Annotated in this window: 48 protein-coding genes, 1 pseudogene and 1 riboswitch (1 of these 50 running past the window's edge); of the genes and pseudogenes, 25 read left to right on the plus strand and 24 right to left on the minus strand. The window is 59.7% G+C overall.

Features of this window, described 5'->3' with window-relative positions; all coding sequences use genetic code 11:
• Positions 1–170: 170 nt before the first annotated feature.
• Entirely contained in the window at positions 171–323 is a 153-nt protein-coding gene (locus HMPREF2975_RS12490) for a hypothetical protein (protein WP_193599984.1), read from the minus strand.
• A 319-nt stretch (positions 324–642) separates the two neighbouring features.
• Between HMPREF2975_RS12490 and HMPREF2975_RS12235 the strand changes: the two genes are divergently transcribed.
• Positions 643–2103, plus strand: a complete 1461-nt coding sequence (locus HMPREF2975_RS12235) for a DUF4352 domain-containing protein (protein WP_070725992.1) — start codon at positions 643–645, stop codon at positions 2101–2103.
• Positions 2104–2221: 118 nt separating this feature from the next.
• Here the strand turns inward: HMPREF2975_RS12235 and HMPREF2975_RS04320 are convergent, their stop codons facing one another.
• Positions 2222–3763: a polysaccharide deacetylase family protein gene (locus tag HMPREF2975_RS04320; protein WP_070725993.1), complete on the minus strand. Its 1542-nt coding sequence runs from the start codon at positions 3761–3763 to the stop codon at positions 2222–2224.
• 250 nt (positions 3764–4013) lie between these two features.
• On the opposite strand from HMPREF2975_RS04320, the gene HMPREF2975_RS04325 reads away from it, so the two are divergent.
• The 7 genes from HMPREF2975_RS04325 to pknB are packed head-to-tail and all read left to right on the plus strand — an operon-like array spanning position 4014 to position 13178.
• Positions 4014–4721, plus strand: coding sequence for an FhaA domain-containing protein (locus tag HMPREF2975_RS04325; RefSeq protein WP_058237655.1), 708 nt, complete (start codon positions 4014–4016; stop codon positions 4719–4721).
• Entirely contained in the window at positions 4721–5212 is a 492-nt protein-coding gene (locus HMPREF2975_RS04330; protein WP_058237654.1) for an FHA domain-containing protein FhaB/FipA, read from the plus strand. Before HMPREF2975_RS04325 ends, HMPREF2975_RS04330 begins: the two co-directional genes overlap by 1 nt.
• Positions 5213–5217: 5 nt before the next feature.
• Entirely contained in the window at positions 5218–6561 is a 1344-nt protein-coding gene (locus HMPREF2975_RS04335; protein ID WP_070726143.1) for a PP2C family protein-serine/threonine phosphatase, read from the plus strand.
• Positions 6561–8048, plus strand: a complete 1488-nt coding sequence (locus HMPREF2975_RS04340) for an FtsW/RodA/SpoVE family cell cycle protein (RefSeq protein ID WP_083314396.1) — start codon at positions 6561–6563, stop codon at positions 8046–8048. Before HMPREF2975_RS04335 ends, HMPREF2975_RS04340 begins: the two co-directional genes overlap by 1 nt.
• Positions 8045–9499 carry a peptidoglycan D,D-transpeptidase FtsI family protein gene (locus tag HMPREF2975_RS04345; protein ID WP_070725996.1) on the plus strand — a complete coding sequence of 485 codons (1455 nt, stop codon included), beginning with the start codon at positions 8045–8047 and terminating at the stop codon, positions 9497–9499. The genes HMPREF2975_RS04340 and HMPREF2975_RS04345 overlap by 4 nt, the downstream gene beginning before the upstream one ends.
• Positions 9496–11211: a serine/threonine-protein kinase gene (locus tag HMPREF2975_RS04350; RefSeq protein ID WP_227469218.1), complete on the plus strand. Its 1716-nt coding sequence runs from the start codon at positions 9496–9498 to the stop codon at positions 11209–11211. Before HMPREF2975_RS04345 ends, HMPREF2975_RS04350 begins: the two co-directional genes overlap by 4 nt.
• Complete coding sequence (gene pknB / locus HMPREF2975_RS04355; RefSeq protein WP_070725997.1) at positions 11184–13178, plus strand: Stk1 family PASTA domain-containing Ser/Thr kinase; 1995 nt, start codon at positions 11184–11186, stop codon at positions 13176–13178. The genes HMPREF2975_RS04350 and pknB overlap by 28 nt, the downstream gene beginning before the upstream one ends.
• 49 nt (positions 13179–13227) lie before the next feature.
• Here the strand turns inward: pknB and HMPREF2975_RS04360 are convergent, their stop codons facing one another.
• Genes HMPREF2975_RS04360 through HMPREF2975_RS04370 form a run of 4 tightly spaced genes read right to left on the minus strand, consistent with a single transcriptional unit; the run spans position 13228 to position 15740 of the window.
• Positions 13228–13932, minus strand: a complete 705-nt coding sequence (locus tag HMPREF2975_RS04360; protein ID WP_070726148.1) for an anthranilate synthase component II — start codon at positions 13930–13932, stop codon at positions 13228–13230.
• 26 nt (positions 13933–13958) lie between these two features.
• Entirely contained in the window at positions 13959–14111 is a 153-nt protein-coding gene (locus HMPREF2975_RS12495; protein ID WP_193599985.1) for a hypothetical protein, read from the minus strand.
• A 47-nt stretch (positions 14112–14158) separates the two neighbouring features.
• Positions 14159–14920 (minus strand): class E sortase, encoded by a 762-nt coding sequence (locus HMPREF2975_RS04365; protein WP_083314397.1) that lies wholly within the window; start codon positions 14918–14920, stop codon positions 14159–14161.
• Positions 14913–15740, minus strand: a complete 828-nt coding sequence (locus HMPREF2975_RS04370) for a DUF881 domain-containing protein (RefSeq protein WP_227469221.1) — start codon at positions 15738–15740, stop codon at positions 14913–14915. The genes HMPREF2975_RS04365 and HMPREF2975_RS04370 overlap by 8 nt, the downstream gene beginning before the upstream one ends.
• 218 nt (positions 15741–15958) lie before the next feature.
• Between HMPREF2975_RS04370 and HMPREF2975_RS04375 the strand changes: the two genes are divergently transcribed.
• Positions 15959–16225: a cell division protein CrgA gene (locus HMPREF2975_RS04375; protein WP_058237648.1), complete on the plus strand. Its 267-nt coding sequence runs from the start codon at positions 15959–15961 to the stop codon at positions 16223–16225.
• Positions 16226–16303: 78 nt separating this feature from the next.
• Here HMPREF2975_RS04375 and HMPREF2975_RS04380 read toward each other — a convergent pair whose 3' ends face one another.
• Both HMPREF2975_RS04380 and HMPREF2975_RS04385 read right to left on the minus strand, forming a co-directional pair.
• Positions 16304–17209, minus strand: a complete 906-nt coding sequence (locus HMPREF2975_RS04380; protein WP_227469223.1) for a rhomboid family intramembrane serine protease — start codon at positions 17207–17209, stop codon at positions 16304–16306.
• Positions 17210–17352: 143 nt separating this feature from the next.
• Complete coding sequence (locus tag HMPREF2975_RS04385) at positions 17353–17877, minus strand: peptidylprolyl isomerase (protein ID WP_058237647.1); 525 nt, start codon at positions 17875–17877, stop codon at positions 17353–17355.
• A gap of 201 nt (positions 17878–18078) precedes the next feature.
• Here HMPREF2975_RS04385 and HMPREF2975_RS04390 point away from each other — a divergent pair, with 201 nt between their 5' ends.
• Positions 18079–18807: a hypothetical protein gene (locus HMPREF2975_RS04390; protein WP_193599986.1), complete on the plus strand. Its 729-nt coding sequence runs from the start codon at positions 18079–18081 to the stop codon at positions 18805–18807.
• Positions 18808–19117: 310 nt separating this feature from the next.
• On the opposite strand, the gene HMPREF2975_RS12920 is transcribed toward HMPREF2975_RS04390, so the two are convergent.
• Positions 19118–19243: a hypothetical protein gene (locus HMPREF2975_RS12920; protein ID WP_264673888.1), complete on the minus strand. Its 126-nt coding sequence runs from the start codon at positions 19241–19243 to the stop codon at positions 19118–19120.
• Here HMPREF2975_RS12920 and HMPREF2975_RS12765 point away from each other — a divergent pair.
• The 3 genes from HMPREF2975_RS12765 to HMPREF2975_RS04400 all read left to right on the plus strand — a co-directional run bounded on the left by HMPREF2975_RS12765 (position 19214) and on the right by HMPREF2975_RS04400 (position 20678).
• A complete protein-coding gene (locus HMPREF2975_RS12765) occupies positions 19214–19600 on the plus strand; it encodes a GNAT family N-acetyltransferase (protein ID WP_227469255.1) in 387 nt (128 codons plus the stop codon). The genes HMPREF2975_RS12920 and HMPREF2975_RS12765 overlap by 30 nt on opposite strands.
• Before the next feature lie 267 nt (positions 19601–19867).
• The gene (locus tag HMPREF2975_RS04395; protein WP_070726002.1) at positions 19868–20296 is read left to right on the plus strand and encodes an OsmC family peroxiredoxin; all 429 of its coding nucleotides are present in this window, start codon (positions 19868–19870) and stop codon (positions 20294–20296) included.
• Positions 20289–20678 carry a DUF488 domain-containing protein gene (locus HMPREF2975_RS04400; RefSeq protein WP_070726004.1) on the plus strand — a complete coding sequence of 130 codons (390 nt, stop codon included), beginning with the start codon at positions 20289–20291 and terminating at the stop codon, positions 20676–20678. The genes HMPREF2975_RS04395 and HMPREF2975_RS04400 overlap by 8 nt, the downstream gene beginning before the upstream one ends.
• 180 nt (positions 20679–20858) lie before the next feature.
• Here the strand turns inward: HMPREF2975_RS04400 and HMPREF2975_RS04405 are convergent, their stop codons facing one another.
• The 5 genes from HMPREF2975_RS04405 to serS form a co-directional block, all read right to left on the minus strand.
• Positions 20859–21809 carry a carbohydrate ABC transporter permease gene (locus HMPREF2975_RS04405; protein ID WP_227469225.1) on the minus strand — a complete coding sequence of 317 codons (951 nt, stop codon included), beginning with the start codon at positions 21807–21809 and terminating at the stop codon, positions 20859–20861.
• 1 nt (position 21810) lies between these two features.
• Entirely contained in the window at positions 21811–22935 is a 1125-nt protein-coding gene (locus HMPREF2975_RS04410; RefSeq protein ID WP_227469227.1) for a carbohydrate ABC transporter permease, read from the minus strand.
• A gap of 11 nt (positions 22936–22946) precedes the next feature.
• Complete coding sequence (locus HMPREF2975_RS04415; RefSeq protein ID WP_227469229.1) at positions 22947–24326, minus strand: ABC transporter substrate-binding protein; 1380 nt, start codon at positions 24324–24326, stop codon at positions 22947–22949.
• A gap of 271 nt (positions 24327–24597) precedes the next feature.
• Entirely contained in the window at positions 24598–25503 is a 906-nt protein-coding gene (locus HMPREF2975_RS04420) for an HAD family hydrolase (protein ID WP_070726007.1), read from the minus strand.
• Positions 25500–26771 carry a serine--tRNA ligase gene (gene serS / locus HMPREF2975_RS04425; protein WP_058237640.1) on the minus strand — a complete coding sequence of 424 codons (1272 nt, stop codon included), beginning with the start codon at positions 26769–26771 and terminating at the stop codon, positions 25500–25502. Before serS ends, HMPREF2975_RS04420 begins: the two co-directional genes overlap by 4 nt.
• Before the next feature lie 248 nt (positions 26772–27019).
• Between serS and HMPREF2975_RS04430 the strand changes: the two genes are divergently transcribed.
• Together HMPREF2975_RS04430 and HMPREF2975_RS04435 are read left to right on the plus strand one after the other, a co-directional pair.
• Positions 27020–28342 (plus strand): YkvI family membrane protein, encoded by a 1323-nt coding sequence (locus tag HMPREF2975_RS04430; RefSeq protein ID WP_070726010.1) that lies wholly within the window; start codon positions 27020–27022, stop codon positions 28340–28342.
• Between the two features lie 240 nt (positions 28343–28582).
• Positions 28583–29911 (plus strand): YkvI family membrane protein, encoded by a 1329-nt coding sequence (locus tag HMPREF2975_RS04435; protein WP_058237638.1) that lies wholly within the window; start codon positions 28583–28585, stop codon positions 29909–29911.
• A 27-nt stretch (positions 29912–29938) separates the two neighbouring features.
• On the opposite strand, the gene HMPREF2975_RS04440 is transcribed toward HMPREF2975_RS04435, so the two are convergent.
• Together HMPREF2975_RS04440 and HMPREF2975_RS04445 are read right to left on the minus strand one after the other, a co-directional pair.
• Positions 29939–32296, minus strand: a complete 2358-nt coding sequence (locus HMPREF2975_RS04440) for a DUF6541 family protein (RefSeq protein ID WP_070726011.1) — start codon at positions 32294–32296, stop codon at positions 29939–29941.
• A gap of 204 nt (positions 32297–32500) precedes the next feature.
• Positions 32501–33139 (minus strand): annotated as a pseudogene (locus HMPREF2975_RS04445) (DedA family protein); the annotation flags it as partial.
• A 120-nt stretch (positions 33140–33259) separates the two neighbouring features.
• Here HMPREF2975_RS04445 and HMPREF2975_RS04450 point away from each other — a divergent pair.
• The 3 genes from HMPREF2975_RS04450 (at position 33260) to HMPREF2975_RS04460 (ending at position 38737) form a co-directional block, all read left to right on the plus strand.
• Positions 33260–36223 carry a lysylphosphatidylglycerol synthase transmembrane domain-containing protein gene (locus HMPREF2975_RS04450; RefSeq protein ID WP_070726012.1) on the plus strand — a complete coding sequence of 988 codons (2964 nt, stop codon included), beginning with the start codon at positions 33260–33262 and terminating at the stop codon, positions 36221–36223.
• Between the two features lie 77 nt (positions 36224–36300).
• On the plus strand, positions 36301–37311 hold the full coding sequence (locus HMPREF2975_RS04455) for a DsbA family protein (protein WP_058237635.1): 1011 nt from the start codon (positions 36301–36303) through the stop codon (positions 37309–37311).
• 160 nt (positions 37312–37471) lie between these two features.
• A complete protein-coding gene (locus HMPREF2975_RS04460; RefSeq protein WP_070726015.1) occupies positions 37472–38737 on the plus strand; it encodes a diacylglycerol/lipid kinase family protein in 1266 nt (421 codons plus the stop codon).
• 42 nt (positions 38738–38779) lie between these two features.
• Here the strand turns inward: HMPREF2975_RS04460 and HMPREF2975_RS04465 are convergent, their stop codons facing one another.
• Positions 38780–40444 (minus strand): alpha/beta-hydrolase family protein, encoded by a 1665-nt coding sequence (locus tag HMPREF2975_RS04465; RefSeq protein ID WP_070726162.1) that lies wholly within the window; start codon positions 40442–40444, stop codon positions 38780–38782.
• 205 nt (positions 40445–40649) lie between these two features.
• Between HMPREF2975_RS04465 and HMPREF2975_RS04470 the strand changes: the two genes are divergently transcribed.
• Positions 40650–41747, plus strand: coding sequence for a Gfo/Idh/MocA family protein (locus tag HMPREF2975_RS04470; RefSeq protein ID WP_083314398.1), 1098 nt, complete (start codon positions 40650–40652; stop codon positions 41745–41747).
• A 64-nt stretch (positions 41748–41811) separates the two neighbouring features.
• On the opposite strand, the gene HMPREF2975_RS04475 is transcribed toward HMPREF2975_RS04470, so the two are convergent.
• The 4 genes from HMPREF2975_RS04475 to HMPREF2975_RS04490 all read right to left on the minus strand — a co-directional run bounded on the left by HMPREF2975_RS04475 (position 41812) and on the right by HMPREF2975_RS04490 (position 47149).
• Positions 41812–42672 (minus strand): class I SAM-dependent methyltransferase, encoded by an 861-nt coding sequence (locus tag HMPREF2975_RS04475; protein ID WP_083314399.1) that lies wholly within the window; start codon positions 42670–42672, stop codon positions 41812–41814.
• A 102-nt stretch (positions 42673–42774) separates the two neighbouring features.
• Entirely contained in the window at positions 42775–45210 is a 2436-nt protein-coding gene (locus HMPREF2975_RS04480; protein ID WP_070726018.1) for an ATP-binding cassette domain-containing protein, read from the minus strand.
• Positions 45207–45803, minus strand: a complete 597-nt coding sequence (locus HMPREF2975_RS04485) for an ECF transporter S component (RefSeq protein ID WP_058237943.1) — start codon at positions 45801–45803, stop codon at positions 45207–45209. Before HMPREF2975_RS04485 ends, HMPREF2975_RS04480 begins: the two co-directional genes overlap by 4 nt.
• Before the next feature lie 34 nt (positions 45804–45837).
• A riboswitch (TPP riboswitch) is annotated at positions 45838–45952 on the minus strand.
• Positions 45953–45982: 30 nt separating this feature from the next.
• Positions 45983–47149, minus strand: coding sequence for an ROK family protein (locus HMPREF2975_RS04490; protein ID WP_058237631.1), 1167 nt, complete (start codon positions 47147–47149; stop codon positions 45983–45985).
• A 95-nt stretch (positions 47150–47244) separates the two neighbouring features.
• Here HMPREF2975_RS04490 and HMPREF2975_RS04495 point away from each other — a divergent pair, with 95 nt between their 5' ends.
• The 4 genes from HMPREF2975_RS04495 to HMPREF2975_RS04510 all read left to right on the plus strand — a co-directional run bounded on the left by HMPREF2975_RS04495 (position 47245) and on the right by HMPREF2975_RS04510 (position 52292).
• Positions 47245–48174 (plus strand): carbohydrate ABC transporter permease, encoded by a 930-nt coding sequence (locus HMPREF2975_RS04495; protein ID WP_058237630.1) that lies wholly within the window; start codon positions 47245–47247, stop codon positions 48172–48174.
• A gap of 4 nt (positions 48175–48178) precedes the next feature.
• Entirely contained in the window at positions 48179–49123 is a 945-nt protein-coding gene (locus HMPREF2975_RS04500) for a carbohydrate ABC transporter permease (RefSeq protein WP_082628635.1), read from the plus strand.
• Between the two features lie 55 nt (positions 49124–49178).
• Entirely contained in the window at positions 49179–50558 is a 1380-nt protein-coding gene (locus tag HMPREF2975_RS04505) for an ABC transporter substrate-binding protein (protein WP_082628634.1), read from the plus strand.
• A gap of 231 nt (positions 50559–50789) precedes the next feature.
• The gene (locus HMPREF2975_RS04510) at positions 50790–52292 is read left to right on the plus strand and encodes a glycoside hydrolase family 36 protein (RefSeq protein ID WP_193599988.1); all 1503 of its coding nucleotides are present in this window, start codon (positions 50790–50792) and stop codon (positions 52290–52292) included.
• A gap of 55 nt (positions 52293–52347) precedes the next feature.
• On the opposite strand, the gene HMPREF2975_RS04515 is transcribed toward HMPREF2975_RS04510, so the two are convergent.
• Positions 52348–52833: an SRPBCC domain-containing protein gene (locus HMPREF2975_RS04515; protein ID WP_058237627.1), complete on the minus strand. Its 486-nt coding sequence runs from the start codon at positions 52831–52833 to the stop codon at positions 52348–52350.
• A 206-nt stretch (positions 52834–53039) separates the two neighbouring features.
• Between HMPREF2975_RS04515 and HMPREF2975_RS04520 the strand changes: the two genes are divergently transcribed.
• Positions 53040–54587: a Re/Si-specific NAD(P)(+) transhydrogenase subunit alpha gene (locus HMPREF2975_RS04520; RefSeq protein ID WP_070726020.1), complete on the plus strand. Its 1548-nt coding sequence runs from the start codon at positions 53040–53042 to the stop codon at positions 54585–54587.
• 51 nt (positions 54588–54638) lie between these two features.
• Complete coding sequence (pntB, locus tag HMPREF2975_RS04525) at positions 54639–56090, plus strand: Re/Si-specific NAD(P)(+) transhydrogenase subunit beta (RefSeq protein WP_083314419.1); 1452 nt, start codon at positions 54639–54641, stop codon at positions 56088–56090.
• 155 nt (positions 56091–56245) lie between these two features.
• Here the strand turns inward: pntB and HMPREF2975_RS04530 are convergent, their stop codons facing one another.
• Positions 56246–57304, minus strand: coding sequence for an ABC transporter ATP-binding protein (locus HMPREF2975_RS04530; RefSeq protein WP_083314400.1), 1059 nt, complete (start codon positions 57302–57304; stop codon positions 56246–56248).
• Positions 57301–57671 carry the 3' end of an ABC transporter permease gene (locus HMPREF2975_RS04535; RefSeq protein ID WP_083314401.1) on the minus strand. It continues 715 nt past the right edge of the window, so 371 of the gene's 1086 nt are visible here — the last part of the coding sequence; its start codon lies beyond the right edge, outside the window; the stop codon is at positions 57301–57303. The genes HMPREF2975_RS04530 and HMPREF2975_RS04535 overlap by 4 nt, the downstream gene beginning before the upstream one ends.

Raw genomic sequence — 57671 nt, forward strand, 5'->3', positions numbered from 1 at the left:
GGTGCCGACTTTAGCTAGGGGTATGTGCAATTTTCGCGTTAAATCTAGGGGAATGTGCACCAAAACAGGGAAGATCTAGGGGCATATGCAAAGCAGGCACGAAGATTTAGGTGTATGTGCACCAGACGGTGCATATACAGGGCCCACGCTCGCAGGGGACGTATCGTGGCTCACCGCCGCGCATACTCACGTATCGCGGCAGAGCCATGCTCGCGGGGAGATATCGATTCAGAGATCAGCGTTGACAGTGCGACGAGGTTCGAGGGACGTTCGTGTTGGACGCCGATGCGTCGGCATATGCGAGCAACGTTTTTCTGTGTCATGTCACCAAAAGGGATAGGTTCATAAAGAGGGCGCCGAAGCTTAATGGGCGCCCATTTCGTTATTGAACCGCACCTAGAGTCTCACCCACTTGATCGAGGACAGTCCATGACGAATCCACCCACCACCCCAGGTTCGAACGGTAACGACAGGTACTCGACGGGCACACATCGGGAACTTTCACCTTCGCCCGTCATAATGCCTCTGTTGGCGATACGCTTAAAGTGAATTGAGACCTCAATCAAAGAGCCACTTTGGGTTCCACGCCCACGCATCTGATCTACCGCACTTGCACGAATGTCGTAGAACGAAGGATGAATCATGACGAATTCACGCCCACCGACAGGTAACGACGCCAACTCGCACCAGCGATACGGCAGTAGTCCCTACGGTTTCGACAACGCACGCCAATTCGAGTCCAAGCCAGATCAGACGGCACAGTGGAATGGACAAGGCGCGAATAGCTTGAGCCAGGACGGCGATGGCCGGTTCAGCCCCGAAGGTCCCACGTCACAAGGCTCGAACTCCGACGGAGATTACGGCCGTTGGAGCCGCGACCAGCAAACAGCGCAGATGCCACCTGCACATGAGCAATGGGCAGGCAACTCGGCAAGACAGCCGGGCCAACCGGGACAGCCGGGACAACCGGGGCAAAACGGGCCAGGCTACAACGACCAGTGGTCACACAATCAGCAGTGGCCATCGTCCAATTCTCAATGGTCATCCACCCCGTCATGGCAAAACGGCCCACAGGGGCCCTATACCCCACAGGGAGCATACGGTTCGCAAGGCCCCACGAATCCGCAAGGATCGTACGGACCACAGGGACCATATGGCTCGCAGGGTCCCAACAGTCCACAAGGGCCCTACGGGCCGCAGGGGCCTCAAGGCCCTGGTGGCTCATGGTCACAGCTACCGAACCAATCCGGTGGAACAAAGAAGATCAACATCGTCGCGTTTGTTGCGCTTGGCCTTGCAGTCCTCGGCCTGATCCTCTCTGTCATTCCAGTGACGCAGATCGTAGGGTGGGTCATCCTCGGCGTCGCGTTTATTTGCTCCCTCGTCGCGCTCTTCTTGAAGAACCAGCCGCGCGTCAGCGCACTGATCGCGCTGGCAGTGACGGTTCTTTCGGCACTCATTGCTCTGGTCGTCGCCTTTATCATGGCCAATCTGTCTGACGTTGATGAGACTGTCGACGAACAGGAACAACCCTCGGCGACAGAAACTCAGGATCAAGATCCGCAAAGTAGCCCCATTGCCCCAGCACCTACCGTGCCTCTTCCGACCACGCCCCAGCAATCAGGAGACCCAGGTCAGGCAGGACAGCAGCCTGGACAGATGCCCACCCCCGGAACGGCAAGTTCGCCCCAAACCTCGAGAGACAATCCCGCAGCACTGGGAGAAACCATTACCGTTGGCCAGTGGGACGTGGCGATCAATTCATTCAATCCCGACGCCACCGACCAAATTGTGAACGGCAATATGTTCAACACTCCTCCGGATGACGGCACGGTTTACTCCCTGCTCAATGTCACTTTCACCAACAAGGGCACTGAAAAGACCCTGCCCTTCCTGGCATTCGCCTTCATCGACGAGGCAGGCCAGACGTACTACGACTATGACAACCTCGTGGGTCTGGAGGACTCGTACTACCTTCTGGACCTTGAACCGGGACAGCAAGGCACTGGTAGCGTCGCTATCCAGATCCCAGCGGGTGCGAGCGGTGTTCTTCAGGTGACAGATGTCCTGGGAACGAGCATCGCGTACGTCTCAACGCACTAGGCAATGCCTGCAGCGCCAGCGGGATGCTGCGAGGCTGGCCAATTGCCGCCTGCTGAGTAAGCATGACCGCCGGCCACCTACTCGCCAGTAACGCTGCCTCCGCGGCAGCGCCAGCCCCCTAATAATACGACTGCCCAGCCTCCACGCCACCGAGCAGCGTTGGCACTGTGACCAGCGTGAAGCCCTGGCGCTGCAACTGATCAATGATGCCCGGGACAGCTTCAATGGTCGAAGGGTGAACGTCGTGCATCAGGACGATCGACCCGGCGCGCACAGTCGCCATAATCCGATCGGTCGTGCTCTTGACGTCGCGGTTCTTCCAGTCCTCAGAATCCACATCCCAGAAGATCGCTGCCTGACCCGCCTCACTGAGCACGCCGGTTACCTTGTCATTGGTCGCTCCATACGGAGGACGCATCAGCGCCGGCAACAGCCCACTGGCCTGCTGAATCGCATCCCGCGAGCGCGCTACCTCATCACGGATCCCCTCGACCGGCAACGTGTCGAGCTGTGGGTGCGACCAGGAATGCGACCCCACCACATGCCCTTCGTTCACAGCGCGAGCGGTGATATCCGGGCGCGCCGCCACACTGGGTCCCAACTGGAAGAACGTGGCGTGCACGCCTTTCGATGCAAGCACATCGAGCAGTTTTGGCGTCAGGTTCGCATCGGGACCATCGTCGAACGTCAACGCCACACACTGCGCCGCACTGCAATCCACATTCTCGGTCGGAACCATACCCATCACACCTGATCCATCTGCGGGCAGCGGCTCGAGGGGAACGAATGGCGGTTCGGGCTGGGGAAGCCCAGCAAATTCCGCGCCTCCTGTCACCGCCGCAGTTACAGCGCGACCCAGGTCGCTCGACACCTCGGCAGCCTGATCGGGGGACACTTCCAGCACCGCGCGATCAGCGTTCACTCCACTATCAGCGTTCAGGATCAGCGCAAATGAGCCGTCCTGGCCGATTCGCACATCATCTGGCCCATGCCACGCCTCGTTCGTACGCAAGCCGAGCCTGGCCAACGCGTCCTGATAGGTTCCCGGGTCTCGATCTGCCTCACGCAACGCACGCTTGGCGGCAGGGAACAGCTGCACCCGCTCATCCTCATTGACGAGGGTGGCCGCAGGCGCCACCGTTTGGTCCTGGGTATCAACGATCCATGATGACGAGCGCGTGACCTCGCCGTCGTCGGTGCAGGTGATGGCTTCGAGGACGAACCCGATCCACTGCCCCGCAGCGAAGGACACGTCGTAGCGCACTTCCTGAGAATCCGGCCAGGATGCCATCTCAAGGGCCCGCTGCTCCATGAACGCGTTGACGTCGTCGAATCCCTGGATACCCGGCCAGGTCACAGGGATGTCTGCCGTGGACGAACGGTCAATGACATGACCGATCTGCGGGTCATCAGCGGGAAGCGCCTCAGGCATGTCAGCGACGTGGGACCGTATCCCGGCAGGTGAGGTGGGCGGGCCAGGCTGGGGTGCGCTTGACGCAGCAGACTGGCCTGATTCCTGTGTGCCCGACGGCGCAGTGTCCCCAGAACCAGGATTGCACGCCGTGAGCCCCGTGAGCACAGCGACGCACGCCAGGGCGGTGCACCACCGGTGCCGGCCGAGGCGGTTGGAACTGCCGTTGTATTCACGTAGTGCCATCATGGCGCCGATGATAGCGAGCCAATCGGCCAGAATCCACCCTTTTATGTTCCACTAGACTCAACCATGCCGGTATTGTCGTTACTATGAGTACCGACTCTGTGCCGCAGACAGCTGAAGTCCTGTCGGTCCTGTCCTCGTCGGAATGTTCGCTTAGGAGTGTTCCGCCGACACGGTTACACTGGCCTTTGCACTGCATCAGTAGTGCATGCGTGATCGGAGTGTTACGCGTGACGCAAGGGAAGGGGACGCCATGAGCATCTTTGATCGTTTCGAAAACGCGGTCGAAAAAGGTGTGAACTCGGTTTTTTCTCGTGTCTTTCGTTCCGGCCTCAAGCCAGTTGACGTGAATTCTGCAATCCGACGTGCCATGGAGGATAACCTCCAGGAAGTCTCCTCCGACCGCACCATCGCGCCCAATAAGTTCGTCGTGCGTACCTCCGTGACGGATCTGGAATCCATCGGTGACGACATGCCCGTCCTCGTCGATGAATTTGAACGCGACGCGACAGAGTACGCCACTCAGCACGGCTATGCATTGCTTGGCCCCATCGCAGTCAGTTTCGAGGAAGACGAATCTGAACTGACCGGGCAACTCATCGTTGAAGCTGCCAATGAGCGCGGCGCAGTCGCTCCAGCGACAGTGCTCGAGGCTTCCCCTGAACATCCGATCATCGATGTGGATGGAGACCGCTGGCTGCTGACCGAACCAGTCACCGTGATCGGGCGCGGCTCAGACTGCGACATTGTCATCACCGATTCAGGCGTGTCACGCCATCACCTCGAACTGCGCATCACTCCCACCGGGGTCATCGCAACAGACCTGGGTTCCACGAACGGGACTTTTGTGGAGGGACACCGCATCGATGCCGCTACGCTGGTGGATGGCAACCAACTGACGGTGGGCAGAACCCGGATTCTGTTTTGGACCCATCCTGAACCAGCTGACGAGGAACGGTGATGACAAGCGATCTGGCATTTACTGTTTTTCGCGTCGGATACCTGGCTCTGCTGTGGCTGATGGTGCTCGCCGCAGTGTCCACGCTGCGTCGAGACATTTTCGGAACCGTTGTCACCCCTCGTGGCAAGGGCCGGCGTACCGCTGACAAGAGACGCAAGAAGTCGCAGAAAGCTCGCAAGGATCGCGCATCAGATGAACTGATTCCCAGATCACTGCTCATTACAGGCGGCCCGCTGGTCGGAATGACTCTGACACTTGGCTCCGCCCAGATCACCATCGGACGCTCCCCGAACTGCATCATGGTGCTGGAGGACGAGTACGTCTCGGGGCAGCACGCCATGCTCTCCCCACAAGACGGCGAATGGGTCATCGAGGACCTCGGCTCCCGCAACGGCACGTTCGTGGACGACGAGCGCATCACACAGCCGACCGTCGTCCATCCCGGCACGACGATTCGCATCGGACAAACCACGCTTGAATTGGTCAGGTGAGCGTCGTGAGTCCTGAAGCAATCGAATTTCACTATGCAGCCCGGTCTGATATCGGACTGGTCCGCAAGAACAATCAGGACTCTGCCTACGCGGGCCCCAATTTGCTTGTACTCGCTGACGGTATGGGCGGCCCGGCCGGCGGTGATATCGCCTCATCCGTCGCGATCGCCCACCTGGCGCACCTGGATTCGGAATCATATCCAGCTGATTCGATCGCCAAGCTCCTGCATGACAGCCTGGTGGATGCACACGATGAGCTCTGTGAACGCTCGGAAACTGACCCGGAGCTGAAGGGTCTGGGAACCACCTGCATTGCGATCATGCGTGCCGGCTCAAAACTGGCGATGGTCCATATTGGTGATTCTCGTGCCTACGTGATGCGTGGCCACACCCTCACGCAGGTCACCACTGACCATTCTTTTGTCCAGTACCTTGTTGACAGTGGCCAGATCACGCCTGACGAGGCTGAACAGCATCCTCAGCGCAACGTGGTGCTGAAGATTCTAGGGGATTCGCAGGCCAGCGTGGTTCCTGACGAAACCATGCGTCAGGCTGTTGTGGGAGATCGCTGGCTGCTGTGTTCAGACGGTCTGTCCGGAGTGGTATCGGGAGACACGATCGGTTCGGTGCTGACCGAGTATGAAGATCCGGGCGAGTGCGCCGAAAAGCTCATTGACCTGGCGTTGCGTGCCGGTGGGCCTGACAATGTGACGTGCGTGATCGCGGATATTGTTCCGGCAGGCACAACGAACCAGACTGCTCCTGAAATTGTGGGTGCTGCCGCGACCGACCGTCAGGCACCCACCCGCGGAGGTGACGGTGCTGCTGCGCGCGCAGCGGCCCTGGCCCGATCAACCTCGACTCATTCACTTTCAGATCCTGACGAGGATGCCGCTGAACCTGAGCGGCCTCGCATGCGGTGGTGGACCATTGCCGTGGGTGTGCTGGCCGTAGCAGCTGTGGTCCTGGCAGGCTTTTTGGGATACCGCTGGTCACAGCAGCAGTACTATGCGATTGGCGAGGACGGGGCGGTCGCCATCTACCAGGGAATTCCTCAGACGCTGGGGCCGTGGGCCTTTTCGCACCGCGTGGAGGTCACCTCTATTTCGCTGGCTTCCCTCGATAACGTGGATCGTGAACGACTGCAGGAACCTGTCACCCGTTCCTCACGCGAGGAAATCGACGCATATATTGCGCAGCTGGCACCCGTGAGTGCCCAGGGACCAGACAGTACGGATGCCCAATCGGGTGGTGACCGGCCACAGTCATCACGTTCCTCACAGTCGGGCACCCAGCCGCAGCCACAGTCGCTCCGCCACAGTGATTCCTCCGACGTGGAGGCACTGTAATGGCAACAGTGATGGTGGCGCCGACACGTCCTCGACGCCTGGTGGAAATTGCGCTCATGGTGGTGGCACTGGCCATCGGAATCGGCGGCTACGTGCTGACGACGATCAACCGCACCGGCGTTATCCCCCCGAACCTGGGGATGCATATCGTGATCCTGCTGGTGGTTGCCATAGCCGCTGAAATCGGGATGCACGTGCTGGCACCCTACGCCGATCCTGTCATCTTGCCGATCTCGGTGGCATTGACCGGGCTGGGACTGGCGATGATTTACCGCCTGGATCTGACCTATGACATGCTCGGGCGTTACGACACTGAATCTGGTGGCCACCTCATGCCAACCAGCACGAAGCAGCTCATCATGGTGGGTGTCGCACTGGTTGCCGCAGCACTCACCTTGATCGTGGTGCGGAATCACCGCCTCCTGCGCCGCTTTACGTACACGTTCGGAGTGATCTCCCTGGTCTTGTTGCTCCTGCCCATGCTCCCTGTCATCGGCAGTGAACAAATGGGCGCGCGCGTGTGGATCCGCATGGGGCCGCTCAGCTTGCAGCCAGGCGAACTCGTCAAAGTCACCCTAGCCATCTTCTTTGCCGGCTACCTGGTCAACAAGCGGGACTCACTGGCCATCGGCGGTCCGAAGATCCTGGGAATGCGCCTGCCGCGCGCACGTGACCTAGGTCCGATCCTGGTGGTGTGGCTCATCGGCATCGCGATTCTGGTACTCCAGCGTGACTTGGGCACATCCCTCATGTTCTTCGGCATGTTCGTGGCGATCCTGTACGTGGCGACCAACCGTCCCTCGTGGCTGGTGATCGGCGTTGTCATGTTCACTCCCGCCGTTATTTTGGCAGTACGCGCGTTCCCACACGTTCAGAACCGTTTCAACGTATGGCTCAATGCCCTGGACAATGACGTGTACAACGCGCAAGTGGGGTCCTATCAGGTCGTCCAGGGCCTCTTCGGTCAGGCTTCCGGCGGACTGATGGGCACCGGCTGGGGGCGTGGCTACCCGCACCTCGTGGTCCACGCCGAGTCCGACTTCATCTTGTCGTCACTGGCTGAAGAGCTCGGACTGACCGGGCTGCTGGCCATTTTGCTGCTGTACCTGATTTTGATCGAGCGCGGTTTGCGCGCAGCCATCGGTGTGCGCGACGGATTCGGCAAGCTACTGGCTGCTGGTTTGAGCTTCTCACTGGGACTTCAGGTGTTCGTCGTCCTGGGGGGTATTACGCGAGTCATTCCGTTGACCGGCCTGACTGCCCCTTTCCTTGCTGCCGGCGGATCATCGATGGTGGCGTCGTGGGTGATGATCGCGTTGCTGGTGCGTATTTCCGATGCTGCGAGGCGCCCCACCCGCCCGATCCCCTCCTCAGCAATCAGTGGACACGCTTCCCACGCCGGTGACAATGCGCTGGCTCAGTCACGCTCCGCAAGTGCCGATCACCGCACAACCGCCACTGCATCTGAGGGTGGTGAGGCACAGTGAACACGCAGATCCGCAGATTGTTCCTGTTGATGCTTGTCATGTTTGCCGCCCTGGCATGCGCGGCAACGTCTATCCAGTTCTTCCAGGCTCCATCCCTGAACGCAGATGGACGTAATACTCGCACCATCTTGCACGCCGCAGAAATCGATCGTGGCCCCATTATCGTCGGTGGTGACGCCGTTGCTTCTTCCTCAAAGGAGGAGGGCTCTGCACGCTTCCAACGCTACTACTCGCAAGGCCCGCTCTACGCACATGTCACTGGCTACTTTTCTTCTGTGTTTTCTCAGGCCAGCGGCATTGAGCGCGCATCCGAAGACGTTCTGGATGGCCGGTCGGACGCCCTCCTGATGCATCGGATCCGCACCCTGTTCACAGGGTCGGAGCGTCAGGGCGGTGGCGTGGTTCTGACACTGAATGAACAGATGCAGCAGGTGGCAGCTGAAGAACTCGGTGCCAGGAAAGGCGCGGTGGTCGCCCTCGACCCAAAAACTGGAGCGGTACTGGCCTTGTATTCATCACCCAGCTACGATCCCAATCCACTGGCCTCTTTCGATGCTCAGACTGTTCAAAATGCCTATGACGCCCTGGTTGCCGACCCTGCGCAGCCGCTGACGAACCGTGCGATCGCGGGAAATCGGTACGCACCAGGGTCAGCGTTCAAGATCCTGACGGCAGCAGCCCTGCTCGAAAACGGCATGACACCCGATACGCCCGTCGATTCGCCGGTGGAGACACCACTGCCCGAGTCCACTACGACGGTGTCGAATATCGAATCCACAACCTGCGGCAACGGAAAACCTGCCTTGCGTGAAGCATTCGCCCGCTCCTGCAACACCTCCTTTGTCATTGCCTCTCAGCAGCTGCCTGACACGGCACTGGCCAACATGGCCGAGCGTTTTCAATTCGGAACGGAACTGTCCATTCCGCTGACGGTGACACCCTCGCGTTACCCGGAAGATGCCAATGCGCCTGAACGGGCGCTCACATCGATCGGACAGTTTGACGTCCAGGTGACCCCGATGCAGATGGCGATGGTGGCCGCGGCGGTGGGTAACCACGGCGTCATGATGAAGCCGCAGCTCATACGTGAGATCGTGGACGCCGATCTGCAGTCCACTCAGCAGATGACACCGACCAGGCTTGCTGAACCGATCAGCGCTGGTGTGGCCTCCCAGCTGACCTCGATGATGGTGTCAACGGTGAATGAGCCGTACGGCACGGGCGGCCTGATGGCGCTGAGCAACTGGCAAGTGGCGGCAAAGACCGGCACGGCGGAAACGGGTGACGGGTCCGGCAAGGCCAATGCGTGGACCGTTGCGTTCGCCCCGGCCGACGACCCGCAGATCGCGATAGCCGTTTTGGTGGAAGGTGATGATGAACAGCCCGTACCTCATGGTGGTGACACGGCCGGTCCGATCGCACGTGCCGTTTTGGAGGCTGGCCTGCAATGAGTGAAGCAACGCATAACCATTACATGCCCGGACACTTGCTGGGCGGGCGCTACATGCTGCTCACGCGGATCGCACAGGGCGGCATGGGTGAAGTGTGGAAGGCACGTGATAAGCAGACCGGGCACATCGTGGCGGCCAAAGTGTTGCGGCCGGAACTGTCCGGCCATCAGCTTCCGCTGTCCCGTCTGCGCATCGAGGCACGTAACGCGATGCGTATCGAGCATCCCAACATTGCGTCTGTTCTGGATTCGGGCGAGGCCGGCGGGTATGGCTGGATCATGATGGAGTTGGTCGAGGGCCGCCCCCTGACGGACTACCTGCGCGGTGGGCGCACCCTGGAGGTGCGGGACATCATTCCGATGATGATTCAGGTGGCGATGGCTCTGCACGCAGCGGCAGCGGCAGGAGTGGTGCATCGCGATATCAAACCGGCCAATATCCTGATCAGGCCTGACGGAGTCGTCAAACTCACCGACTTTGGGATCTCCCGCACTGCCGATCAGGCCGCTATGACAGCGGCAGGCATGGTGATGGGAACCGCTCAGTACCTGCCTCCCGAGCAGGCAATGGGTGAAGTGGCGACAACCCTTGGGGATCTGTACGCCCTTGGTGTCATTGCCTACGAAGCTGCATCGGGTAAGCGCCCGTTCACGGGAAAGACCCAGGTCGATATTGCGTTTGCGCACGTCAATGACCCTGTGCCGCCGCTGCCATTCAGCGTGCCTGAACCGTTTGCTCGGATCGTGATGAAGCTGCTGGAGAAGAACCCGAAGTCTCGTCCCCAATCCGGTGCGGCTCTGGCTCGTGAACTGGTTCAGGCTGCTCACACGCTGCACCTGTCGACAGCTCCCCGCCCGCTTCCTGCCCTTGAGATTACCGACGACACCACCGCTCAGCCGCCCGTCATCGCGCCGTCCCACCAGGACACGTCAGCCACGCCTGCCATGCCAGCGACTCCTGCCGGGGGTGGCCCTGCTCTCGCTGATGCAACAACGTCTGTCGCTCCCGTTCTGGATCTGACAATCGATACCACCATTGACGAGGATGCCCTCGACAAACCACTGGATCCCCGCGAGCGGCGTCGACGAGAACTGGTGGCTCGCCTCAAACAGCGCGCCGAGGAACGCCAGCGTCAGGAGCAGCGTCAACGCGAAGAAGTGGAAGCTCAGGCGACAGCGGAGCGCGAACGTGAGGCACATGAACGCCGCCTGCAGGCCGGTAGGCAACGTCAGGAGCGTCAGGAAGCGCTAAGGCGACAAAGCGCGCGTGCCACTGCGCAGGCACGCGACACCAAGCATGAGGCGTCCCGCAGTCACTCCGGGTCGACAGGGCACTCCCCTGCCGCCTCGACTAAGAATCGCGCATCCGGTGCGTCGACAGCTGCGCACACATCTGGCTCGTCGAGCGATGGTCGCCCACGCGTCCGGTGGCACGCAGTGGACCGTGCGAATGCGCGCAACGGGTTCAACAAGCACGATGAGGCGAGCTCGCCGACACCCACGCGCTTCAACCGTTCGCAGGTGTCACCGCCACTGACACGGCGCGATGTCCTGGGACGGGCGTTGATCATCGCACTGATCTTTGTCACGATCGTCCTGATCGTCATTGCCACCCTTTACAATAGATTTGGATCATTGTCTCTACCCCTAGGGATGAGTCAATTCATCATCGAGGAGGCTCACACATGGCCGATTCCATGGCCCACCGTCTAGGCGGACGCTACGAAATCCGCTCGCTCATCGGGCGAGGCGGCATGGCGGAAGTCCGCCTGGGATTCGACACGCGCCTGAGTCGCATCGTCGCGATCAAGATGCTGCGAACAGACCTGGCGCGCGATTCGATCTTCCAGACCCGTTTCCGCCGTGAAGCGCAGGCGGCAGCCTCTTTGAACCACCCCAATATCGTCGCCGTGTATGACACTGGCGAAGAGGTCGTCACCACGCCCGATGGTTCGGGAGTATCCGTCCCCTACATCGTGATGGAGTACGTCGAAGGACACACCGTTAAGGATCTGCTGGCTGACGGCACTCCGGTTCCGATCGACGAGGCGGTCGAGATCGTATCCGGCGTCTTGTCGGCACTGGAATATTCCCACTCGCAGTCGCTCGTCCACCGCGACATCAAGCCGGGCAACATCATGCTCACCACTGACGGCAAGGTCAAGGTGATGGATTTTGGTATCGCCCGCGCTCTGACAGATTCTCAGGCGACCATGACGCAGACCAATGCGGTAGTCGGCACGGCGCAGTACCTGTCCCCTGAGCAGGCCCGCGGTGAACAGGTCGACGCGCGTTCCGACTTGTACTCCACCGGCATCGTCCTCTTTGAACTGCTCACAGGCCGGCCGCCGTTCAAGGGAGATTCCGCCGTTGCCGTGGCCTATCAGCATGTCTCCTCGACGCCACCGCTGCCCTCGTCCATTACACCGGATATTCCGGAGTCGCTTGACCGAGTGGTGATGAAGTGCCTGGCGAAGGATCGTGAGGATCGGTACTCCTCAGCAGCATCGATGCGTTCTGACCTGATCCGGGCCGTACACGGTGCTGACGTGGATGCACCTGCCACCCAGGTGTGGGAGACGGCCGCACTGGCCAATGCGGGCAGCTCATCTGGTGCGACCGCCACGATGCCGTTGTCGCAGATGTCATCGCCTCCCCCGCCACCGCCGAGCTATACGAACAGGAACCGTGCCCAGTACGCTGACACGTCTGTGGCGACCGAGGAGGAAGCAGAACCGCGCAAGAAGCGCACAGGTCTGATCGTCGCACTGGTGATTCTTCTGATTGGCGCGCTGGGAATCGGTGCGGTCGCCCTCATGCAGTCGAACAAGGATCCTGAAAAGGTCACCGTTCCTGATGCTCTGATCGGCATGACGCAGGAGGAAGCCAAACAGGCTGTCGAAGGTGCGGGGCTGGTCTTCGCCATTGGTGATCCCGTCGAATCGGAAGATGTGGAAGAAGGCCGCGTCGCTCAGTCTGATCCGCCGCCCTCCACCCAGGTCGAAGAAGGCTCGTCAGTTACTGTGTTCCTCTCCTCGGGACCAGCTTCCCAGCCCGTTCCTGATGTCACCGGCAATCCGGTGGATCAGGCGCGCACAATCCTGGAAAACGCCGGTTTCGAAGTAAAGGTCTCCGACCAGAAGAAGCCATCCGATGATATTGCTGAAGGCAGCGTCGTCGAAACCTCACCGAAGGCTAAGGAAATGGCCAAGAAGGGATCGACGGTTACGCTCATCGTGTCCTCGGGCAGCAACCAGGTTGCCGTTCCTGATGTCAACGGAATGAGCCAGGAGCAGGCGCGTTCCACGATCGAAGCAGCCGGACTGCGGGTCGGATCGGTCACGAGCGTCGATTCCGCCGAGCAGGCGAAGGATCGTGTCGTCTCCTCCGCACCCGCTGCCGGTGAAAAAGTCGCCAAGGATTCAGAAATCACGCTGCAGCTTGCGTCCGGAAATGTGGCTATCCCTGCCGGCCTTCCCGGCCAGTCCCAGGAAGCTGTGGTCAACGCTCTCAAGGAACTCAAACTGGTTCCGGATGTGTACGAGATGGACAGCAACGATGTCGCCAAGGGAATGGTCGTCAACGTTGAGCCCGGCGAAGGCCAGCTCGTCTCCCAGGGTGGCACGGTGAAGGTGTACGTCTCGAGGGGATCGTCCTCAGGCTCTCAAAGTGGCAACTAAGTAATCGACGGTAAGCGCCGGCTCGGTGCCCGGCCCCGCGGTCGGCCCGTTAGTCGGTTAGCTCAGAGCGCTCGGCAACCACAGGTGTCAGCTCACGTGCGCGCCTGGGCGCATCCGCGTCACCGCAGGCTGCCAACCAGTTGGCCAGCATGAGGTGGCCCGAGCGCGTCATCACCGATTCAGGATGGAACTGCACGCCCTCAAGAGGAAGCTCTCTGTGGCGCAACGCCATGATGATGCCACTGTCCGTGGTCGCACTGACCTCCAGGCACTCCGGCACCGTCGCAGGATCGACAACCAGCGAGTGATAACGCGTGACGGTGAGAGGATTCTCCGCGCCGGCGAAAACACCGCGCCCATCGTGCGTAATCGGTGAGGTCTTACCGTGCATCAATTCGGGAGCGCGCACCACGTCCGCTCCGAAATACTCACCCAGTCCCTGATGCCCCAGGCACACTCCCAGCATCGGTACGTGCCATCTGGCACACACATCGATCACATCAAGCAGGCTTCCTGCCTCCTCGGGTCGGCCTGGCCCGGGTGAGACGAGCACGCCGTCATACGTACGCTCACCATCAGCAGCGGCCCCGCGGGCGCCCTCGTCAATGAGGGAAAGATCCACCTGGTCGTTACGCACGACGTCCACGTGCGCGCCGAGGTGACGCAGGTAGCCGACGATGGTCCAGACGAATGAGTCATAGTTGTCCACGCACAGGATTCGACGCTGGCGCGGAGCAGATTCGGTTGGGGCCATTGACGAGTCGTTTCCAGGTGTTGTCATCAGACGGTGACGTTCCCGTCAATGTAAGTGGACTGGAACCACGGGAACACCCATTGGAACAGCACGGCGATGACAAGAACGATCAGCAAAATAGCCTCGATGGTCTTGAGCCAGGCCGGGCCAGGTAGGTGGCGGAAAATCCATGCGTACATGTTGGTCGAATCCTCTCTTCACACGCGGGGCAAGACAAATACGGCGGTCATTTCGCAGGCTCGTTGGCCAGTGCTGCAGGAACACCGGTTTCCTTGGGCGTCCACGAATCCAGCTTGAGGTGCACGATGTATCGCTCCGTGTTCGACCACTCGGGATGGCACGTCGTCATCGTCATCCACCGCTCGGTAGGGGTTTCAGAAAAACTGAGGTCGCCGGGGACTGGAGCGATCGTCTTGATGTTTGTTTCATCGTCGGCGGAGTAGATCTCGAAATTGTCCATCGTGTACACGTAGTACGTGTTGGCCGTTTCGACAACGACCTGGTCACCAGGTTCGAGGCGGTCAATGAAACGGAAGTTGTTGCCGTAGGTTCGCCTGTGCCCGGCGACAGAGAAATTGCCGAGGGCGCCCGGCTGAGCCGTTTCCACGTAGTGCCCGGCATACGCTTTCGCGAGCACATCGGGAGTGGTGCCTTCAGCAAGCGGAATCTTTGCCCAGTTCCATTTCGGCACGTGAACAACGCCGTACACCTCACCAGGAGCAGGCTGATCGATCGCCGGTGGTTCATCCGTGCGCCGTTCACCTGATTTTTGCGGGGCCTGGTGTTCCTGTTCGAATTGCAGAACCGTTTCCTGCGCCGGCCCGCTGACTTGGTAGCTCGTCCAGAACAACTGCCAGAACGCGAAGAGGCCCAGGATGATGGCAACGGTGATGAGCAACTCACCGATCACTCCGATGATGCGGGTCGGCAATGATGCTGGGGCGCTCTCAATCCTCCGGACGTGAGCCGGTGTGCCTGAACTAGCCATGATCCTCCACAATGCGCGCGTACTGAGGTGAAGTGTCTTCGGGCAGTGCGGTGAATGTCAAGTCCTTTTCTTCATCCAGACGCCAGCCCAGGCCGTACTTCACGACATACCTCTTATAGTTGATTATTCTCTCATCTGAATTGATTGCTCGCTTGAGGCGATCAGGATCGCCTATGGCGGAAATCGCATACGGCGGTGAATACGAGGTGCCGTCCACCAGGATGACGTTGCCGATACAGCGAATGACCGAGCGTGACGTGACGCGCTTGCCCTGCACCGTCATCGCTTCCGCACCGCCGCGCCACAACGCATTCATCACATCTTCAATGTCCTGCTGGTGAATCACCAGATCGTCGGGCTGGGCGCCCTCGGGCAGAATCTGATCTGCAGGCGCGTCAGTGAGCGTGACGGTGACACCCGGCCCCTGAACAGCGGTAGTCGTTCCGATCGGGATTGACGAGGCAGCTCCCTCATTCGTTGCAGGATCGTCACTCGATGAGGTGGTGTCCACGTAGCGATGGATGGATTCGCGCAGGCTGTTGCGCTGATCTGTCAGCTCCTGAACGGTTTCCTGCCTGTCTCGCACCATGGACAGCAGGTTGACGTCGCTGCTTGATGCCTGGCCCCGCGTATTGGAGGCCGCTATGCCGAAGACGACGCCGCAGGTGACCATCACGACCAGGATTGCCAGTGCTGAGCGGGTTTTCTTCCACGTTCGTCTCTTGGGCGAACGCTCCCCTGAACGTTTACGTGGTGGATCCATCCGCGCACGCGGGGCATAGCTCGGCGGAGGTGACTGCGGCGAATCGCTGTCGCTCATCATCCCTCCTGACTGGTCGGACCATATCTGAGCGGTGGGTGCATCACGTTGGCAGGCGGCAGACCACAGTGAGATAGACCGAAAACGACCACCGCGCGTCGATCGCTTTGGCCGATACCCCACTCCGAGACTACGCTAGAGGATATCCAGGCGCATAACGCGCCACGGCAGTTATTCAAGTCCCGGCCCCATTCCGGGAGAGCGATCAGGAGTAGGTTGTGGCCGAGTCGAAAAAACGCAAGCGCAAAAGCGGCGAAGTAGCTGAGCAGGATACCGAAGTCCACTCATGGACTGAAGACATCCCCATGAGCCCATCGTGGTGGGCTCCGGCTTTCATTACACTGCTCATTGTTGGCCTGGTGTGGGTCATGGTGTACTACATCTCGTCCGCACGCTTCCCGATCCCCGGTATCTCATGGTGGAACCTGGTCATCGGTTTCGGCATTATGCTGATCGGTTTCCTGATGACGCTGCGCTGGCGGTAAGCTCGGCTGCTCGGCGAGCGCGCTGACTTCATTTACCATGCGGCGGCGCTCACCTCACCTCGTCCGCCCGTAAACCGACTAGTAGTTCAAAGCGAGCAACGCGGCATATTCCACAGCCACCACGGCGCACACGGCGATCAGCATTCCTGCACCGGCCAGTGCGCTGATGCGTGTCTTGCGCGTGGCCTCGGCCTGACGGTTGACGACGACCTCACCGCTCCTGCGACGCGGCGGGCGCCTCATGATATGCGCAAAGCCCCACGTCACCAGCGCGCCCACGATCATGCCGCCGACATGCGCCTGCCAGGAAATATTGGGCACGATGAAGCCGTAACCGAGGTTGATTGCCAGCAGGATCAGAATCGATGTCGTATTGATCCCGCTCATCTTCTGAAGGACGAAAATCGCGGCGAACAGGCCGAATACGGCGCCCGACGCCCCAACAGTGGTCACCAACAGTGTTTGTCGGCTGACGAAGCACCAGGCCAGGACACCGGCACTGCCACCGATCGCGCTGGCGATATACAGGATGAGGAAACGCCACCATCCAAGCACAGGCTCGATGCTCGAGCCGACAAACCACAGTGCGACGAGGTTGAACAGGATGTGCAGGACGTTGGCATGCAGGAATGCAGTCGTCAGAATTCGCCAGGGCTCAAGCCATCCGATCGCCGGCATGAACGCCAGGGAACTGTAGACCTGCGGAATGAGCTTCATCGCCACGAATGTCACTGCGCACAGGCCAATAAGCACCATCGTCACGGTCGGTTTTTGAGTCCAGCGCATCTGACGGCGTCCGCGTCGGCCTCGTTTCTTCGCACAGTCCACACACATGGCGCGCACTTCCACCGGTACACGGCACTGCGAGCACATCGGCCGGTTACATACCTTGCAGTAGTCGATGGACTGCACATCAGGGTGGCGTGGACACGGCGGAGCCGCATTCGGGTCTGAACGCTGACCGTACTGAGGCATCTTGGCCATACTCATCCTTTGTTCGAACTCACCGTTGGAAGGGCTGCGCCCGCCACAGTGGACGAGGGCGTCCCATCCGGCTGTCAGGGCTGGCAGTATCCAGCTTACCGGTGGTCGCCCTCGTCACTGATGATGCAGGCATCAGCCCGCGTCTACTTGTCAAGAATCTCCACGGATTCAATCACGACGTCTTCGCGCGGCTTGTCGCGTCCGTCGGTGGGAACCTGTGCGATCGCGTCGACGACGCTGCGTGACTCATCGTCGGCCACCTTGCCGAAGATCGTGTGCTTGCCCTGCAGCCACTGGGTCGGTGCGACGGTGATGAAGAACTGGGATCCGTTGGTGCCCTTCCCCATGCGGGTTCCGGCGTTGGCCATTGCCAGGACATACGGCTCGTTGAAGTTCAGTTCCGGATGGATTTCATCATTGAACTGGTAGCCGGGACCTCCTGTGCCGGTGCCGAGCGGGTCACCTGTCTGGATCATGAAACCGTCGATGACGCGGTGGAAGATCACGCCGTTGTACAGCGGTGAGCTCATTTCCTGACCGGTGCCGGGGTGCGTCCACACGCGCTCACCGGTTGCCAGCCCCACGAAGTTCTTCACCGTGAACGGTGCGTGGTCGGGGTACAGGTCCAGGCGGATATCGCCTTGTGAAGTATGAAGAATAGCTTGCATGAATCTATAGTGACAGATTTTCCGCCTGTGAGCACGCGTGTGGGCAGCCGTTCGCCCAGCGCGCATTTTACGTAAATGGTCACTGTCTGCCGGCCTTTTATGGTGTGATTGAAGTGCATTGAATCGTGTGACGGTGCACAATAGGGGGGAAGACCCTTTGCGTCATTCGTCGCAATGAAGAAACAAGATCCGGAGGCATCAATGGCTAAGAAACACCAACTCGATCCGGAGCAGATTAAATCTGATGCCGTTCAGCTGGGGTCCACTCTGGCTGAGCAGGCTCATGCCGCTGCCGAAAAGGTCGCTGACCTGGCGGAACAGGGCTTGGACTGGGCCGGCCCGCGCGCTCAGGAGGTATTGGATAATGCTCGCAAGACTGCAGACAGCGCCCGCAAGTCTGCCCAACCTTACATTGACGAAGCGACTGACCGTGCCCGCGATGCTGCAGACAAGGTTCGTCCCGTGGTTGAAGAAGCACGTAAGCGTGCCGAGGATGACTACATGCCTCGCGTGAACCGCGCATGGACGGAAGCAACGGCTGCCGCTCAGACTGACGGTGACCTGATCGAACGCGCTCGCCGCGCTGCCGATGCCGGATCACATGCGTTGACCACGCCGACCCCAAAGCGTAAGTCACACCGAGTTGCCAAGTGCCTCGGCTGGACGGCACTGGGGCTGAGCGCCGCTGGTGTGGGATACCTGTTGTGGCGTCGAAGCCAGCCGATCGAAGATCCGTGGGCCGAGGAATACTGGGCTGACCTGGACACCGATGTTGAACTGCCTGACGTTGAGGTAGAAAGCGCTGATGACGCGCAGGGCGTGTCGCAAACCCCGACCGACGAGGAAAAGGCTGCGGCTGAAGAGGCTGCTCAGGCCAAGCTTGAAGCCGATGAGAAGGCCAACAAGGAAGCTGAAGAAGCTGCCAAGTAAGGCCTCCAGCGCGGGCACGTGAAAGAGGGACGCTCCCTTTACGAGGTGTCGTCTTTCTGAGCGCCCGCAGGGCTGTGAACTGCTGACCGGCGTGTGCGTCTGCGTGACATGCACGCCGGTTTGCTTTCACGGGGCGGGCGCGGTTTGCTTTCACGGGTCGGCGCCGGTTTGCAGTTGGCTGTGAGGAGACTGCACGTGGAGGCGCTCTTACCTTGACCAGTTGATCCGACGCTCCCGTAGCACCTTGACCAGTTGACTAAGACCTTTGCCCGTTGATAGTTCAAAGTCTTATACCTTGATCCGTTGATTTCTACCTTGAGCGCTTGATTGAGGCGCGCGCCAATTCCGCGCGATCGGTGCCGACACCGAGCAGATCATGGCGCTGTTTGCCCGCGAAGCTGATCGGATGCAGCGCGATGGACTTGATCAGTGGCAATCTGGCATCTATCCATTGACCGAGCATATTGAGGCAGATATTCGAAGCGGCTACGGATGGGGGGGTTGCCAGCAGAGGAGACGTCCTGGCCTATCTGAGTATCGACGACACTCCCGGCCCGTTTTACGATGCGGCCAATCTGACGTGGAAGACTCCGCGCGAGGGAAGGAGGGAACATGGGTGATGCACCGACTGATCGTTGCCGAAGAAGCTCGCGGAATGGGACTGGCTCGCAAGCTGATTGAATTCGCTGCGACGCAGTCACCGAACGGGCATCTGCGCGCGGATACGGATCCGAAAACACGCCCATGCGGGCACTGTTTGAGCGGCTCGGATTCCGTGACGCTGGATTGCTGACCTATCACGAACTCAACGATTTGTAATGCGTGACCTACGAGCGCTAGGTGCACTCGGTCGTGCGGCGACAGATGAGCCAACACGTCCAGGTGCACCCGGCCAGGTTCGGCTGGATGTGACAGCGCCGCCAGGCGCCAACACCGCATTCCCACGCGCATGGTCTCACCCAAAATAATCTCGCCGCGCGCTGAATATTTCCATTGAGGGCGCGCCGAGCCGGCAAATAGGGTAGACATGAAGTGCACATCCACTATGAGAGGAGTCACAATGGCGAATTCAACTGTGAGCACTGCGAGCACCCACTGGGAAGGTGGCCTGACAGACGGCGCCGGACAAACGACACTCGAAACATCCGGTGTGGTCACACTGGACGTCGCGTGGGGCAAGCGCACTGATCCAGGCCAGGGCACCACGAACCCCGAAGAACTCATCGCAGCAGCCTTTGCCACCTGCTATTCGATGGCACTGACCAACGAGCTGACCGAAAACGGACATGCACCCGAATTCCTCGACACCACTGTCGAGGTCTCCTTCAACCCGAAGGACGGCATTTCCGGAGCCAAACTCACCGTCAGCGGTAAGGTTCCCGGCCTCGATGCTGAAGCCTTCAAGGAAAAGGCTGAGTGGGCAAAGGACAACTGCCCCGTCTCCAAGGCACTCGGCGGCCTCAAGAAAGAGCTTGTCGTGAATGCCTGAGTTTCATCTCAAACGCATCTACGAGGATCCGGAGCCGTCTGACGGCCTCCGGGTTCTTGTCGATCGTCTCTGGCCACGGGGGATCTCCAAGGAGCGCGCCGCCCTGGACGAATGGAACAAGGACCTGCCACCATCACCGCAGCTGCGCACCTGGTTCGGACACCGACCCGAACGATTTGAGGAGTTTGCACACAGCTACCGTCAGGAACTGGCTGACAGCGGAGCCGCACGCGACTTCGTGGAAAACCATCTCACCTGCGATGTTGTCACGCTGCTCATCGCGGCAAAAGACCCCGAGCACAACCACGGACTAGTGCTGCAGGACGTTCTCACCACACTTGCCGCTGAGCGTGCGGATCGCCAGCAATGCGGATCACCATGACAGCACGAACCGATGACACTGCGCATCCGTCTCAGTAGCGACGCAGCGACGCCCTCGTTCATCCATGCTTAACGGAGTTGACGAGTGCGACTGTGGACGTCGCCCCTGTCACATGTCAATAACTCAAGGGGCGCCCCGGAGTTCACACCCCGAGGCGCCCCTTGAGTTATGTGTACGGGATCAGCCCTTCACGGATCCGCGGGTCACACCCGAGATCACCCAGCGCTGAGAGAACACATAGACCAGCAGCAGCGGAGCCATCGCCATCAGGTAGGAGGCGAATGCCACCGAGTAGTCCAGGTTGAACTGTCCCTGGAACACATACTGTGCCAGCGGCAGCGTGCGGTGCGCCGGGTCGGTCAGCACAACCAGCGGCAAGATGAAGTCATTCCATGCCCACACGCACGTGATGATTCCGACCGTCGCATTCATCGGAGTGAGCAGTGGGAAAATCACCTGCCAGAACACACGCCACGTGGATGCGCCATCCACGCGCGCCGCCTCTTCCAGCTCAATGGGAATCGAGCGGATGTAGGAGACGTAGATGAACGAGTTCATCGACAATCCGAAGATCGTGTACAGGATGACCATGCCGATGGGTCGATCCAGGTGCAGGATCGACATCTGCTTGATGATCGGCAGCATGATGATCGGGAACGGGATGAACAGTGCCGACAGCAGGTAGTAGAACGCGCCCTTGAAGAACGGCTTATGCAGGTTCCGTGCAATCGCCCAGGACACGATCGACGAGGTCAAAATCGTGAACACCAAGGTCAGTGCTGTGACGAACACGGTGTTGACCAGCGCGTGCTTGAAGTCGGCGCGCTCCCAGGCGTCCGCGAAGTTCTGCCAGCGGATCGAGGTCGGCAGTTCAAACCCGTTGCCGTTGAGCACCTGATCAGGCGACTTGAGCGCAACAACCACGGCGAGGTACATCGGGATCAGCACGCCCAGAGACGTGAACAGGATAAACAGCGTGGCCACCCAGTTGATGCGGCGCCTCTTTGAAGGGCGTATCTTGCGCGTCGACGTGTTGGCCGAGTTCTGCCCGGCTGTCCCTCGCGTCGAGGGCGACGACGCTGACGAGGACGTTGATTCGATCGGTGTGCCTGGTGTCATGGGAGCAGTCATGTTACTTTCCCTCCCCACGTTGCAAAATTCTGAATTGGAACAGCGACACGATGGTGATCACCACGAAGAAGAACACCGCGTTTGCTGTCTGGTAGGCGAACTCACCGCCGGTGAAGCCGCCTCGGTAAATCAGGACGGAGACCGATTCGGTTGCCGTGCCCGGTCCGCCGTCGGTCAGCGCGATGATCGGGTCGAAGACCTGCAGGAAGCTCTTCAAACTCAGCACCATATTGAGGGTGAAGAAGGGGCCGATCAGTGGGAACGTGATCTTCCAGAACTGTTGCCACGAGTTCGCACCATCCAGTGCGGCAGCCTCGTACACATCGTCTGGAACGGTTTGCAGTCCGGCCAGGTACAAGATGATCGCGAATGCGCTTGCCTGCCACACGGCCAGCGTGATGATCGCTCCCCATGCGGCGATCGGGTGCGTCAAAATGTTGTCTCTGAACAGCGGAATGCTGGAGAAAATCTTCGGCAACGATGTTGAGAACATGAATTTGAAGACGTAGCCGATGATCAGCACCGACAGGACGTAGGGGATGAAGAACACGCCTCTGAAGAAGTTACGGGCCAGAATGTTCGAGTTCAGCGCCACGGCGATGATCAGCGAGATCACGTTCGTCAGGATCGTGGCGATGATGGCGAAAATGAAGGTGGCCGCATAGGCGTGGAACATGCGCTCGTCGCGGAAAATGTTGATGTAGTTGGAGATTCCAACGAATTTCCACGTTCCGTATCCGGCATAGTTCGTGAACGAGAAGAACACGCCGATCAGGACGGGCAGTGTATGGAACAGTGCGAACGCAATGAGCGCGGGCACGACAATCATCGTGTACGTGCGGTCCTTGGTGGGCGACACTGTTCGTCGCTTCCCCTTATCTGAACCGGACCTGCGTGCGGACGAGGCCGAGGACTTAGCCGAGAGTGTGCCCGATGAGGCCGTACCCGACACGGCCGTAGCCGTTGCCGTGGTGGTCACCGAACGTGCAGGTTCACTCGCCGTTGCTGTGTCTCGTGAGCGCATGCGTTCGCGCAACTGTGGCGGCAGGTCAACCATGCGGCCGTCTTCGCCGTCCGTGCTGCCGGCATTGTGCGATCCGGCGCCAGCACCAGGTGTTGATGACATGGATTTTCCTTTCACTCCACAGTGCGTGCAGCGTATTCACGCCACTGGCGATCCAGCTGCTGCAGTGTCACTGATGGGTCTGCATCAAACAATCCTTGCTGGACCAGAGGGTCCAGTCGGATAGAGGCGGGAACGTGGTGGTCCACGAATCCTGCGATGTGGCCTCCGTCGAAGAACGGAGCCAGTTCCTGAATTGCCGGATCATCCGGGTAGTCAGCTTCTCTGAGGGAGGGGAACATGGATTGCGACTTCGCGACCTTCTCGATGACTTCAGGCTGGAAGAGGTAGTCGAAGAAGCGGCGTGCCTCTTCAGGGTGCGCCGCCCCCTTCCCCATCGTCACAACGACGTCCACGCCAGTCACCAGCAGGCGCTGGTCGGCGCCCTCACCTTCGGGAGCCGGATACGGGAAAATTGCCGCATCCACGTCGGGGTTTGCCTGACGGATCGGATTGAGCGCCCAGATACCCTGCATCAGCATGGCGACTTCACCGTTGGCAAATGCGGCGTTGCCGTCGTCGTAGGTTCGGGCACGCCATCCGTCCTGTGCGTATCCGAATAAGGTGAGTTGGCGCTGCATCGGTTCGGTGAAGTTCTTCTGGAACGACACCGCCGAATCCGGCCCGATATCCGTACCCTGCTCGCGCATGGTGTCGAAGAACCCGTCGCGCGCGGCGTAGGCGCCCAACCCATTAAATGAGGGCAGTGTGGTCCACGCGTCGGCCACCGTCCCGTAGAACGGTGTGATGCCAGCGGCCTTGAGCTTTTCACACACATCGAGCAGTTCTTCCCATGTGGAGGGAACTTCCAGGCCCTGTTCCTTGAAAATCTGGCGGTTGTAGATGATGCCGTCTGCGTTGTTCAGATAGCCGACACCGTTGACTTCGCCTTCCGCATTTCCCAGGTCAGCCAGAATGTCCTGCACAGCCGGGTTAATGTGCTCAAGCAGCGGGTCACCTGAAAAGTCGTGGAAGACGCCGGCTCGTGCCAGGTCAGCGAATTTTCCGTTACCGTTCAGGGTGATGACATCCGGCGGGCGGTTCTTCACCAGGAGCGTACGGATCGCGGTGTCCGCATCTGCCGATTGGTTAATGACTATGTCAATGTCGGGATTTTCGGCCTCAAAATCAGCCGCGATTTCTTCGAAATCTGTTTTGGCTTCACCTTTGAACTGGAAAAAGTCCAGTTCGGTTTTCTCCTGCGCCTGGGGCGTCCCGCAGCTCGCCAATGCTCCACATGCGCATACAGCCAGAGCCGCAATCAGTGCTCGTCGCATTCGTGGTTGCCGAGGGCGACGTGTGGCACCGTGAGCATCTGGCTTGGATGTGTGCGTCGATGATGAGCACTGTGATTCGAGCGGAGAATGCTCCAGGGGCGATGCGTGTGAATACACCGTGACATCTCCTGCCTTCAAATGTATGGACTGAGCGCTCATTCACCCCTGCGGCATACGCAAGCGAGTCGGCGTTCAACGTGTGTGACGGGTGCTCCTCGTATCGGCCGTAACCATTACGATAAGCCACTTCATTTATATCTCATTGGCCACGAACGTGAGGGGCCGAGGGTCCTTTTTGTCAGCAATAACTCGGTTTTGACACCTGACAGACACCGTTTGTGTGTCGAGCCGCCAGTCGCCGTCCTCAGGTCCGTGACAAGCCGGTGAGTCAGAAGCGATTCAAAATCGCGCGGACCAGAGCGGCAGCGCCGTCATTTTCCACCGACCCGGTCACCGCATCGGCATAGCTGCGCACGTCCTCATCAGCGCCGCCCATCGCTACGCCGTGCGCGGCCCACTGCAGCATCGGGATGTCATTCGTTCCATCCCCCACCGTGACGGTGCCGCTGTGGGGCACCTGCAGGTACTCAGCCAGTTCTTCCAGACCGGTCGCCTTGGTAAAGCCACGAGGCCCGACATCCACCCAGGACGTCCACCCGATCGCCACTTCATGTGTGTCAGCCAGGCCAGTCTGCGCGATCGCCTCGCTGAATTCTTCACGCGTCAACGACGGCGCACGGCCAACGAGTTTGGTGCTGGGAGTGCTGCGCAGGTTCTCCATCGATTCGACGCGGAACGTTTCGATCAGCTCACCATGTGGGAACGGCGCAGAAACAGCGTATCCATAGTCGCGTTCTGACCCGATCAATGCATCCGGCATGACCTGGCGTAACGCGTCAATTGCTTCTGCGGGATTGAAACTGTGCCGGCGCACCACGCGTCGACCACCCTCGAGCTGGGGATCCCACTGACCCATCGTGGTGCCGTTCGAACACACCGCCCACCCCTGACTGGCTTTCAGATAGCCAAAGACCGGGTCGACGGCATTGACGCCTCGCCCAGTGGCGATCACCATCTTCATTCCGGCAGCAACACCGTCATGGAATGCGCTGATGACACGCTCAGAGGCACCCTCGGGAAGCAACAATGTGCCGTCAACGTCCAGGGCGACCATGATTTTGGTCGGATCGCGGGGAAGTGACGAGGGCAGGCCGGCCTCGGCCCTCGCGACGAGTTCATCGAAGGGGATGGCCTGCTCGCCGGACGGGGGCGGTGTGAGGAGCGGGATGCTCACCGCGGCTCCAGGACGTCGATTCCACCCAGGTAGGGCCGCATTGCTTCAGGCACGCGCACGGACCCGTCTTCACGCTGATGGTTCTCCAGGATCGCGACGAGCCAGCGGGTTGTCGCCAGTGTGCCGTTGAGCGTGGCAACCGGGAACATCTGGCCATCGCGGCGCTCTCGAATGCCCAGGCGCCGGGCCTGGAAGGTTGTGCAGTTCGATGTGGAGGTGACCTCCATGTAGCGCTGCTGGGTCGGCAGCCATGCCTCGCAGTCGAACTTGCGTGCTGCCGAGGTGCCGAGGTCGCCGGCCGCAGTATCGATGACGCGGTAGGGCAGTTCCATCTTCGCCAGCATCTCTTCTTCCCACGCAAGGAATTTCTTGTGCTCCTCTTCAGCATCCTCAGGGCGGCAGAACGAGAACATTTCCGCCTTGTTGAACTGGTGGACACGGATAATGCCGCGCGTGTCGCGCCCGGCTGCCCCAGCTTCGCGCCGGTAGCAGGTTGACCATCCGAGGTAATGCTTCGGGCCGTCACTCAGGTCCAGAATCTCACCCATGTGGTAGCCCGCGAGCGCCACTTCGGAGGTGCCCACCAGGTACAGATCGTCAGCAGGCAGGTAGTAGATTTCATCGGAATGCTCGTTGAGGAATCCTGTGCCACCCATGACCTGCGGCGTCACCAGCGTCGGCGTCATCATCGGAGTGAAACCTGCAGCGACAGCCTGATCCAGCGCCATGGTCATCATCGCCAGCTCCAGGCGCGCGCCGATTCCCTTGAGGTAGTAGAAACGCGATCCTGAAATCTTGGCGCCGCGTTCGACGTCAATTGCGTCCAGTTTTTCACCGATTTCCAGGTGATCTTTCGGCTCGAACCCTTCGGCCGCGAAGTCACGCGGATCGGGGCCTTCATGGCGCAGCACCACGAAGTCTTCTTCACCACCGGTGGGCACTCCCGGCAGAATCAGGTTCGGCAGCATGCGTGCCAGTTTGTCGGCTTCTTCGCCTGCTTCGTTCGATGCGGCCTCAGCATTCTTGACCCGCGCAGCCAGTTCCTTGGCCTCAGCCAGGATTGCGGGCCGCTCTTCCTTGCTGGCACGCCCCACAGATCGAGAGACCTCTTTTTGCTGCGAGCGCAGCTGCTCGAATTCCTGGAGCAGTTCACGCCGCTTCGTGTCGGCTTCGAGGATTCGGTCCACCAGTTCCACGTCTGCGCCGCGCGCACGCTGTGAGGCGCGGGCCGGTTCGGGATCTTCTCGCAAGGCACGCATATCAATCATGTGTTCATGGTAGTTCAGATACACCGCCCGTTACTACCGCGCCAGCGGGGAGGGGTCGCGGGCATGTGCGGTGACGCCCCTCAATCGCGCGCACACGGCAGGGTTGGTCAACTATAGTTCGTGGGTATCACTACTTCGGGTCACTGACGAGGGCGACTTTCCCCGCGGCGTGTGCCACGCCGCGACGGTGCGCCGGCGCTATTGGAGGTGCCCATCAGCGAGAAAGCGACCCGGGAACGGATCGACAGATGAATAAGAAAGTCCTGACCGTTGCCATGGCGTACATTGCGATCGCCGTGGGTGCAGGCTTTGCCTCCGGGCAGGAAGTCCTTCAATACTTCGTCGGTTTTGGTCCGTGGGGCCTGGTCGGCGCATTGGCCGCTGCCATTGTGTTTTCATTCGCAGGTTTCGTGATTGTCCAGCTCGGGTCCTATTTCCTGGCCAGCGATCACAAAGTCGTGTTCGGCGAGGTGGCGCACCCGGTTCTGGCATTCCTGTTCGACGTCACCGTCACTGTCACAGCTTTTTCAATTGGTTTCATCATGATTGCCGGCGGAGGAACGAACCTGAATCAGCAGTTCGGCCTGCCGACATGGGTTGGCTCAGCGATCGTGATCGTGGTTGTTCTGGCGATGGGGTTTCTGGATGTCAGCAGGGTTACGCGCATCATCGGCGCGCTCACACCGGTGCTGATCATCTGCGTCCTGGCGGTGACCATCTACGCGCTGACACACATCGACGCCACCTGGAGTGACATCCACGCTTCAACGCAGCTGGTTGACACCACCATTGCGCACTGGTCATTGTCGTCACTGAACTACGTGGCAATGAACCTATGCGTGGTGGCGTCAATGGCGATCGTCATCGGTGGCGATATTTCCGATCCGAAAGTGGCCGGCTTTGGCGGCCTTCTCGGCGGCGTGTTCTTCGGAGTCCTCCTGCTGGCGATCACGGTGTCGCTGTATGTGCACGTGCCGACCGTGTACCGCGATGACATGCCGATGCTGGCGTTGGCCGCCAGCGCGGCACCGTGGGCGGGGCACGTGATGGCACTGGTTGTTTTCGGCATGATCCTGAACTCTGCGATCGGCATGTTCTACGCGCTGGCTTCGCGTTTCTCCACAGGAAGCACCGGCCGTTTTCGCCTGGTGCTGGTGGCGCTGGTTGTGGCCGGCACCGTCCTGTCGGCTTTCGGCTTCAAGAACCTGGTGACCTGGCTGTTCCCCGTCATTGGTTATGCCGGCTTCATCCTGATGGGCGTGCTGGGCTACTCGTGGATTCGCACGCGCCGCATAATTAACGAGGAAACTGATCGACGAGGGCGAATCACGCGTCTGCTCAGACGCAAACTACGCACGGATCGTGTGTTTTCCAGACTCGATCAGGCACGTCTGGACCGCGAAGTGAGCGCCTCATCCATTGAAAATGCTCAGCTGGTGGGGACCATCGGATCAGAAACGTGTGACGACCTTGATGCGCGTGGTATTGCTCACGACGATCTTGACGGTGAATCAGTGTTGCAGAACCAGGCCGAACCTGGTGCCCCTACCGGCGAGGTGTCGGCGAAATAAGCGACGTCAAGCCACAGCTATCTGCTGAATTACACTGATGTAGTTTTCCCCATGTGTGGATAAGCGTGTGGATTAAGTGACAGCAGTGGAGGTGGAAGCCACCCTCGTCAATAGCGGCGAACACAAGGAAGAATCGCCGAACTGGCCGATCGCTGCCGCTGGCGCCCGGCATAAAAGTCGCATGTGAACGAGCAAAGCAGGTTAAAGTATCAAAGGAAATGTTCGCGTCGAAAGCCGTTCATGAATAAAAAAGTCTTGACTGTTGCCCTTGCCTTCATCGGCATCACCGTTGGTGCAGGTTTTGCCTCAGGCCAGGAAGTTCTGCAGTATTTCTCCGGATTTGGGGTGTGGGGCATCGTCGGCGCCGTCATCACCGGTGCGGTGTTCTCATTCGCAGGTCTGGTGGTCGTTCAGCTCGGATCATACTTTCTGGCCAGCGACCACAACGTGGTATTCGGCGGGGTGGCACATCCATTCCTTGCCCGCCTGTTCGACATCATCATCACGTTTACGCTCTTTAGCCTGGGTTTCGTCATGATTGCGGGTGGCGGCTCGAATCTCGAACAGCAGTTTGGACTGCCGACATGGGTGGGTTCCGCGATCATCACGGTGCTGGTCATGCTGGTGGGAATGCTGGATGTGGACAAGGTTACGAAGATCATCGGCATGATTACGCCCGTGCTGATCCTGTGCGTCCTCATCGTGGTGATCTGGTCATTCACGCACATTGATGCGGCGTGGGAGGATATCCACGAGTCTGCGCAGCTGGTGGACACGGCCCTTCCGGCGTGGCATATTTCGACCCTGAACTACGTGGGCGTGTGTCTGTCCACCGTTGTGTCGATGGCGATCGTCATGGGCGGTGACATCACGGATCTGAAGGTTGCCGGGCGCGGGGGAATGATCGGCGGCATCGTCTACGGCGTACTGCTCACACTGGTCGCCGGCGCGTTGCTGACGCAAATGACGACCGTGTATGACCAGGACATGCCGATGCTGGCACTGGTCAACCACATCCATCCGTGGTTTGGCTTTGCGATGGCAATCGTGACGTTCCTGATGATTTTCAACACCGCGATTGCCATGTTCTACGCGTTGGCCAAGCGTTTCTCGCACGGTGGCGACATGCGGTTCCGCGTCATCTTGCTGGCGCTGACAGTGGCAGGGTTCGGGCTGTCATTCCTCGGGTTCAAAGAGCTGGTCAACAAGCTCTTCCCGATCTTGGGGTACTGCGGCATCGTGCTGATGGTGGTGCTGTTTTACTCGTGGATCAAGACTCGCCAGGACATCATCGACGAGTCGGAGCGACGCGGCCGCATTCTCAAGTTGATACGTCGCCGTCTGCGCCTCGATCGCGGTTTTTCCCGCAAACACGCCAGGCAGCTGCGCCACGAAGTCGAGGACTCCGATGTTGAAAACGTCGAACTGGTCGACGCGATGGGGGCCGTCGCCGCGGAGGAACTTGAAGAAGAAGGCATCGACCACGACGATTGGGAGCCGATAGCCGACCGTCAGGAAAACCAGGCTGCCACAGAAGCCGGCGAGCAGGTCTCAGCTGACAAGCACTGAGTCATACTCCGCGCGCCCTGCGCTTCGTCAGTCGCAGGCAGTAATGCGGTACAGTTTCGCCGTGCCGCCAGTGTCGACCAGCTCGAAGCCGTGGGATGTGTCCACGTTGTAGAACCCTGGCATTCGCGAGGAGCGTGCGAAGTTGTAGTACTGGCCATCTTCGTCCTCAAAGAAGTGCGTGATTCCAAGGTCACGAACCACTTGGCACACTTCGGGATTGGTGTGGATCTCATTAAAGGATCGGCGCAGGATATCTTGCGAAACCGTGTCCTTGTTAACCGTCGACAGTTGCCTGAACACGACCTGACGCTGTCCGATCGACAGCGAGTAGGCCTCGCCGGCGATGGGATCTCCGACGATCAACGCATCTTCTGGCACCGTCTGAGGCATGCGCCGGAACATGTTCAGCTCCGCGTTCGTTGACATTCCGGGTTTGCCTAGGTGATCTGCGTCGTACACGTATCGCACCGCCCACAGCCGAGCATCCATCGCGCCGCCCAGTGACATGGCAACGATCCACACGCCGAGCAGTGCGCCGACCCGCCACAGTGACGATTGCGCATGATGCTCGTCAGCGGCGCGCACCCTGTGCGAGCGCACCCAGTTCACGAGCTGCTCGAAACCGAACGCGATCAGAGGAATCATCGTGAGGTTCTGTACCCCCATGATGCGACGAGCATCCATGTACCACGGTGCCAGCAGGTAGGTGCGTCCGGGAAAATCTGGCGCATACGCCATGAAAGTCAGTGCCGCGAACAGCAGGAAAGAGACAATGAGCCAGGTTGTCGGACGCGGCCCATACGATTCGCGCACGCGTTGGCGCGTTGCGATCCACAGGTCGGCTCGTTCGCTCACGGTCATGGAGGCCGTCGACGAGGGCGGCTCCGTCGAATCCTGCAGCATTGCCGAGGGCTGCTCTGCCGCATCGTGAGAATCTGCTGTCTGGCAGTGGAGCGCTGCATCGGTTTGCGCTGCCTCGTCGGAGGGGGCCGCTGCGCCGGAAGGCACTGCTGCCTCGGGCTGCACCACTGACGGCCACGGCCAGGTGGGAATGTCGTTCTTGACCACTCGAGACCACACAAATGCGCCGCGGATCAGCGCAATGATGCCAATCAGCATCAGCACCGCGGTGATCGTGATGGTCAAGATCAAGCCGATGGTGCGGGTGAAAGGCGGATAAGGGGTCAGGAAGGTCGAGAAAGCCTGCTCGTAAGAAATGCCCCGCCTCGGGTAATCCCCCATCGCCTGCACGCGATCCATACCCAGCATCCACAGCGGCGCGCACACCGCCACCACGCACACCACCCCTGTTGCCGCAGCCACGCCGTAGTGACCGATCCACGCGGAGCGCCTGACGAGGATGAACATGGACGCAATGATCGGTGGAATCAGCAGCACAGCCAGTGAAAACGCGGCCGTGGGGTGGGCGAGCACCATGCCGACGAAGCCCAGGGCAATCAGCCCTCCCAGCGGAAGATGTGCAAACGCGCCAGCCAACCCACGATCAGTCGATCGCGCCAACCGCCTGCCCCAGACCAGGCTCATTGCAGCAATTCCCGGCAGAAGGATGACTCCCAACGCGTTGGGCCACTGGTTGTACATGGTCAGGGCGTCAGCCGGCATGGAGAGCATGCAGCCCGCAGCAACGGGTGCCACGACAACGGCAACCCGTGAAGTGGTGACGACAGCAGTGAACGCTGTGCCACCGATCGCCCACAGCGCCATCAGTGCCAGCGAGGCCGCGTTCGACGTTTGAATCACGGTTTCGGGCGTGGCGAACAGCGCCGTGAACGCATGCCAGGCGTTCGGGTAGAAAACTTCACGTCCACCGTACAGAGGTGCCAACCCTCCGAAAGGATCCGCACGTGAGGTCTCCAGAATCGACCACACACCATTGACGTGGAAAACAGAGTCCCACTGTTGCACGGGATCACGCGGATTGACCGCGATCAGCATGGGCAGTGCGGCCAGCACCCAGCCGACAAACACCATGAACCAGATTGCGCCGCGCGCTCTGCGCGACAGAATGCGGTAGGCGTGCGAGGCCGGCGCATCTGCCCGCAGTGGTGGCCGCGCCACCAGGCTGTCTCCAAGCAGTTCGCCATGTTCAGGGTTTGCGCGCCGACGCAGCACATAAACCGCAGCTCCGGCGCAGGTCAGCAATGCCAGGACCGGCATAACGGTAGCGCGGGTATACGGAACTCCCAGCGCATGCCAGATCATCGACAGGATCGACACGGTTCCGACAGTGAGTGCCGGTCCGGCTGCAGCAGCCACCACCGATGAACGGATCTGTGTGCGCACCCAGAAATAGCCGGGAAGGATTGCGATGACAACCATCGCGATCACCAGCGGCATCAGCCCCAACCATGCAACCCAGTTCATGAATCAGCTTTCTGTGGCGCGTTCGGTGCCGGTCGGGTCACCCTCGTCAATTGCGATGCTGCCGGCCCGCCGAAATGCCTCAGGCTTCGGGTCGACAGCTTCGGGACCAGAGCTGACTGACCCGGACCTGCGATCAGCAGCCTCGGAGTCGGCATCGACTGCATCCGACACCTGCGCGGATGCTTCGGCTGCTTCAGCGCGACCTTTGCGAGACTGACGGACACGCTGAATGGCGAACTCGGCGATCATGGGGATGACCGAGACCACGACGATCAGGATGATAATGACTGACAAATTATCGTGAACGAATTGGATACCGCCCAGCGCGGAGCCGGCCCATGTGATGCCCACGCCCCAGGCCAGAGCGCCCAGCGAGTTATAGATGACGAACTTGCCGTACGGGTAGCGCGCGATACCGGCGGCAAGCGGAATGAATGTGCGCACAAACGGGATGAAACGCCCGATCACCAGCGAGCGCCCGCCATACTTCACGAAGTAGCGTTCAGCCTGGTGCAAATGCTCGGTCTTCAAAATCCGCGCATTGTCGGAAAAGAGACGCCGCCCGAATCGACGCCCCAGCCAATAGCCGATCTGTGCGCCGATAAACGCAGCGACGAACGTCAGTGCAATCAAGGTCGGCAGGTGCAGCCCCAGGCGCTCATGAAGCAGACCGGCCGTGAACAGCAGGGAGTCGCCAGGCAGCACCGGAAACAGAATGCCCGATTCGATCAGGACGATCAGCAGCGTGCCCCACAGCACCCACGGACCCATCGCGAGCAGCAAGGATTCGGGATCGTGGAACCAACCGATGACGGTTGTCAACCACGATTGATCGGTTGGCATCACGGTTACAGCCAGCACAAGTTCCCTTTCATTAGCGGGGCATAACACCTCAAAACGGTGCACGCACTACCCTATATGTGTTACTGCACGAATAGGCGTTGCGCCATTAGGATAGATCGTATGACTTTGAAGGGCGCGGATTCGACGGCACCCCAGTCGACGACATCCGATTGGGTCGAACCTGGCTCAGCCACACCCACATCCGCATCGCCCTCCGCGACGTCAGGCCCGTCGACGCCCACACCGCACGGATCCACCACGAACGCTTCTGCCAAGACTGACACTGAGCCGCCCGGCTCAAACCCCGACGCGTCCATCGATGACCTGTCGATCGACCAGCTCGCCGCCACTCAACGCGCGACCGCTCCCCTTCCGCGCCTGTCGCGGCCCGCGTATTTCGCTGACCGTCATGAGGAGCGCACGCGCCGACGTGAGGATCTGACCGACGTTATCCTCGCACTCCTGGGAATCGCACTGGTGTGGGTGTTGGGTATGTACGCCCATTCAACCACGCAAGGGGTCACCGACGATGTGCGCAACGTCTTTGCCGGCGCTCTGCGAGCCATTTTCCTGCTGCCCGTCACGCTGATCGAGGGCCTGATCATTCTGGCCGGCCCTATCGTCATCGTGGGCGCGCTTGCCCGGCGAGGAAGACTCACCACCATCATCGAAACACTCCTGACCGCGGCGATCGCGACGTTCACTGGTTGGGTTCTGATGATAGTGCTCGATCATGTACCTGCCGATTTCACGGCTCCGTTAGGTGCCACCGGCACCTTCGGCGCACACGCCGCCATCAACCTGGTCCTCATGACGCTTGCCGCGTTATTCACCACAGCCGGCGAAACGACGCATATGCGTTCCATCCGCTACGGCTGGCTCGGTCTGGCGGTCGTCGCATTTTTCGGCGTCATTCGCGGCACCATGAGCCTTCCGTCAGCGCTCGTCTCCCTGCTGCTTGGCCGTATGATCGGCTCACTGGCACGATGGGTCCTCGGTTTCGAGGATCAGCGTGCCACTGGAATCGACATTGTCGAAGGCTTGCTGTCGATCGGCATTGTCCCCTCGCGGATCATCCGTTCCGACCTGGAAACGTCAACCTCGCCGCTGGTGACGTGGAAGATTGACGAGGTAGACTCACGGCGCGTCAATCCGGATCGCCATCCAACAGGGGACGGGTCTGCCTCGGCAATCAGTGGGGCCGACATGCAGCCGGGGCGCGATACGGCACTAGTGGGTGCTCGGCCAGGATCGACCGCGGTGCAAGCCGGCAGCGAGACGACCAATGCCGGCACGCCTGAAACTGACGTGACCGATGAGGTGACCACTTCCACTGATGAGGAAGCTGACGTCACTTCCACGCGCCAGGATCTGCACATGTTCACCACCGATGTGGACCTGGTTGAATACACCGTCACGCGTTACCCGCAACGCCCCGACGCCCGCCACTATGCGGTGTGGGATGACCACGGCAGGCTGTGGGAAGTACAGGTGCTTGATCCGGGTCGCGAACTGACAGGCACGCTGATCGACGTATGGAACAATCTGCGTCTGCGCGGGATATCACGATGGGTCTCGCCGTCGCTGAAAGCCAACGCTGAACGCTCCACGCTGACGACGCTGGCTGCGCACAGAGCTGGCGTGCATGTTGCTGAACCACTGGGAATGGCCCAAGTAGGCGATTCAATCCTGGTGGCATCCAAGGCGATCCCGCCGGTGACAACGCTCAAGGATTCGCCTGATCACCTCCTGTCTGACGACGTACTGGATCAGGTGTGGAATCAGTTACTCCTGGCGCATTCCCGGTCGATCACGCACCGCGATCTCACGTTCGACTCGGTGATGCTGGACGCGTCCGGACAGGTATGGCTGCTCGGCTGGGATCAGGGCGAAGTAGCAACGAACGAGCTCAACCGCAGGATCGACATTGCTCAGATGCTGGTGTTGCTGTCGGTGTGCGTGGGTGAAAAACGCGCCCTGGAAAGTGCGGTGCGCGCGGTAGGCATCCGTGAACTCAAGGCCAGCGCGCCGGTGTTGCAAGGCGCGGTGCTGCCCGCGCAGATCAGCCGTGCCGTGCGTAAGAGTGAAACGTTGGCAAATCTGCGAACTGCGATTGTGGGCGATGAGAAGAACGAATCCGCCCAGCTTTTGAAACTTGAACGCTTCGCCCCGAAGACGATTATCACGGTCGCGATCCTCGCGGTGGCCCTCATCGTCGTGCTCGGCTCGATGAACTTCCGCGAAATCGCTGATGCTGTTACGTCTGCCAGCCCGGTGTGGATTATTATCGCGTTCATCCTGGGTGCGCTCACGTGGTTCGGTGCTGCCGTGCCGTTGGTGGCGTTGTCTACCGAGAAGATCAAACTGTCTGACGCGACCCTGGCACAGATCGCCGCGTCCGTTGTGACGGTCGTGGCTCCTGCCGGTATCGGTCCTGCGGCGCTGAACCTGCGCTTCCTCAATAAACAAAAAGTTGAGACACCGATGGCGATCACCACGGTCACGCTCATGCAGATCTCCCAGTTCCTGACAACTGTCGCATTGCTTTTCATCATCTTGCTGACCGGAGCATCATCCACACCGCTTAACATTTCCCTGCCGACGTCGACGATCGTGCTGATCGTGGTCGCAGTACTGGCGGTGGTGGCCACAGCGCTCGCAGTGCCGAAATTGCGCAGGTGGCTGTGGGCAAAAATCAAGCCGACGTGGAAGCAGATCTACCCGCGTCTGATCTGGATCGTGGGTCAGCCCAAGCGTATCGCCGCCGTCCTAGGTGGAAACATCGTGATGAATATCGGCTTCGTCGGCGCGTTCTGGGCAGCGCTCAAGGCTTTCGGCGGTGAGCTCAACCTGCTGACCCTGGCGGTGACATATCTGGCGTCGAACTCGTTGGGATCAGTGATCCCCTCGCCTGGCGGTATCGGTCCGGTGGAAGCTGCGTTGACCGGCGGACTGCAGGTTGCCGGCATCCCCGTCTCGGTGGCACTGTCCACTGCCGTCCTGTACCGACTGGTGACCTTCTACGGTCGTATCCCCTTCGGATGGGCGGCCCTCAAGATCATGCAGAAGAAGGATCTGCTCTGAATCTTCGGATCGCATCGCGTTGTGCACCGGAGGTGGCTCGACCGACGTGGCCACGTAAAACGCGATAATGTGCGTGTATGGACATTCAGCGTACTTCTTCTGATTCTGAATCACCTGGTCGCGCAGATTCACATTTGACGCGCACCGTGCCCGTCTCCGGCTCACAAGCCTCCTCCACCGGCTCTGCTGGTGCAGACGAGAATTCCGCACCAGCAGGATCAGCTACGCACGGCACTGATGCTCGTGCGGCGCGCTCACAGTCGTCGCGCTCCTCGTCATCCGTCCTGGTCGCCATTGCCGCTGTTTTGGCAGTGGTCCTGGCGTTCGCCGCCGGAGTGTTCGTTGGGCGAAGCACCGCGCCGCAGCCGTCACAGGCACAAAGCGAGGCGTCCTCGCAGACACAGGACGAGGCGGCATCGCAGCAAGGTGAAAACTCTGAATCCGCAACCACTCAACAGCAGCTGGACTACGCTCCCTCGCAGACCAATGAGGAGGCGTTGAAGATTCTGGCCGATGAGCCACGACGCGATCCCAACGACCCGATGGCGCGCGGCGAGGTCGACGCTCCCGTCGTGATGGTCGAGTACTCGGATTACTCGTGCCCTATGTGCGCCAAGTACGCCCAGGAGGTTGAGCCCAAGTTTCAGGAACTGATTGACAATGGGACGCTGCGCATCGAGTACCGCGACATGGTGATCTTCTCCGACAAGGGGTCTGACATCGCTGCCGCCGCTGCGCGGGCAGCCGGCCTGCAGGGCAAGTACGTCGAATTCCACGAAGCGGTTTTCGCTCAGGCTCCCACGCAAGATCATGCGTCCTACACTGAAGAGTCCGTCACGCAGATTGCTGAGCAGGTAGGTGTGGCAGACCTGGATCAATTCCGCGCCGACCTGACGTCCGAGAAGATCAAGGACGCCGTCCAGGCTGATACGCAGCACGGCAAATCAGTGGGGTTGACGGGAACACCCTCGTTCTTCATCAACAACGCGTACCTGACAGGTGTCTACCCTGTTGACTACTTCATCCGCACCATCGAGAATCAGGCTGCTGAAGCCGGCAAGGCGATCGAGCCGGCGGCCGAGAAGTAGGCAGAAGGATTAACCGCCGCGCCCCTGCGCCCACTTTGCCCGACAATAGAGGTAGAAGGTACCAGAGAGTCGAACAGGACTGGCGGGCCGGCCCGTCCGCACCGCTGGGAACTCGAAGCTGCACAGTCCAGACAGTCGCACCGTCAGATAGGAGCTTTTCATGGGACGCATCAATCTTTCACGATGGATCGGTTTGGCCACGGCTGGCGCTACAGCAGCTGGTCTGGTGTTGGTCGTACGCTGGCTCGCCTTCCAGCAATCGCGCTCAAATGCGCGCCAGGACGCCCAGTTCGACGTCAACACGCATGAGAGCGACAAGACGCTGGAGAACGTGTGGGTCGTGTTCAACCCTGCCAAACAGTCCGATACTGAACAGTTCCAGGCCCACGTCGAAGAAGTAGCGCGCTCATGCAACGTTTCCCACATCGAGTGGATTGAGACAAGCGAGGAAGATCCCGGCACCGGGCAGGCCATTGAGGCCCTGACGAAGGGCGCATCACTGGTCATCGCTGCTGGCGGTGATGGGACCGTGCGTGCAGTTGCGGCCAGCCTGGCTCATAGCGGCGTGCCGATGGGAATCATCCCCGCCGGAACCGGCAACCTGCTGGCACGCAACCTGAATATTCCCACCGACGACCTGGATGAAGCCATCCGTATTGCGCTGGGCAGCACCTTTATTCACGGTGACTTGGCGTGGCTGCGGATGGAAGATCCGGACGAGGTTGGCGACCTGACCGCTGAAGGCCAGCTGATCCGCGAAGCACGCGAACGCCTGGATGCGAACGGTGACACCATCGCAGAGGATGATGAATTCGCCTACACGGTCATTGCCGGAATGGGCTTTGATGGCGAGACGATGGCGAACACGGATTCTGGTCTGAAGAAGAAGATCGGGTGGATTGCCTACGTCATTTCCGGTGTGAAGGCGCTGCACGGCAAACGCATGAAGGCGTCACTGAAGTTGAAGGATGCTGTCTCCGCCGACCAGTCGACGGTGGCTCCTGACCTGGCAGAACACCCCGACGCGCAGGCAGACGAGGGTGACCGCCCTGATGTTGAAGAACTGAGCGATGTGCCGGCACGGACCATCATGGTTGCCAACTGTGGTGAGCTGCCCTACCTGGTGCTGGTGCCTGATGCGGATCCGACTGACGGACTCCTCGACGTGGTGGCAGTGGACGTGCGCGCAGGTCTGCTTGGCTGGGCAGATGTTGCGGGGAAGATTCTTGCGCAGGGAGCAGGATGGACACCACTGGATCTGCCTGCTTCGACCGGCCACATGACAGCTCGCCAGTGCCGCGATGTCAAGGTCGACGTCGATCAGCCGCGCATCGTGCAAGTCGACGGGGATCCGGTTGGAACAGCCTCGACCGTGCATGTCAGGGTTGACGAGTCTGCCGTCGATATCGCAGTTCCGCGCCAGTAACGCTCAAGGGACTCGCTCTCCGGCAGCCTGCCTGACCGCCGCCTACTGGCGTTCGGACAGCGCAATGTTGGCGGAAATGGCGTGCCCGATCCTCCGCAGCATCGCATCATCAGCCCACTGGCCATCGGTCAGCGTGTTGGGACGTTCTGCGTCCCCAAGCCCCAGCAGTTCCTTCCACATGGGGATCAGTTCGTGGTGGTAGGTGTGCCCGTGCCCACCGGGTGCCCGACCCGCCACCGGCAAATCAGCCAGCACCTGCAGGTATGTCCCGATACGGGTGTACTCCATGGACGGTGACACGTCGCGGCCGGCTTTTTCACGCATCCAGTCCGGCTGGTACCACGCCAGGCGGCCCGTCCACCACACCACCGGGTCGGACGGGTGTTGTGCGTAGATGATGCGCGGGAAGTGCCACGGCCCGAGTTCACGGCCGTATATATCGTGGCGCAGATCCTCCGGACCTGTCGCAAAGCGCACATGCCGCGCATTGTCCACAACAGGTGCCACCTCGGGCGATCCGCGATGCCTCTTTTCTGTCAGCTCCTGATGCATCGGGGTGAACGAGGGCGTCCCCACCCACAGCGCACCGTCCACCTGACGCATCACATCGGCCAGGTCGGTATACACAGCCTGTGAGGCGAATGCGCCGAGCGACTCTCCAGTGATATACAACGCCGGCCGCTGATTAGCAGGCAGACCGTCCACTGCCTTCTTGACTGCCTGGTACAGCATGATCGCGGCTTCGACGCAGTGGTCCAATCCGGTCATCCAATGCAGGGACGAGGGCGCGTAGGAATACTGCATCGACGCTGTGGCGCAGTTGCCGCAGGTCAGGTACTCCAGAGGCTGCACTTCCCACTCGTCAACCCAGCCGGATCCCGTTGACGTATTGACGGCGATGACCGCCCGCTCGAATGCGCCGGTGCGTTCCAATTCGCGCACCACCATGTCAGCTGCGTCAGCGAGGGTCTGCCCGCCTGTCGGCATGCCGGCGTAGACGCGAATAGGTTCGAGGGCCTCGCGCCCGGTCACCTCTTCAATGTCGTGGCGCGAGGGGCCTCGTCCCAAAAACACGCGGCCCTGACCGCCAACGGATGCCCACGACACCAGGGAATGGTGGGATCCGGATCGTTCGGGCACCTCGGGACGAAAGATCCCTTTGGCGGTGCGGTTGTTCATTTCCCATGCCTTTCGGGAAAAGAACGTGACACCTCCAGCGATAATCACTTTTGAGGTCAACAGGATCAGCAGCGCCACGATGATTGCGCATCCCACCGCCAACGCAATCCACATCGGTATCCATCGCGCCAGGAAAGTGACCAGGGTGGCCAACATCCACAGCAACGCATCCAGTACACCGATGATCACGTGGAAGAGCACAAATGCTCCGAGCAGTCCCAGCACAATGGAACTGATTCGCGGACCGGGCATGTCCACCAGTTGCGCAGCTGAGCGGGCGTGGATGAATGACTGAACAACTGATCGGATGAACCAGATCATGAAAATAACGAATGCGGCCCACCGCAACCCGGTTTCGGTGGCAGGCGAGGCACTGATGGTTAAGTCAGTCAGGCGCAAAATTAATGTTCCGGTGCTCTCGATCACCACTCCCACCACGTATCCGAGCGATGCAAGAACGCCGGACACGACGGCTTGCCACCACCAGGATCTGGGCAGCAGGGACGGCGACACGGACACTGCATACATCACCAGCGCGGCGATAATGCCGAGCAGAGATGGACTGTCGAGCACCCGTCACCTCCGTGTTGCATGGAATGTCAGACGTGGGGATACGTTCACGTCCGCGTCCTCTCTATTGTACGAACATCGCACCGCATCACCACGATTCACCTGACGTTGGCGTCACCTTCGACCGCACGTAGTCGGCACACTTATGTGACAGAATCGAATTATGACAGCAGATACATCGAAGACACCCTCGTCCCCCCATCAAACCCTCCCGGAGTTGCCGCCCACCATGCGCCGCCTGGCTGGCGACGTGCACATCCCTGACCCGATGGATGCTCCCAGTATTCGGTGGGGAATCATTGGTGCCAGCGGCATTGCCCGCACGATGTGTACCGCGATCAATGCGTACACGACTTCACGCGTCGTCGCGGTCGCTGCCCGCGAACCGTCCAGGGCAAAGGCGTTTGCACGTGACAATGACGTCGAGCGGGCTGTGGATTCGTACGAGGAACTCGTGGCGTGCGATGACGTGGACGCGGTCTATGTGTCGACGATCCACCCCTACCATGCACGTTGCGCGCTGATGGCTCTGCGTGCGGGCAAACCTGTGCTGGTGGAAAAGCCGTTCACGATGACGGCACAGCAGGCACGCGATGTTTTCGATGCGGCTGAACGAGCGCACCTGTTTGCGATGGAGGCTATGTGGATGCGCCACTTGCCTCACCATCACGTTCTTCGCGCCATCCTCGCCGGAGGGGGTCTGGGAGCGGTGCATTCGGTTCATGCTGATCACGGGCAGCGCCTCCTTGACGTTCCGCGCCTCATTCGCCCTGAGCTGGGTGGCGGAGCCGTGCTGGATCTGGGCGTGTATTCCCTGTCTTTTGTCCATCAGGCGCTCGGTGCGCCCGAGGAGCTGTCGGCGCACGGCCGGATGCGTCCTGATCACCTTGACACCGCTGAGGTTGTTACTGTGCGCGCAGGCGATGCGCTGGGTGTGGCTCGCGCCGCGATGGATGCGCGTTCAGCTACAGCGGCCGAAGTGGTTTGTGCAGGTGGGTGCCTGGAGTTGCCTGAGCAGTTCTACCAGCCCGGTATCCTGCAGTTGCGCACGTGGGATGACGAGGGGACCGAAGTCGTGGAACAGTGGGATGCCCGCATTCCCGGCGGCTTCCAGTATGAGGCGGCTGAAGTGGCGCGCTGCCTGGCCCAGGGTCACACCCAAAGCAGTGTGATGCCGTGGCGCACAACGGTGGAGGTCATGGACATGATCGATCAGGTGCGTGCCCAGCTCGACATCCGCCATCCTGGAATTAATGGGTAGGGTTTGCGCTGGTGGCAGCGCGTAAGAATCGCCCCGGCATCACTGTTAAAGCTGCCGGCACACTTTAGTTGAGTCCGTTGCGCGCAATCCACGTCATCGTGACGACAGGGATGGACACCCACTGGTCGCTTTCGTAGCGCAGGTGTTCGTACAGGTACCAGTGCAGGTTGCGTTGCATGCGTTTGCGCATGGCCGTGCTCGCCCGCAGGTACGAGGAGCGGGTGCGTGCCAGTTCCATCACCTGTTCGGGCAGTAAGACGTGCATCCACCTGCAGGTATGCAGCGTCGCCGGTGTGATCGGCGGGTCCCACCTGGGTGGTTTGTCGGGCCGGTGCACGTCGCCCGAACGCATGATCCGTGTCAGGCGGTGCACCCACGGCATCCGCACATCCATCTGGTTGAACACTGCTGCCACCACGCCGCCAGGTCGAACAATTCGCGCCAGCTCGGCGCTCGCCTCATGCGCATCGACCCAGTGCCACGACTGTGCAAATACTGCACCGTCGACACTTCGATCCGGCAATGTGGTCCGCTCCCCGGTTCCATCAATCACGCGGATAAGCCCTGAGTGCGCCTGATGCCATGGTGTTCCATCCGCAGCTGGGTCGCCCTCGTTCATGGCCGAATTGTCGGCGACGTCATGCCCATGAAGAACGCCGGTGAGTTGATCGCGCATTGCCCGGGCCGGTTCAACGGCAACAACATCGACTTCGCGCCGTGCCAGTGCGAACGTCATTTTTCCTGTGCCGGCACCGATGTCTGCGATACGCACTGGCGACCCGGTCTGCAGGCCGCTCGCCTCGCAGGCACCGATCAGTGTGTCGACCGCTGCAGCCGGGTATCCGGGGCGGATGTGCCCATACGAGGACGTGGCACGCTCGAAAGGGTTGACGTCGTCAGTTTTGGCAATATGGGAAGTCGGCACTCAGTCAGCCTACTGCATGGGTGATGCGCCGCAGACAGACAGACGAGCCGGCGCTGTACCCAGTGAGGTACCTGCGGCCGGCTCGTCTGTCTTCGTTCCTGTTCAGGTGCCGATTGATTCGAAACAGCCGAAACGGATTGCTGTGGTCAGTGCGATCACCGGGATCACGATGCACAGCACCATGAAGACCATGTCCGCCCAGCTGACTGTGGAGGGGCGCGCCCAGGTGCGCCGCGTATCTGCACCGAATCCTCGTGCTTCCATCGTCACCGACAGTTTGGCGGAGCGGCGCAGCGCAAAGACGAGCAGTGCGAACGCTCCCTGGAAGAACGCGATGAACCTGTTGGCGTCACCGAGGCCGCGCATGCGTCGAGCCTGCATGAGCGCTTTCCAGTCGGCCATCATGAGTCCGGCCATACGGACACCTGCCAGGGATGCCAGGACGGGGCGTGCCGGCAGGTGCAGTATCTGTCCGAGTCCATCTGCCATGTCAGTCGGATCGATGTGAGAGAACACAACGATCGCCGGCATTGCGACGGCGATGATACGAAGGAATATTCCTGCTGCCAACGCGATGGAGCGGTCACTGATCGCCATCGGCCCCCAGTGCCAGTACAGCGTTCCACCCGGGTCGGCGTACAGGAGCATTGACACAGACGTCAGCGATGCGGCGATGATGACCGGGATCATTCTCACTGCTATCTGTTTCGCACTGATTCCCACCAGTGGGAGCAGCAGCAGTTCACAGATCAGCGCAATGCCTGCACTGACTGTGTCAATGGAAGCGATCAGCGGGGTCGTCATTGCAGCGATTCCCAGCACCTGCGTCACCGGGTTGACCTTCTTGAGCAATGCGCCTCGCTTGTATGCACACGAATGCCCCTCATTGCCGAGGGCGTCCACGCCATCTGTGCTCTCACTACCACCGGCAGATGCCGGATCTGTGCGTGCGTCGGTTCCAACTTCGCTCAGATCAATGACGTTGTCCGCCATTGCTTCAACAAATGAGTGGTCGTGCGTGATCGCCACGAGCGTGGTGCCGGCATCGACCACTGAGCGCAGCAGTGCCACCAGTTCGACCCATGTGGACCGGTCCTGTCCGAAGGTCGGCTCATCGGCGATCACAATGTCCGGCGCGCTGATCAGCGCGGTCGCCACCGACAGGCGGCGTTTTTCTCCACCGGACAGTGTCATGGGATTCGCGCGAGCAAGGTGCTCAAGTTTCAGAGCTTTCAGGAAACGCTTGACCAGTTCGTCGCGCTGATCGTCCTTCAGCTTCGCCAGTGTCGGCCCGAGTTCGAGCTCTTCTTGAACAGTACGGCACACAAACTGGTATTCGGGTTCCTGGAAGACCATGGACAATCGTCCGACCAAGTCTCGCGAGCGCCATTCGTACGGGTCGGCGCATTCCGGGCGGCGTGAAGCTGTCCGTTCGGGAGTCTTACCGGACGCGGACGTCTTATCCGATGCTGCAGGGGGCGTCGGATCGATTCGCACCATGCCGTCAAGCGGCTTGAGCAGGCCGGCCATCGTCAAAGCCAGTGTTGTCTTTCCCAACCCGTTTCCGCCGACAATGCAGGTGCATTTGCCCTGCGGAATACGCATCGAAATGTCGCGCCGAATCGGATGATCCGGGTCGTATCCGATGGCCAGGTCACTGACAGTGATGGCATCCGTGTTGGTGGCGACCGGATCATCCTGGCTGCCACTCACGATGCTGTCAGTATGCTGATTGCGTACGTCACGCCGACTGTCACCGATCACCGCTTCTTCGTCACCAGGCAGCCAGATCCCGCATTCACGCAGGTAATCAGCCTGGTCATGCAGGACTTCCTGCACGGTGCCGTCAGCACCGATTGCGCCGTCGATCACCACGATGACGCGGTCAATCAGCTCCATCCACACGTCAACGCGGTGCTCGATGATGATCGCTGTGGCACCGGTACGTTCCAGTACTGCGCGGGTCGCGTTGCGGACCTGCTGAACGCCCTGCGGATCCAGATTGGCCGTCGGCTCATCCAGGAGCAGCAGGCGCGGATCCATGGCGAGCACGCTTGCCAGTGCAAGACGCTGTTTCTGCCCACCGGATAGTTTTGATGTTGGATAGTCCAACGGAATATCCAGGTTCACAGTGTGCAGCGACTGGTCGACGCGCTGCCAGATTTCATCACGCTCCACCGCCAGGTTCTCGCATCCGAATGCGACGTCGTCACCGGCTCGCGCCAGCACGACCTGTGCTTCCGGGTCCTGCATAACCAGACCGATGGAGCCACGCATTTGTTCCGGGCGAGCTCCGTCGACAGTGAGTGTGCCGCGAGATTCACCCTCGTCGTCACTTCCGAGTACGCCGGCAATACCGCACAGCAGTGTTGACTTGCCGGACCCGGATGCCCCCAGTACGAGGACGTGTTCGCCAGGCCTGATGTCGAGGGTGATCTGATTCAGTGCCCATGCGCGTCTACCGGCGTGCCGCCATCCCCATCTGTCGATGTAAACGGAGGCTCCGATATCCACGCGGGTAGTTGCCTCCGGACTCATACGAGTTCGTGGCGCTCGCGTCCAGCTGCGAAACGGTCAAGCGCGCCGGTCTGAGCCAGTCCGCGCACGATGAACCATCCGAGCAGGCCTGCCAGCAATGCGCCGGAGATCTGCGTGGTGATGAAGTACGTGACGTTGAACAGTGCGCCTTTGGCGTGGTTGTAGGCGATGAATTCCCAGACGAATGCACCCAGAGCTGAACCCATACCGGTCAGAATGCCGATCGGCAATGTGAAGCGGCGGTACAGAACAATCAGGAGGATCAGTTCAGCTCCGAGTCCCTGCACGATGCCTGAATACACCGCGCCGATGCCCCATTGTGATCCCAGAGCTGCGGACATACATGCTGCCAGGAGTTCAACGAACAGTGCGGCACCGGGTTTGCGGATGATGAGGCCACCCAGAACACCGCCAATCAGCCAGATTCCAACGGCGATTCCGCCCAGACCCGGGGTGAGGGCATCCATCGCTTTGGTCCATAAATCACCGGGCTGGTTCCACAGCAGGAAAATGCAGCCGCAGGCTACCGCGAGGATTGCAGCTGTCACAAAATCAACAACGCGCCAGCTCAGGCGCGGCTTCTGGTCAGTCATCGTGTCCTCTTTCTCGTGTATGACCTTGAAGACGCGCACGAGAAGAGAGCCTTCCTTCGCCGGTTTTAACCCGGATCAGGTTCAACGGTCGAGGGGCCTTGTTCCCCCTCCTCTCAACCCAGCACAACTGGGCTCCCGTGGCAGTAAACGTGAGTATAGTACGTGCTGGCTCTGTTGAGTTACTTCCACAGCGTATTCGGCGAAATTGACGGAAAATAGTCGGCGTGCGTGACGAGACGAGTGATCTGGTCAAAAATGTCATCAAGGCCGAGTCGAATTCCTCCCAATGCGACGGCGCGTCTGCCCAGTGTGGAGGCTGCGACATGGGGCATGAAAGGACATAGGTCGGTGAGGTCGTCAACTAGTTGGTCGTAAAACAGGGACGCGTATCGCGCAAACTGCCCGCCGATCACCACGCATTGCGGAGCAATAGCAAGAATCATCGCAGCAGTTCCCTGCGCAAGAATGTGTGCGTATTCAGCTATTGCGCCTTGGTAATCAGCGTCACCGTCATGAGCGACCAGGGCTCCTTCGAACAGCTCTTCTCGCGTGGGTGTACGGCCCGCAAATCGGTGCGACACGAATGTTTCCGATTCAAGGTCTTTCCAGCGAATGCACGGGAGTTCACCAATCAGACCGGCGCTGCCCATGAGGCCTTCACGCACACGACCGTCGATGACACTCGCAGCACCGGTACGACGCCCCGCCAGGATAAAGACGACATCGGAATACTGGCTGGCAGCGCCTTTCCAGGATTCGCCACGGGCACCCAGCGCACAGTCTCCAGCTGTTCGCACGCGCACACCAAGTCTGTCGCTGAAAATCTGATCAAGTGCCAGTCCCTGCCAACCGGGCATGCCTTCACCCCCGAAGTAGACCACACGTCCATCATGCTGAACCCCTGGCGAAGCGACAGCGCAGGTCCATGCTGTCCCACAGGTGGTGTGTTCGCGCACCTCGTTCGTCAGGTCAACAGCTACGTCGATACGCGTATCGGCAGAGCAGTCTTCATCAATGTTGATGCTTCGTTCATCCAGGATCTTGCCTGAAAGATCAGCAGACATCGCAGTGATGTGGTGGGCTCCAATATCGAGGGAAAGGACGTGGCCGGCATCGGTAGCCATTCCGTAGAACGCTGCGGGGCGTCCCAATGATGTGAATCCCTGCGGAGGGGCGACCTCGGTAATCCATCCCAGATCCGCGAGGTCGCTGACAACTGATTCCGCTGCGGGGCGGGTGATGCTGCACTGCTGAGCAATGTCGCTGAGAGTGCGCGGACTCTCAAGGCAGTAACGCAAAACACGCGCCATATTCGCGCGCCGCTGAAGGCGTTTAGGAGCAGGCATACACGACTCTCTCTCCATCACATTGACTTATTAAAGAAAGTAACCTAATAATAGTAACTGTTCAACCCGTCGAGGGCTCAAAGACGAAGGACCTCATGAGCACTACTGTACAAAGCAAGGGCGCGCATTCACCCGCACAGACGCACCGGCATTCACGCAAACTGCGCGATGTTCCGGTTGCGCTCGTATTCCTGGCACCTGCCATTTTCGGCTTCCTGCTGTTCTACCTGTGGCCCATGATCCGCGGCCTGCAGATTTCGTTCACCGACTGGGACATGATCAGCACGCCTCATTGGGTCGGTTTTGACAACTACCGCAAACTCATCGGCGACCATCACTTCGGTCATGCACTGGTCGTGACCGCGATCTACGTGGTCGTCAATATTTCCACGCAGACAGCTCTGGGCCTGGCTATCGCCACCCTGATGCAGCGGATCTCGCATTCAACCCTGATCCGATCCCTGCTGCTCGTCCCCTGGCTTGTTCCCAACGTGACGATCGCAGTGATCACCTTGTTCGTCCTCGATCCCAACGTTGGACTGCTCAACCACATGCTGTCCTATCTCAATGTCGGTCCGATCGCTTTCTACTCTAACCCTGACATCGCGATCTACACCGTCGCCCTCGTCAATTCGTGGCGCAATATGGGCTACACCGCGTTACTGATATTCGCGGGCATGCAGATCATTCCGACCATGGTGTACGAGGCTGCTGAAATTGACGGTTCCTCCACATGGCGCACATTCTTCTCCATCACACTGCCGCTGATCCGACCCATTCTGGTCATGGTCGTGGTGGTCTCCACCATCGGGTCATTCCAGATCTTTGACACCGTGGCCGTGGCAACGAAAGGCGGACCTGTTAACTCGACGCGCGTGATCTACTTCTACATCTACGAAAAAGCGTTCCAGCAAGGCCAGATGGGATACGCAGCAGCCATGGCTGTGGTGCTGCTGCTCATCATCTTGCTGATGACGCTGGTTCAGCTGCGCGTCACCCGCGCAACCGAAACGGATCTGGGGTGAAGTCATGACGTCACTGTCTCGAAAAGCTGATCACACTGACACGCAGGCCAGCAGGGCTGCGAAGAAGAATCGCCGCCCCATTCGCCCGGGTCTCGTTGCCGGATGGATCGCCCTGATTATCCTGCTCTTCATTACACTGGTGCCGTTCGTGTGGATGATCCGCACGGCGTTCACCCCAAATGCGCAGATCTTCAACGGCGACTACTCACTGATTCCACAGCAATCAACGTGGATCAACTTCAAACGCGTCCTCGGTCTGGCAACACCAAAAGAGGACCTCGCTGCAGGCGGATCCGGAGCAACCATGTACTTCTGGCTCTACCTGCGTAACTCCGTAATTTTCACGGCTCTGCTGGTGGTTGGCCAGGTCACGACCTCCGCGATGGCGGCATACGCATTTTCACGCCTGCGTTTCCCCTTCCAAAACGCGCTGTTCGCCCTGTTCCTGACCGGCATGATGATTCCACCAATCTTCATCGTGCTGCCCAACTTCATCCTGATCAAGAACGCCGGTCTGCTCAACACGTTCACCGGCCTGCTGGCACCCTATTTCTTCATCAGCCCGTTCGCGATCTTCTTCCTGCGCCAGTTCTTCCTGTCCATTCCGCGTGAAGTTGAAGAGGCGGCAACGCTGGATGGTGCCGGGCACTGGCGTACATTCGTCCAGATCATCGCGCCAATGGCATCCGCACCCCTGACCACGATCGCCATCATCCAGGCGGTCTTCGCATGGAATGAGTATCTGTGGCCGCAACTGGTCGCACAAAAGCACGCAGTACGACTGCTTAACGTTGCGCTGGCCGTTTTCCAGCAGGCATCGCCTTCCACGCGCCCCGACTGGGCCGGGCTGATGGCTGCTGCCACCCTGCAGACTCTTCCGATGCTGCTGGTGCTCATCCTGCTGGGTCGCAAGCTTGTCGGATCAATCGGTCTGACGTCCGCTAAGTAACACAAACCTTTTGACGTTCCGCAAAATTTTTTCCAACACAATTTCAAAGGAGAAGATGATGAAGAAAGTAGTCGCCTCAACATGTGCGGCAGCAATGGCCGCACTGGCACTGAGCGCCTGCACACCTGCCGAACTGACAGACGAAGGTACCTCCGGTGCAGCCGGCATGTCCGGCGAATCGGATTCACAGGGAATCACCTACAGCCTGTGGGATCCAAACCAGAAGCCGGCATACGAAAAGTGCGCAGCCGACTTTACGGAGAAGACCGGCATCAAGGTCACCATTGACCAGAAAGGCTGGGATGACTACTGGCAGAACCTGTCAGTTGCCATTTCCTCAGGAACAGCTCCCGATGTGATCACAAACCACGTTGCGCACTACCCGGAGCTCGCATCCAAGGGCGCCCTCGAGGATCTCAAGCCGTACATTGACAAGGCACAGATCGACATGAGCCAGTACACCGGCAACCTTGCCTCCCTGTGGGATTACGACGGCAAGACCTTCGGCATTCCGCAGGACTGGGACACAATCGCACTGGTGTACAACGCCAAAGATGTTGAAGACGCCGGGATTGATCCCGAATCCCTGAAGGACCTGGACTGGAACCCGCAGGACGGCGGTTCATTCGGCAAACTCATCGCTCATCTGACCATCGACGAAAATGGTGTGCGTGGCGACGAGGCCGACTTTGACAAGACCAAAGTTGCCACATACGGATGGGGACTTGAAAGCGGTGGCGGCGTTGTCGGCCAGGGCCCATGGTCATGGCTGGCGCTCTCAAACGGCTTCCAATACCTCGACAAGAACCCGTTCGGCACTCAGTACCAGATGAACGATCCCAAACTGATCGAGGCTCTCACCTGGTGGCAGAAGCAGATTGAAGCAGGCTACGTCACTCCGCTTGAACAGGCCGGCAACCTCGGCCTCGAACCGATGATGGAGCAGAACAAAGCTGCCCTGATCCCAGACGGCTCATGGCGCATCAACACCTGGGCAAACTCCGAGGCAGGCGATTTCAAGTTCGCACCGCTGCCGAAGGGACCAGAAGGCCGCAAGACCATCATCAACGGCATTGCACCATCGATCATGGCATCCTCCACTCACAAGGATCAGGCATTCCAGTGGGTTCAGTACCTGACATCGGAAGACTGCCAGTCCGTCATCGCCAAGGAAGCAGTGGTCTTCCCGTCCATCACGTCGCAGTCTGAAGCAGCTGCCAAGGCTCACGAAGCCAACGGAGTGGATGTCTCCGCATACATTGACATCACAAAGGATCCGTCATCACTGTCGTACTACCCCATCACCTTCAAGGCTGATGAAATCAACAGTGAGGCAGACACCGTCATCGAACAGATCGAGCGCGGAAGCGTTGACCCAGCTGAAGCTCTGCCGAAGCTGAACGACACGATCAACGGCATCCTTGCAGATCAATAGTCGGACCAGATACCACTGCTGAGCTGCATACGCTCAGCAACACCAGGTGCCGCCCGCCGCCCGCAATCTGCGGGCGGCACCTTGCCACTGCCACGTCACCCTGCCCTCCTGCAGTCTCCTCCTACCTCCAGCACTCCCTGCCCCTTCTCACTTTCTTCGCCATCCGAAAGCACTCCCATGCATTTGCGTCTCAAAACCACCACCACTTCCTGCGTCCTCAACGCACCATCCATGTCACCCCTCGAACTCAGTGTCACCGGAGCACAGCTGCGCGCTGACACGCTGAGGATTGACGTTGATGGCCACTCCATCAGTGAGTTTTACCGCCACGGCATCAACTCCTGGTCGCCGACAGCATGGTGGTACACCGATCGCGAACCGTGGCGCGTGTGGGACAACGACGAACGCCTCCTGACGGCGGAAGATCCCGCCACCGATTCAACAACTGACCACCGCTCCTACCTGCTGACAGCGTGGACAGTCGACTCGTCAACGCATCGCGTCATCGTGGTCGGAACACTGGGAGGCCGCACCGGCGTCTTCACCGTGACCGGTCAGCAGGTCGCATCTGCCCCGCTGGATCCAGAGCACGACAACAGCGAGCTGACCTGGTGGATCGGCATAGGGGAAGAACGCGAAATCTTCGCCGCATATGCACGCGCTCTGGCTGATTCGATTCCAGAATTTCATTCACGTCAGGACTGCGGACCTGTGTGGTCATCGTGGTACTCCTGGTTCGAAGAAATCACCGAACACACTATTGAAACCGAAGTGCCGCACGCGCAGGCAGCTGGCTATCGCGTGCTGCAGATTGACGACGGCTGGGAGAAAACAGTTGGCGACTGGCAGGCGAACACAGATTTTGAACACGGAATGGACCACTGTGCCACCCTCATTCACAACGCCGGCATGCGGCCGGGTCTGTGGATGGCGCCGTTCATTGCCCGCAGCAGTGCCCCGATCGTACGCGAACACCCCGAATACTTCATTCATAACGCCGATGGCACACTGGCTCACGCCGGATATAACTGGGGCGAACCATACTTCGGACTCGACACCACACATCCCGGTGCCCAGCAGTGGCTGACGAACGTCATGAAACGCGCACACGGCTGGGGATTCACCTACTTCAAACTCGATTTCCTCAATGGTGCCGCCATCCCCGGAGTCCGTTACCAGGACTGTGATCGAGAGGAAGCCTACCGCCAGGGTCTGCGTACGATTCGCCAAGCTGTGCCAGATGTCTACATCATGGGGTCTGGCGCTTTGATTGGATCGTCTATAGGGCTGATTGATGGAATGCGAGTGGGACCCGACACGGCTCCCTACTGGGACAACACCGAACGCCATCGTGATCCAAGTGGTCCGGCCGTCAGAAATGCGCTGCGTAATGCGCTGTCTCGATACTGGTTGACCTCGCTGGTGGCACCAGATCCCGATGTCGCATTCGTGCGAACACGCGGCTCCCTGCTTTCTGACCAGGTCAACGCCGTCACCCGGGACCTCGGGCATGTCATGGGTGTTCATTCATGTTCTGACCCAGATAGCTGGCTGACAGATTCGGAACGCCAGCAGATACGGGAATTCTGCCAGGTGGCCAGCCGCTCAGGTGCTGATCAACTCGACGTGCAGCAAACAGGACGGTTCACATTCACCATCAACGGGCGCGCCGTCGACTTTCAACCGTGGATTGACCCGGAGGGGCGAATCAGCGACCGCCTGCTCGTCAAGTAGGTACCAACATCGCTGCGGTGCGCACTGAGTTCGTGTGCGGCGCAGCGGCACAGCCTCAGGCTGCACCTTCCAGGTAGGCCTTCAGTGCCGGCAGGACAACATCCCACGTGCCCTGCGCGTCTTCCCATGCCTGGCGCACTTCAGCCTCGTCATCGCTGACGGATGTAATATCTGATTCCTCGACGTGCACCTGTACCTGGCCGTCCTTCTCGGACAGTGATACTTCCACGCGCGTGGTGCGTTCTTCAGGGAATTCGTCCCCTGCCAGCGGGTACCACCGGAAGGAAATGAGATCCATCGGATCTTCATCTTCCTTTTCGATCAGCCATGCACCGGCATCCGGATCTTCGATACGGTACAGGCCATCCTCGCCGCGCTCAAATTCATGGTCGCCGAATGGCCCGTCGTTGACCCACCAGCCCGGCTCGCTGACCGCTTTCCATACGGATTCGAGGTCCGCTGCAATTGAAATGTCTGCTTCAACCGCGTCGAGGTTGTCCACCTTGTCCATTGATTCGTCATCGTCGTCGAAGTAATTCATGTCTTAACGGTAATCGTTGCCCACCACGACTTTCCAGCTTTTGACGCATTAGCAGATCAAAGATGCGGCGCATGACGGTTTCCACCTATACGATAAAGACGTGAATGCGGCGCAACGCTCAACTTTGCGCTGTGCCTTCTTCACAACACCTTTCTGTGCGCGTGCCACGAGCATCGCACAGTCGCTGCTTGAACAAAGGAGTACGTGTGCTCGTCGGAGTACCAGCCAGCAATGCTGATCAGCCACTTGTCGCAGCCACCCCTGACACCGTCACCAAGCTAAAGAAACTGGGTTTCGACGTGTGCGTACAACGAGGCGCTGGGCAAACCGCTCAATTTCCTGATTCATTATTCGAAGATGCGGGAGCCACCCTCGTCGATGACCGCGGTGCGTGGGGAGCCGACATTGTCCTCACTCTCGACGCCCCCACAAGCGAGCAGATCGCGGCGATGCAGTCGGGCGCAACACTGATTTCCCGCCTGGCACCCGCGCGCCACCCCGAACTGCTCGACGAATTGGCGAGGGCGAACATCACCGCGCTGGCTATGGACACCGTGCCGAGAATTTCCCGTGCTCAGGCGATGGATGTCCTGTCCTCCCAAGCCAATGTTGCCGGATATCGAGCCGTCGTTGAGGCCGCTCATCAGTTTGGCCGCCTCTTCACCGGTCAGGTCACCGCGGCCGGGAAAATGCCGCCGGCACGTATCTATGTGATTGGTGCGGGAGTTGCCGGTCTGGCAGCGATCGGCACCGCCAACTCCATGGGCGCTGAAGTCTACGCAACCGACGTGCGTCCCGAGGTGGGCGAACAGGTTGAATCGATGGGAGCCACATTCGTTCCGATCCCGGTGGGCCGTCAGGAATCCAGTGACGGTTATGCCAAGGAGATGGACGCTGATCAGGCGCGCGCAGCTGAAATACTGTACGCCGAACAGGCTGCCTGCTCCGACATTGTCATCACGACAGCAAACATTCCGGGGCGTGCCGCTCCGCGCCTGCTCAGTGCCGACGCGATTGATGCGATGCGTCCGGGCAGCGTGATTGTGGATATGGCAGCTGCCAACGGCGGTAACTGTGAACTGACGTCACCCGGGGAAATTGTGCGAACCGAAGGTGGCGTCACCATTATCGGCCTGACCGACCTGGCGGGCAGACTCCCAGCACAATCCTCCCAGCTGTACGGGCAAAACATTGTGAATCTGCTGCGTCTGGCCACGCCCGACAAGGATGGTCAGCTCACGCTGGACATGGATGATGAGATCATTCGCTCCATCACTGTGACGCACGAGGGCGACGTGATGTGGCCACCGCCGCCGGTCAACGTGTCGGCGGCTCCTGCTCCGACTCCGCGCGAAGACCCGGCGGCAGTCGCTGCCAGAGCGGCTGATGAGTCACGAAAGGAAGCGTCCCATAAGCGTAACCGCGTGATCGGAATTGTCGTGGCGATAGCCTTGGCCGCCCTGTTGATTTTGACGTCACCGCTGATGGTCTCCAGCCATTACATCGTGCTGGCGCTTGCAGTGGTTGTCGGGTTCTACGTCATTACGAACGTGACGCACTCGTTGCATACGCCGCTCATGTCGGTGACGAACGCGATTTCCGGCATCATCCTGGTCGGCGCTCTGCTTCAGATCGGATCGTCGAACGTTTTGGTCACGATCATTTCCTTTGCCGCCATACTCGTCGCGTCGATCAACATTTTCGGCGGCTTCACAGTCACCCACCGCATGCTCGCGATGTTCAAGAAAGACTGAGGCAGATTTACCGTGTTCACCAACCTTGTCACACCGTTTTCCCAGGACCTCATGTCAGCTGATATTCCGGGTGCCGACCTCCTGTCCGGTGGCTTCGTCTCACACTTCGTTGTTTTCGCCTACATTGTTGCCGCCATATTCTTCATCCTGGCGCTGGCCGGACTGTCCCGTCATGAGACGGCTCAACGTGGCAACAATTCAGGCATCATCGGCATGGCGATTGCGCTGGTCGCCACCATAGTCCTGGCTCTCACGTCGCAGCCGGCACGCGGGGTGGTCGTCACCGCGATCCTGATTGCGCTGGCAATGAGTATCGGCGCAGTGATCGGCATCTGGAAGGCACGCAACGTTGAGATGACCGGCATGCCGGAACTGATCGCATTGCTGCACTCATTTGTCGGCCTGGCAGCAGTGCTGGTGGGGTTCAATTCCTACCTGGCACCCGACGCCAATGCGCTTCTGCTGGGAGGATTCCACCTCGGTGAAGTGTTCCTGGGCATCTTCATCGGTGCCGTCACCTTGACCGGCTCAATCATCGCGTACCTCAAATTGTCCGCGAAGATTTCGGGCGCACCGTTGATGCTTCCGGGGCGCAACTGGATCAACCTTGCTGCCATCGTCGTCTGCCTCATCCTGATGGTACTGTTCGTGCGTCAGGACGGTTTCACCGGAGTTGGCATTGCAGCGTTAATCATTATGACTCTCATCGCGCTGGCACTGGGTGTGCACCTGGTGGCCGCGATCGGCGGCGGAGACATGCCCGTTGTCGTGTCCATGCTGAACTCGTATTCCGGGTGGGCTGCGGCAGCGGCCGGCTTCATGCTCAACAATGATCTGCTCATTATCACTGGCGCGCTTGTCGGCTCCTCCGGCGCGTACCTGTCCTACATCATGTGCAAGGCGATGAACCGTTCGTTCATCTCCGTCATCCTGGGCGGTTTCGGATCGACAGGTGCGACTGCGTCAGCCTCGGACGAAACAGGCGAATATCGCGAGATTGACGCTGCGCGTGTCGCCGAGATGTTGACGGATGCGCAGCACGTCATGATCACTCCCGGGTACGGCATGGCAGTGGCTCAGGCACAGTATCCAGTCGCGGACCTGACGAAGCGACTGCGCGAGGCGGGTGTGGATGTCCGCTTCGGTATTCACCCTGTTGCAGGTCGCCTGCCCGGTCATATGAACGTGCTGCTGGCTGAAGCCAAGGTTCCCTACGACATCGTGATGGAAATGGATGAGGTCAACGATGATTTCGGTGATGTTGACGTCGTCCTCGTCATCGGCGCGAATGACACGGTGAATCCTGCCGCCGAGCAGCCCGGCTCCCCGATTGCGGGAATGCCGGTGCTAAAGGTGTGGGACGCACACGATGTCATCGTCTTCAAACGTTCAATGGCGACCGGCTATGCGGGTGTACAGAACCCGTTGTTCTTCAAGGACAACACGCACATGCTCTTCGGTGATGCCAAAGCCTCAGTCGAAGCAATCATTTCTGCGTTGTGATGCCCAAGCTGAACCTGATACGGGCAACGGCCACAGATATCACGTCACCGTGACACTCACACTGGTGAGCGGTACGTGGTGCTGTGGCCGTTCCTCGTTTGCCAGAAAAAGGATTCGTGCTAGCAGCTCATCGGATGTCGCTCGCGATCCTTCCACTATTTTTTCGTCAACTCGGCAGGAGCCTCCTGCTGACTGCATTTCCCATCATGAAGGTGGCACGCCACGCGCCTGTCTTCTTTCTGCCCACAGATCACGGGAAAGAGAAGTTCCGGATCGTTCTCACGGCACTGATCCATTGCGTAAGCGCATCGTGGGGCAAAAGGGCATCCAGTAATTGTTTGTGACAGGTCCGGCGGAGTTCCAGGAATTCCGCCCAATGTACGCCTCGGCCCGTGTAGAGGTGGAAACGATGCAAGCAGAGCTTTCGAGTAGGGGTGACGTGGACGTCGATAGATGTCCTGGGCCCCAGCCTCTTCAACTATTTCTCCGGCATACATGATGGCAATGCGATCAGCCATTTCGATGAGTAACGACACATCATGCGTGATGAAAATGACTGAGAAGTCGAGCTCTTCACGCAAATTAAGGATTTGGCCCAGAATCTGGCGCTGCATGACGACGTCAAGCGCTGTCGTCGGCTCATCCATGATCAGAACCTGCGGCTCCAGTGCCAAAGCCATTGCAATCATCGCGCGTTGCCTCATGCCGCCTGACAGTTGGTGCGGAAACGACATCACACGGTCAGCAGAGATGCCCACCAACTCAAACAGCTCGCGCGCTCGAACCAACGCCTGGTGTCGACTCACCCCAGGTCGATGCGCATGAATCGCATCGGCAATCTGTGCTCCAACACGGTGAACAGGATTGAGCGAGTTCATCGCACCCTGGAAAACGATGGCAGTGTCCTCCCAGCGTGTTTGGCGAAGCTCCGAATCAGACAGTCGCAACAGGTTCCGCTGGGTCCCGTCTCGATCCGTGAAGATCACTTCGCCACCGACGATAACCCCCGGCGGTGGCAACAAACGAGTCGCAGCGTACGCGAGCGTTGACTTTCCGCATCCGGATTCTCCCGCCAAGCCCAAGATTTCACCACGTCGTAGCTCCAGTGAAACGCCTTTCAGGACACTCACTGGGTTTTCTGTAAACCCATAATCAACGTATAGATCGCGAATATCGAGAACAACATCGGATGCTTCGCTCATATGATCCCTCATCTGTGACCTCCTTCTTCCGAAGGTAAGCGTTTGTGGCCGTCGGCCCGTGAGCGCTGTTGCCGCGCGGATTTATTCGTGGCAGGCACGGCAACAGGGGTGAATCCAATCCTTGGTCGAATACCGCGTTTCCTCAACGTGCGCGCATTCATACCTGTCGAACGCAAACGAGGATTCACGAATTCATCAATGCCGAAGTTCACTAATGCCAATGCCATTCCCAGCATGGCGATGCACAACCCGGCTGGAACGAACCACCACCATGCTCCTCTGAATAGCGCCTGGTTCGACTGTGCCCAGAACAGGATTGTTCCCCAGTTCCAATCCGAAATCGACGTCACTCCAATGAATGCCAGCGTCACTTCTGACA

It is taken from the genome of Actinomyces sp. HMSC065F12 (assembly GCF_001814535.1).
GTDB classification, from domain to species: Bacteria; Actinomycetota; Actinomycetes; order Actinomycetales; family Actinomycetaceae; genus Pauljensenia; species Pauljensenia radingae_A.

Excerpts from the sequence above, each read along its gene's own strand:
- HMPREF2975_RS04465 (WP_070726162.1), bottom strand. The coding sequence starts at position 40,444 with ATGTATGCAGTGTCCGTGTCGCCGTCCCTGCTGCCCAGATCCTGGTGG.
- HMPREF2975_RS04460 (WP_070726015.1), top strand. The coding sequence starts at position 37,472 with ATGGGACGCATCAATCTTTCACGATGGATCGGTTTGGCCACGGCTGGC.
- HMPREF2975_RS04470 (WP_083314398.1), top strand. The coding sequence starts at position 40,650 with ATGACAGCAGATACATCGAAGACACCCTCGTCCCCCCATCAAACCCTC.
- HMPREF2975_RS04390 (WP_193599986.1), top strand. The coding sequence starts at position 18,079 with ATGGCTAAGAAACACCAACTCGATCCGGAGCAGATTAAATCTGATGCC.
- HMPREF2975_RS04515 (WP_058237627.1), bottom strand. The coding sequence starts at position 52,833 with ATGAATTACTTCGACGACGATGACGAATCAATGGACAAGGTGGACAAC.
- HMPREF2975_RS04370 (WP_227469221.1), bottom strand. The coding sequence starts at position 15,740 with ATGAGCGACAGCGATTCGCCGCAGTCACCTCCGCCGAGCTATGCCCCG.
- HMPREF2975_RS12490 (WP_193599984.1), bottom strand. The coding sequence starts at position 323 with ATGACACAGAAAAACGTTGCTCGCATATGCCGACGCATCGGCGTCCAA.
- HMPREF2975_RS04430 (WP_070726010.1), top strand. The coding sequence starts at position 27,020 with ATGAATAAGAAAGTCCTGACCGTTGCCATGGCGTACATTGCGATCGCC.
- HMPREF2975_RS04500 (WP_082628635.1), top strand. The coding sequence starts at position 48,179 with ATGACGTCACTGTCTCGAAAAGCTGATCACACTGACACGCAGGCCAGC.
- HMPREF2975_RS04530 (WP_083314400.1), bottom strand. The coding sequence starts at position 57,304 with ATGAGGGATCATATGAGCGAAGCATCCGATGTTGTTCTCGATATTCGC.
- HMPREF2975_RS04350 (WP_227469218.1), top strand. The coding sequence starts at position 9,496 with ATGAGTGAAGCAACGCATAACCATTACATGCCCGGACACTTGCTGGGC.
- HMPREF2975_RS04440 (WP_070726011.1), bottom strand. The coding sequence starts at position 32,296 with ATGAACTGGGTTGCATGGTTGGGGCTGATGCCGCTGGTGATCGCGATG.
- HMPREF2975_RS04485 (WP_058237943.1), bottom strand. The coding sequence starts at position 45,803 with ATGACTGACCAGAAGCCGCGCCTGAGCTGGCGCGTTGTTGATTTTGTG.
- HMPREF2975_RS04365 (WP_083314397.1), bottom strand. The coding sequence starts at position 14,920 with ATGGCTAGTTCAGGCACACCGGCTCACGTCCGGAGGATTGAGAGCGCC.
- HMPREF2975_RS04450 (WP_070726012.1), top strand. The coding sequence starts at position 33,260 with ATGACTTTGAAGGGCGCGGATTCGACGGCACCCCAGTCGACGACATCC.
- HMPREF2975_RS04395 (WP_070726002.1), top strand. The coding sequence starts at position 19,868 with ATGGCGAATTCAACTGTGAGCACTGCGAGCACCCACTGGGAAGGTGGC.
- HMPREF2975_RS04385 (WP_058237647.1), bottom strand. The coding sequence starts at position 17,877 with ATGCAAGCTATTCTTCATACTTCACAAGGCGATATCCGCCTGGACCTG.
- HMPREF2975_RS04505 (WP_082628634.1), top strand. The coding sequence starts at position 49,179 with ATGATGAAGAAAGTAGTCGCCTCAACATGTGCGGCAGCAATGGCCGCA.
- HMPREF2975_RS04480 (WP_070726018.1), bottom strand. The coding sequence starts at position 45,210 with ATGAGTCCGGAGGCAACTACCCGCGTGGATATCGGAGCCTCCGTTTAC.
- HMPREF2975_RS04405 (WP_227469225.1), bottom strand. The coding sequence starts at position 21,809 with ATGACTGCTCCCATGACACCAGGCACACCGATCGAATCAACGTCCTCG.
- HMPREF2975_RS04360 (WP_070726148.1), bottom strand. The coding sequence starts at position 13,932 with ATGGCCCCAACCGAATCTGCTCCGCGCCAGCGTCGAATCCTGTGCGTG.
- HMPREF2975_RS04510 (WP_193599988.1), top strand. The coding sequence starts at position 50,790 with ATGTCACCCCTCGAACTCAGTGTCACCGGAGCACAGCTGCGCGCTGAC.
- HMPREF2975_RS04435 (WP_058237638.1), top strand. The coding sequence starts at position 28,583 with ATGAATAAAAAAGTCTTGACTGTTGCCCTTGCCTTCATCGGCATCACC.
- serS (WP_058237640.1), bottom strand. The coding sequence starts at position 26,771 with ATGATTGATATGCGTGCCTTGCGAGAAGATCCCGAACCGGCCCGCGCC.
- HMPREF2975_RS04410 (WP_227469227.1), bottom strand. The coding sequence starts at position 22,935 with ATGTCATCAACACCTGGTGCTGGCGCCGGATCGCACAATGCCGGCAGC.
- HMPREF2975_RS12495 (WP_193599985.1), bottom strand. The coding sequence starts at position 14,111 with ATGTACGCATGGATTTTCCGCCACCTACCTGGCCCGGCCTGGCTCAAG.
- HMPREF2975_RS12235 (WP_070725992.1), top strand. The coding sequence starts at position 643 with ATGACGAATTCACGCCCACCGACAGGTAACGACGCCAACTCGCACCAG.
- pntB (WP_083314419.1), top strand. The coding sequence starts at position 54,639 with ATGTCAGCTGATATTCCGGGTGCCGACCTCCTGTCCGGTGGCTTCGTC.
- HMPREF2975_RS04340 (WP_083314396.1), top strand. The coding sequence starts at position 6,561 with ATGGCAACAGTGATGGTGGCGCCGACACGTCCTCGACGCCTGGTGGAA.
- HMPREF2975_RS04320 (WP_070725993.1), bottom strand. The coding sequence starts at position 3,763 with ATGATGGCACTACGTGAATACAACGGCAGTTCCAACCGCCTCGGCCGG.
- pknB (WP_070725997.1), top strand. The coding sequence starts at position 11,184 with ATGGCCGATTCCATGGCCCACCGTCTAGGCGGACGCTACGAAATCCGC.
- HMPREF2975_RS04325 (WP_058237655.1), top strand. The coding sequence starts at position 4,014 with ATGAGCATCTTTGATCGTTTCGAAAACGCGGTCGAAAAAGGTGTGAAC.
- HMPREF2975_RS04455 (WP_058237635.1), top strand. The coding sequence starts at position 36,301 with ATGGACATTCAGCGTACTTCTTCTGATTCTGAATCACCTGGTCGCGCA.
- HMPREF2975_RS04400 (WP_070726004.1), top strand. The coding sequence starts at position 20,289 with ATGCCTGAGTTTCATCTCAAACGCATCTACGAGGATCCGGAGCCGTCT.
- HMPREF2975_RS04495 (WP_058237630.1), top strand. The coding sequence starts at position 47,245 with ATGAGCACTACTGTACAAAGCAAGGGCGCGCATTCACCCGCACAGACG.
- HMPREF2975_RS04380 (WP_227469223.1), bottom strand. The coding sequence starts at position 17,209 with ATGGCCAAGATGCCTCAGTACGGTCAGCGTTCAGACCCGAATGCGGCT.
- HMPREF2975_RS04330 (WP_058237654.1), top strand. The coding sequence starts at position 4,721 with ATGACAAGCGATCTGGCATTTACTGTTTTTCGCGTCGGATACCTGGCT.
- HMPREF2975_RS12765 (WP_227469255.1), top strand. The coding sequence starts at position 19,214 with ATGCAGCGCGATGGACTTGATCAGTGGCAATCTGGCATCTATCCATTG.
- HMPREF2975_RS04490 (WP_058237631.1), bottom strand. The coding sequence starts at position 47,149 with ATGCCTGCTCCTAAACGCCTTCAGCGGCGCGCGAATATGGCGCGTGTT.